Raw genomic sequence first — 43,530 nt, forward strand, 5'->3', positions numbered from 1 at the left:
CACGCGGGGCGGCGGCCACCGCGATCCAGTCCTTCATCCGTGCCGACGACCAGCGCTAGACCCGCTGGACCGACCCCGGGAGGTACGACCCATGCGGTCATCCTCGTACTCCGTCATGCCCGCACGAGCCCTGAGAGCCGCGGTGGTCCTGGCCCTCACCGCCGGCGCCATCACGGCCGTCCCCGCCGCGCGGGCGGAGACTGCCGCGCCCGCCGCTTCCGCCGAGACCGGTGGACCCGCCGAGGCCACCGCCTCCGCCCTCGCGGCCAAGCCGTACATGGGCTGGTCCAGCTGGAGCATGCAGTCGTCGAAGTACCCCGGCCTCAACCCTGACGGCGACTACAGCTACCTGACCGAGGCGAACGTCATCAAGCAGGCCGACGCCATGGCCGCCAAGCTGAAGAAGTACGGCTACGAGTACGTCAACATCGACGCCGGCTGGTGGCGCGACAACGCGTGGAAGCCCCGCTTCGACCAGTACGGCCGCCAGCAGGCCGACCCCGTCCGCTTCCCCAGCGGCTTGAAGGCCGTTGCCGACCGCATCCACGCCAAGGGCCTCAAGGCGGGCATCTATCTGCCGGTCGGCCTGGAGAAGGAGGCGTACGGCGACGGCAAGGTGCCCATCTGGAACGCGGACGGCTGCACCACCGCCGACATCGTCCACGACGACCTGCGCACCACCAACGGCTGGGACAGCTCCTACAAGCTCGACTTCTCCGGCCCCTGCGCGCAGAAGTACGTCGATTCCCAGGCGCGGATGTTCGCCGACTGGGGCTACGACTTCCTCAAGCTCGACGGTGTCGGCCCCGGTTCCGGGAAGAGCGGTGATCAGTACGACAACGTTGCCGACGTGGCCGCCTGGCAGAAGGCCATCGCCGCCACCGGCCGCCCCATCCACCTGGAGCTGTCCTGGTCGCTCGACATCGGACGGGTCGCCGACTGGAAGAAGCACTCCCAGGGCTGGCGCATCGACACCGACGTCGAGTGCTACTGCAACACCCTGGTCAGCTGGGAGAACTCCGTCGACGACCGCTGGGACGACGCCCCCGGCTGGACCCGGCACGCCGGCCCCGGTGGCTGGAACGACCTCGACTCCCTCGACGTCGGCAACGGCGCCATGGACGGCCTCACCAAGGCCGAACGGCAGAGCTACGCCACCCTGTGGGCCATCGCCAAGTCCCCGCTCTACACCGGCGACGACCTCACCCGCCTCGACTCCTACGGCCTGTCCCTGCTGACCAACCGCGAGGTCATCGCCGTCAACCAGGGCGCCACGCCACCCGCACGCCCGGTCACCCCGTCCGACCCGCAGCAGGTGTGGGCCGCGAAGAACCCCGACGGCACCTACACCGTCGCCCTGTTCAACCTCGCCGACGCCCCCGCCGCCGTCACCGCCCACTGGGCCTCCCTCGGCTTCACCGGCAAGGCAGCCGTCCGCGACCTGTGGAACCACGAGAACCTCGGCACCTACCAGAACAAGATCACCCAGGCCCTTCCCGCCCACGGCTCCCGCCTGTTCACCGTCACCCCGCGCGGCACCGCCCTCACCACGACCGCCTACGAGGCCGAGTCCCCGGCGAACACCCTCGGCGGCAACGCCTCCGTCGCCGACTGCTCCGCCTGCTCCGGCGACCGCAAGGTCGGCAACCTCTACCTCGGCGGCACGCTCCGCTTCAACGACGTCGTCGTCGACAAGGCCGGCACGTATCTGATCAAGGTGGCCTACGTCAGCGGCGACCCCCGTTCGGTCGACGTCTCCGCGAACGGTGGCGGCGCCATCCGGCACAAGTTCCCCTCCACCGGCGACTGGGGGACCGCCGAGACGGTCGGCGTGCCCGTGACCCTCAAGGCGGGCGCCAACACGGTCACCTTCGACAGCGGCACAGGCTACGCACCGGACATCGACCGGGTCGGCGTGCCGAAGTCGTCCTGAACCACCCCAGTAGCCCGACGAACGACTGCCGGGAGCCCGAAGACCGACTGCCAGGAGCCGCCATGGACATGGATGCCTCTCCGTCCGACCGCCTGCCCAGACGCAGCCTGCTCGCCCTCGCCGCGGCGACCGGAGCCCTCACCACCCTGCCCGCCTTCACCGCGTCGGCCGCACCACAACGTCCCACGGACGCGCTCCTGAGTACGGGCAGTTCACGCCACCAGCTGTGGTGGCAGGCCCCTGCCGACGAGCACTCCATGATCGAGCAGGGCCTCCCCGTCGGAAACGGCCGCCTCGGCGCCCTCGCCGGAAACGACCCCGGCCGTGAACTCCTCCTGATCACCGACGCCACGATGTGGACCGGCGGCCTCAACGACACCCTCGACGCCGACGGCCAATTCCCCTACGACCGCGACAACTTCGGCTCCTTCACCCTGCTCGCCCGCCTCACCGTCGACCTCCCCGACCACGACCTGTCCGCCGTCAACAGCTACCGCCGCACCCTCGACCTGGCACAGGGGCTCGTGACCACGTCGTACACCCGCTCCGGGGTGACGTACCGCAGACGGATCTTCGCCAGCCGCCCCGACGACGTGATCGTCCTGCACTTCGACCAGAGCGGAGGCGGCCGCTACACGGGCACCGTCGTGCTGGAGGGGACGCACGGCGAGGAGGCTGCGGTGTCGTTCGGCGCCGCGTTCCCGAACGGCCTGCGTTACGGGGCCGCCGTCACCGCGTACGGCAGTGGTGACCGGGTCACCGTCAGCGGCTCGCGCATCGACTTCGCCGGGTGCCGGGAGCTGACCGTCGTGGTGAGCGGCGGCACCGACTACGCGCCGGACGCGGCCAAGGGATACCGCGACCCGTCCCTCGATCCGCGGGGGCTCGCCCGCACCAAGGTCCGCGACGCCGCCGAACGCGCGGCCGACACACTGCTGCGCACCCATGTCGCGGACTACCAGGCCCTGTTCGGGCGGATGGACCTCTCGCTCGGCACGTCGTCCGCCGGGCAGCGCTCCCTGGACACCTGGGAACGGCTCCGGGCGCGCGCCCGGGACGGCGAACCCGACCCCGAACTGGAGGCGGCTTATCTGCAGTTCGGCCGCTACCTGATGATCTCCGGCTCGCGAGGCAGCCTGCCCCTCGCTCTCCAAGGGCTGTGGCTCGACGGCAACGACCCGGACTGGATGGGCGACTACCACACCGACATCAACATCCAGATGAACTACTGGATGGCCGACCGGACCGGCCTGTTCCCCTGCTTCGACGCCCTCACCGACTACTGCCTCGCCCAACTCCCGTCGTGGACCGACCTCACCCGCCGCCTGTTCAACGACCCGCGCAACCGTTACCGCAACTCCAGCGGCAGGAACGCCGGCTGGACCGTCGCCATCTCCACCAACCCCCATGGCGGAGGCGGCTGGTGGTGGCACCCGGCGGGCAATGCCTGGCTGTGCACCACCCTGTGGGAGCACTACGAGTACACCGGGTCGCGGGAACACCTGCGGAAGATCTACCCGCTCCTCAAGGGCGCGTGCGAGTTCTGGGAGTCCCGGCTGCTCACCACCACCCTCCCCGGCACCTCGCGGGAGGTCCTCGTGGCCGACAGCGACTGGTCGCCGGAGCACGGCCCGCTCGACGCCAAGGGCATCACCTACGCTCAGGAACTGGTGTGGGCGCTCTTCGGGAGCTACTGCACCGCGGCGGCCGAGTTGCGCACGGATGCCACCTACGCCGATACGATCGCCGCACTGCGCAGAAAGCTGTACCTGCCACAAGTCAGCCCGACCACCGGCTGGCTGGAGGAGTGGATGTCCCCCGACAACCTCGGCGAGACCACGCACCGGCACCTGTCCCCGCTGGTCGGCCTGTTCCCCGGCGACCGCGTCCGCCCCGACGGCTCCACCCCCGCCGACCTCGTCGCCGGCACCACCGCCCTGCTCACCGCACGCGGCATGGAGAGCTTCGGCTGGGCCAACGCCTGGCGCAGCCTGTGCTGGGCCCGCCTGAAGAACGCGGCCAACGCCTACCAGCTCATCGTGAACAACCTCCGCCCGTCGACCGGAGGCAGCAACGGCACCGCACCGAACCTCTTCGACATCTACGAAGTCGAACACGGCCGGGGCATCTTCCAGATCGACGCCAACTTCGGTACCCCGGCCGCGATGGTGGAGATGCTGCTGTACTCCCGGCGCGGACACATCGAACTCCTCCCCGCGCTCCCCGACGCCTGGGCCGACTCGGGCTTCGTCAGGGGCGTCGCCGTGCGCGGCGGCTTCGAGGTCGACCTGCGCTGGCGCGACGGGACACCGACCGAGGCCCGGATCCACAGCGTCGGCGGCCGCACCACGACGGTCGGCTACGGCGGTGTGTCCCGCACGGTCACCCTGCGGCCCGGCGCGTCCGTCACGCTGAAGGACTTCGCCCGGTGAGGGCCCGACTCGCGCTCTGCGCCCTCCTGTTGACGGTCGTCGCCTGCCAGTCCGCGCCCGCGCCCGCCGGGGCGACCGGCGACCCGAGCGGCGTCGTCACCTGGGCGGCGAGCGCCGACCGCATGGCCGACGGCGTCGCCGGGCGCAGCTACCGGCTGGTCGTGCACACCAGCGTGGGCGGAACCGGCATGCGGATCCGGCTCTCCAACGCCTTCGGGGACCGGCCGCTGACCTTCGACAACGTCTATGCGGGCATCCAGAAGCAGGGCGCCGAACTGCGGCCGGGCAGCAACCGGCGGCTGACCTTCGGCGGTGAGCGCACGGTCACCGTGCCGGCGGGCAGCACCGTATGGAGCGACCCGCTGCCCGGCAGGCTGGCCGCCGCGACCGACCTCGTCGTCAGCCTGCACAGCCCGGACGCGGGCGGACCGGCGAGCGGCCACTGGATGGCCCTGCAGACGTCGTACGCGACCCAGGGCGACCACACCGCCGAGGAGAGCGGCGCCGCCTGGACCGTCCCGACCGGCTCCTGGTTCTACCTCGACGCCGTCTCCGTCCACGCCCCCGCGGGCACCGGAGCCGTGGCGGCCCTCGGCGACTCCATCACCGACGGCTGGCAGTCCAGCACGGACCTCAACCGGCGCTGGCCCGACTACCTCGCCCGGCGCCTGCGACGGGCGGACACGGAGGTCAAGGGCGTGGCCAACGAAGGGATCTCCGGGAACAAGGTCCTCGCGGACGGCCCCGGCCAGAGCGCGCTGAACCGGCTGGAGCGGGACGTACTGTCCCAGCCGGGCGTGCGGACCGTGTTCCTCTTCCAGGGAGTGAACGACATCAAGGCCCACACGGGCGTCACCGCCGAGGACCTGATCGAGGGCTACCGCGAGATCGTCGACCGGGCGCACGCGGCCGGCAAGTGTGTCGTCGGCGCGACCGTCGGCCCCTTCAAGGGCTGGCACGAATGGGACCCGGCCGCTGAGGCCATGCGGCAGGAGGTCAACGCGTTCATCCGCAGCGGCGGCGAGTTCGACGCCGTGACCGACTTCGACCGTATCCTCCGCAACCCGTATGACCCCGCGCGGATGCTGCCCGCCCTCGACGGCGGCGACCACATCCACCCCAACGACAAGGGCATGCAGGCGATGGCCGACGCCGTCGACCTGACCGCCCTCGACTGCGACACCAGCGGGTGACGAGACGTGGTGACGGGGCGTGCTGACGAGGCGTCGTGACGGGGGTGTCAGCCCACCGTCTCCTCGCGCGTGATCAACCCTTCCCGATAGGCGATCGCCACCGCCTCCGTGCGGCTCGCGGCGCCCAGCTTGGCGAGGATGTTGGACACGTGCACGCTCGCCGTCTTGCCGGTGATGTACAGCTCCTCGCCGATCTGCCGGTTGCTGCGGCCGAGGGCGAGGAGGCGCAGGACGTCCTGCTCGCGGGCGGTGAGCGGGGAGGAGCGGTCGGCGGCGGTGTCGGCGAGGCGGCCGCGGCGGATCAGGGCGTCCAGCCGCTCCAGCAGGAGCGTCGCGCCGAGCCGGGCCGCCGTCTCCCGTGCGGCCCGGGCCTCGCCGGCCGCCCCCTCACGGTCGCCCTCCGCCAGCAGAGCCTCGGCGTGGCGCAGACGGCACCGCGCCCGCTCGTACTCGTCGCCGTAGTCGAACGCGGCCACCGCCTTCGCCCACGCCCGCGCATCCGGCCCGGATACCGCCCGTACCCACTCCGCCTCCGCGCGGGCCAGCCACGCCATGCCCTCCGGGCCCTGCGGCGGGCGGCCCTCGCCCCGAACCGCCGTCGTCCGCGCCGACTCGACCAGCTCGGTCGCGGTGTCCGCCCAGCGGCGCGCCCCCGCCTCGTCACCTGTCAGACGCAGTTCGGCGGCCCGGTCGGCGACCGCGGACAGCGCGAGGGCGGCGAGCCGGACCGTGGCATCGGGCGGCGTCCCCGTGTCGTCGGTGAGGGCCGCGACCGTGGACCGCATCCGCTCCACGGCCGCGTCCGGATCACCGCGCAGCGCGGCGGCGTCGGTGAGCGCGAGGCCCGCGATGAGCGTGCCCATCCAGTCGAAGGGGCCCGCCAGCAGAGGGCGGGCCCGCTCGGCGGCCGTGAAGTCGCCGCGCGCGAGAGCGACGTACAGCGCCGGACCGGCCGTGTAACCGCCGGCCGCCGGAAGCACCTCGGCATCGCTCGCCGCCACGCTCAGGCACTCGTCCCAGCGGCCCAGGGTGTACAGCACCAGCAGCTGCAGATACCGCATCTCCAGCGGATACAGAGAGGACAGCAACCCGGCACGCCGGGCCCGGTCCAGCCCCTCCGTCAACCAGGGCAGGCACGCCTGGAGGTCACCGGACTCGTAGCAGCCGACGGCGAGGTTGAACAGGGCGCGCATCTCCACCGGCGCGTTGCCGGAACGCCGCGCCAACTCCCGCGCCTCGCGGAGCCGTTCACGGCCTTCCGGCGTGCGGCGACCGCCGCCCTCGAGAATGGCCAGCGAGATGAGCAGATCCGCCCGGGCATCCGTGATCCGGAGGTTCTCGGCGATGCTCAGGGCCTCGCGGGCGACCCGCAGCGCGGTCTCGTCCTCCCCGATGTGGCGTGCCGCGAGGACATGCGTGGCCGCCGCCCACACCCATGTCCGCGACGGAGGCTCGGCGGGGATGAGGGCGAGCGCCTCGCTGCTGTAGGCGAACGCTGCCGTCAGACTGTCGACGCTCATCAGATTGTCGGCGAGTGTGTAGCGGACCCGGGCGGCGAGCTCCGTGTCCGTCTCCTGGCCGACGTCCGCGAGCGCGGAGCGGGTGAGGGAGACGGCGCGGTGCGACTCCCCGGCGTGAGCGGCCGCCGCCGACGCGCGCAGCGTGAGCGTCACCCGGTCGTTCCCCTCTCCGGAGGGCCGCGCCGACGGCTCCACCGAGGACCACAGGTCCAGGGCCGCCTCAAGATGCCGTAGCTCCTCGGCGGGCGCCCCGACCCCGTGCGCATGGTCGGCGGCCTCCAGCGAGGCCGCCAGTGCCTCGGCCAGGTCGTGGCTCTCCCGGTAGTGGTGGGCGCGCTCGGCCGCCGTCTCGGCCGGACGGCCACGCCCGGCGAGCAGCCGGGCGAACGTGCCGTGCAGCCGGGCCCGTTCACCGGGGAGCAGGTCGGCGTACACCGCCTCGCGGGCGAGCGCGTGTCGGAAGGCATACGTGTCGCCGTCACCGGGCACGAGCAGCTGCCGCCCGACGGCCTCACGCAGCGCCGACTCCAGCTCGTCCTCCGGGATGCCCACGGCACCCCGCAGCAACTCGTGCTCGACGCGCCGCCCCGCGACGGCGGCCGTGCGCAGCACCTGCTGCGCGGTGTCGGAGAGCTGCTCGAACCGGATCAGAAGAACATCGGCCAGCCCGCTGGGCACACCGCCGGCCTCCGTGTCCGTGGCCGCCACCAGCTCCTCGGCATAGAAGGCGTTGCCCTCGGCCCGCTCGACGATCCGCCGGACCGTGCTCTCCGCCAACGGCCGCTCCTGCACGGCCCGCACCAGCCGGGCCACCTCGGCATCGGCCATCGGCCGCAGCTCCAGCCGCTCGACGGCGGGCAGCCGCACCAACTCGGCGAGCAACGGCCGCAGCGGATGACGCCGATGCAGATCATCCGCCCGGTACGACGCGAACACCGCCAGCCGGTGCCGGGGCGCCCCACCCGCGGGCCGCTGCAGGATCCCCCGGCTCAACAGGAACCGCAGCAGATCCCGGGACGAGTGGTCGGCCCAGTGGAGGTCTTCGAGGACGAGCAGCACCGGCGCCACGTCCGCCAGATCGGCCAGCAGCCCCGCGATGCCCTCGAACAACCGCAGCCGGTCGCTCACGGCGTCGGTCCGGCCCCCCAGCAGCCGGTCGACCACCGGATACGCGGCGAGCACACCCGCGAACCGCTCATCACCGGCAAGCTCCCCCAGCACCTCGGTGAACGGCAGATACGGCAGCCCGACGTCACCGAGATCGACACAGTGCCCGGCGAGCACGGTCATCCCGTCCGCAGCGGCACGCCCCGCGACCTCGTCCAGGACCCGGGTCTTGCCAACCCCGGCGTCTCCGGCGATGAGAACGGCACGGGCCTCACCACTGCGGGCACGCTCCAGCACCCCGGAAAGCCGGGCGAACTCGTCGTCCCGCCCGATCAGCGGCGTGGTGAAAGAGGTCTGCGACACGCTTCCATCCTGTCATTCACCACTGACAGTGCCTGTGCCGACCTTTCAGGGGCGCGGGGAACTGCGCGACAAGCCACAATCAACCCGCAGCCGCCACCCGACACAAGCCCCCGAGCTCCTAGGCACGCAACGTCTTGGCCCAGTCAGCCGGCACCCGCCCCGCAGGACCCGGCGACGGCTGATCCACCGGATGACTCACCGGAGGCGCCAACTCAGGCCCCGACTCGTACAACTCATCCGTGGCGTAGTTCCAGAACCACTCCTCACCCGGCTCAAAACTCTGCACGAACGGATGCCCGGTCTCCCGGAAATGCCCCGTCGCATGCTTCGCGGGCGAACTGTCACAACACCCCACATGCCCACACTGAGCACACCGCCGCAGATGGAACCACCACCCACCCACCGCATCGCACTCGACACACCCGCTCCCACTCGGCGGAACACCCGGATCGATCCCGTTGTCGCTGGTCATGCAGACTCCTCCTCGACCGATGCGATCGGCAGCAGCACCTGGAACCGCGTGTCACCGGGCTCCGACTCCACCTGAATGTTCCCGTGGTGCTTGTTCACCACGATCCGCCAGGAGATGTCGAGCCCGAGCCCGGTTCCCTCACCCACGGGCTTGGTCGTGAAGAACGGATCGAAGATCCGCCCCCGGTTCTCCGCCGGGATACCGACCCCCGTGTCCCGGAACTCCACCAGCAGCCGGTCGTGGTCCGGAGCCGTGCGCACGGTCAACGTCCCTTCGCCGCCCGCGCTGTTGATCGCGGAGACGGCGTTGTCGATCAGGTTGGTCCACACCTGGTTGAGCTCGGCCGGGTATGCCGGGATCTTCGGCAGCGTACGGTCGTACTCCTTGACGACCTTGATCTGCGGGCCGATCTTGCCCGACAGCATCAGCAGGGTGCTGTCGAGGAGTTCGTGCACGTCGGCGTTCTGGAAGGGCGCGCGGTCGAGCTGGGAGTACTGCTTGGCCGCGTCGACGAGATGCGAGATACGCGTGGTCGAGTCGCTGATCTCGTCCATCAACAGCTCGGTCTCGACGGTGTAGTTGAGCCACCCGATCGCGCTCGGCAGGATCTCCTCGTCGACCGCCGCGGCGACCTGGTCCAGCCAGTCCTCGTCGATTCCGGCCTGGACGAAGGTGGGCGCGATGCGCCAGCCCTCCTGGATGCCGTGGTCGTCGAGCCAGTCGGTGATCGCGTCCTCCCGGTCGGAGGCTTCCAGCGGACTCAGCGTGGGCGCTTTGGCGACCCGCTCGGCGGTGCGTTCCTGGAGGTCGATGAGGTTCGCCATGACCTCGGGGGAGTAGGACCCCTGCGCGATGACGGCGAGCTTGTGCCGCATCTTGCCCACCCGCTCCCGCAGAGTCGCGGTCGCCCGTACGGCTGCCGCCGCGGGGTTGTTGAGCTCGTGCGTGAGCCCGGCGGACAACGAGCCCAGCGCCAGCAGCCGTTCGCGCTGTCCGATGGCCCGCTGGGCGCTCTTCGAACCGAAGAAGAGCCCCTCCAGCAGATGCACCGCCATCGGGAACCACTCCTGCATGATCTCCGCGAACGTGTCGGCGGGCAGCACGAAGAACCGCGTCGGCTCGGTGACGCGCATGGAGTTGTTGTAGACCTGCCGCACCCGGTCGCCGAGGTACGCCTGCATGGACCCCGCGTACACCCCGCGCTGGGAGGTCCGCGTCACCTCCACGTCGTCGCCCCCGACCCGGCGGTAGAGGACGACCGTGCCCTCGACCATCACGTAGAAGCAGGTGGCCGGTTCACCCTCGGTGTAGACGGGCCCGGGCTCGAACCGCTCCACCCGGCCCGCGCTGCACAGCCTGCCGAGCTGCTCGGGGGTGAGCTTCTCGAACAGGAACAGCGACCCGATCTCCTGCGGGTTGCACGGCATCAACTGCCCGCTCATGACTGCTCCAGATACCGGTGGACGAGCATGACGGCCATGGCTCCCTCTCCGACGGCGGACGCGACCCGCTTCGCGGACTCGGCGCGCGCGTCTCCCGCGACGAACACGCCGGGCACGTTGGTCTCCAGGTGGTACGGCGGCCGGTCCAACTCCCAGCCCGCCGGCGGCCGCCCGCCGACGGTCAGGTCGGGCCCGGCCAGGATGAACCCGCGCTCGTCGCGCAGCACCGTGTCGTCCAGCCAGTCGGTCAGCGGGGCCGCGCCGATGAACACGAACATCCACTGGGCGTCGACCAGTTCGGTCTTCCCGCTCTCCACGTCCCGCAGGGTCAGCTGCTCCAGGTGGTCGGAGCCGTGCGCGGCGTCGACGACCGTGCCCGTGCGCACCGAGATGTTCGGCGCCTCGTCGATCTGCTGGATCAGGTAGTGCGACATGGACGCCGACAGCGACGAGCCCCGCACCAGCAAGGTCACCGACTTGGCGCCCCGCGACAGGTACATCGCCGCCTGTCCGGCCGAGTTGGCGCCGCCCACGATGTACACGTCCTGGCCCTGGCAGGCGGGCGCCTCCGTCAGCGCCGACCCGTAGAACACCCCGCAGCCGGTGAGGTCCTCGCAGCCGGGCGCCGCCAGCTGCCGGTACGACACGCCGGTCGCCAGGATCACGCTGTGCGCGGCGACCGCCGAGCCGTCCGAGAACCGTACGATCCGGGCGGCGCCGCTGACCTCGAGTCCCGTCACCTCGCGCGCGGTGAGGATCTCGGCGCCGAACTTCGCGGCCTGACGCCGGGCCCGGTCGGTGAGCTGCGCCCCCGACACACCGTCCGGGAAGCCGAGGTAGTTCTCGATCCGGGAGCTCTGCCCGGCCTGCCCGCCGGTCGCCGACCGCTCCACCAGCACCGTCCGCAGCCCCTCCGACGCCCCGTACACGGCCGCGCCGAGCCCTGCGGGTCCGCCGCCGATGACGACGAGGTCGTAGAAGTCGGCCGTCGGCGTCGTGGCCAGGCCCACCTGCGCGGCCAGCTCGGGTGCCTCGGGCGCCACGAGCGGTGTCCCCTCCGGCGTGATCACCAGCGGCAGCCGCTGCCCGTCCTGCCCGGCGGCGGCGAGCAGGCGCTGCCCCTCCGGCTCGTCGGCCGAGTACCAGCGGTACGGCACCTGGTTGCGGGCCAGGAACTCCCGCACCTCGGAGGAGCGCGCCGACCAGCGGTGGCCGACCACCTTGGTGCTGGGCACCGGCCGGTAGTCGCTGCGCCGCCAGGCCTCCAGCAGGTCGTCCAGGACCGGGTAGAGCTTCTCCTCCGGTGGATCCCACGGCTTGAGGAGGTAGTGGTCCAGGTCGACGACGTTGATCGCGTCGATCGCCGCGCTGGTGTCCGCGTACGCGGTTAGCAGCACGCGGCGGGCGCCGGGATACACGTCCAGGGCCTGTTCGAGGAACTCGATGCCGTTCATCTGCGGCATGCGGTAATCGGCCAGGATCACGGCGACGAGATCGCCGCGCAGCTTCAGTTCGCGCAGCGCCTCCAGCGCGGACTCGCCGGACTCCGCGCGCACGATCCGGTGCGACTGGCCGTAGCGCCGCCGCAGATCGCGGGCGACCGCCCGGGAGACTCCCGGGTCGTCGTCCACGGTCAGGATGACGGTCCGCGCTGCGTCGGCGGCCTGTGCCATACGTCTCCCACCCCGAGGTCCGGTGTCAGGGCACGGCGCCTGCGTCGTCACCGGCCCGGTCCCGCCCATCGTATGTTCGATCGCCCTGCTTCGCGCGGGTATGCCAGACCCTGCCGGTGTCAGTCTCGGCACGCCCCGAGCACGCAGAACTCGTCCGCCCGCATCACCCACGACCCCTCGCCGGTCCGCCCGACGTCCGCGTGGCGTGCACTTGCTCCCACTCCACCGCCCTGCCCGCACGGTGGTGAAGACTGGGTTCGACGGCATGACCATTACATGAGGAGGCAGCCGGAATGACGCGCCCGATCACGGCAGGGGTGGACGGCTCGGAGGAGAGCCTCGCCGCGCTGGCCTGGGCCGCCCGGGAGGCGGTTCGCCGGGGGCTCGCCCTGCGGGTGGTGCACGCCTGGCGGTTCCAGCCGCACGAGGGGATCGACGCGGGGTACGCCAAGGACGCCGACACCCAGGCCCAGTGGGTGCGGGAGGGGCTGGCGGAGGCGACCCGTTCGGTGACCGAGCGGCATCCGGGCCTCGAGTTCACCATCGACGTCCTCGACGGCGGGCCGGTCGAGACGCTGGTCGCAGCCGCGGCGGACGCCGAGATGCTGGTGCTGGGCTCGCGGGGCCACGGTGCGGTCGTCGGGTTCCTGCTGGGTTCCGTCGGGCAGCAGGTGATCGCAGGGGCCACGCGGCCCGTCGTCCTCGTACGCGCCGGGGACCAGGCGTCCGCCGAGGCCGCCGGACGCGAGATCGTCGTCGGCCAGCAGGGCGACCCCGAGGACAGCGCCGCCGCGCTGCGGTTCGCGTTCGAGACGGCCGCGGCGCGCGGGGCGACCGTGCGTGCGGTACGGGCGTGGACCCTGCCGCCGCTGTTCGCCTACAGCCCTGCCTCGATGAAGCTCCTCGACGACGCCGGGGGCCTGGAGCCGTACGAGAAGAAGGCCCTCGGCGAGGCGTTGAAGCCGTGGCGGGACCGCTACCCGGACGTCCACGTCGTCGAGCACGTGGAGATGGGCAGCGCCGGGCAGGTGCTGCTGTCGGTGGCCGGGCGGACCCAGCTGATGGTGGTCGGGCGCCGCGCTCACCGTACGGCGGTGGGCGCCCGCATCGGCTCGGTGGCGCACGGCGTCCTGCACCACGCGGACTGCCCGGTGGCCGTCGTGCCGCACGACTGAATCACCGCACACGACCGAATCACCGCGGACGATCGGGTCAGTCGGAGGTCGTCGGCTGCAGCGTCTCCCGCGCCTTGGGGAGGATGTTCTCGATGTAGTCCTCGACCACCGTGTCCAGGCCGATGTCGTGCTGCGCCCGCTCGGACAGGTACCAGCGGTGTTCGAGCAGCTCGTGGTAGATCTCGGCCGGGTCCATCGACCCGCGCAGCTCCAGCGGTACGGCCCGCACGGTGGGGCGGAAGACGTCGCGCACCCAGCGGTGGGCGAGCACCTCGGGGCGGGCGCCGAGAGGGTCGCCCGGGGCGTAGTCGTCCTGGGTGGCCATCCAGCTCTCCAGATCGTTCAGGAGCCGGCGGGCCTGGTTCTCCTCGGTGTCCAGGCCCGTCAGGCGCAGCAGCTGACGCTGGTGGTGGCCGGCGTCGACGACCTTGGGCACGAAGGTGACCGTGTCGCCGTTGGTCGCGTGCTCGATCTGCATCTCGGCCACGTCGAAACCGAGCTCGTTCAGGCGGCGGATCCGGCGCTCTATGTAGTGGTACTTGCCCGCCGGGTACACCGACGTGCGGGTCAGTTCCTCCCACAGGCTGCCGTAGCGCGCGCAGATCTCCATGCCGAACTCGATCGGATCCACCGACGGGTGCAGCGCTCCGGACGCCTCCAGGTCCAGCAGCTCGCCGCTGATGTTGACCCGGGCGAGCTCCAGGTCGTAGTCGCGCTGGCCGGTGCTGAGCTGGGGGTGCAGATCGCCGGTCTCGGCGTCCACCAGATACGCGGCGTAGGCGCCCGCGTCACGCCGGAACAGCGTGTTGGACAGCGAGCAGTCGCCCCACGCGAACCCGGCGAGGTGGAGGCGGACCAGCAGCACGGCCAGCGCGTCCATGAGGCGGTGCATGGTCGCCGGGCGCATCGTCGTCTCGAACATCGAGCGGTACGGCTGCGAGCCGCGCAGGTGCCGGGTGACCAGCACCGACTCCAGCGCGTCGCCGGCGGGGTCGGTGCGGCCGGTGACCACGGCCAGCGGGTCGACCGCGGGGATGCCGAGCCGGTCGAGGTCCCGCAGCAGCTCGTACTCGCGCAGCGCGGGGCGCTCGGCGAGCTCCTTGACGGCGATCACCTCGTCGCCGGCCCGGGCGTAGCGCACGATGTGCCGTGAGATACCGCGCGGCAGCGGGACGAGGACATCCTCCGGCCACTCCTCCAGGGGCAGATGCCAGGGCAGTTCCAGCAGGAGCGCGGGGTGCTCCGGGTTCGTCGCGCTGATCTGCAGTGCCATGGGCCGCTCGTCCTTGCCTCGCCGGTGATCGTCACCTCACCCTAGAGCGCGCGCTCCCGGGCCTGAAGAGCAGCTTCTCGCACCGAGCCGCGGTGCAGCGGCCCGTGCCCGGGCAGCAGGACATCGCCCTTGAGGCCTTCGAGTACGTCCAGGGAGGCCACGGCCTGGGTGCGCTCGCGGTGGAACATGTCCGGCAGCAGCTGCGGCCCCTTGATCCGCGAGGTGGGGTGCCCGCTGACCAGGGCGTCGCCCGCGATCAGCACGCCGATGTCCGGCAGGTGGTAGGCGCAGTGGCCGTCGGTGTGGCCGGGCGTGTGCACCGGGACGGGGCGGCCCGGCAGGTCGAGTCGCCCTGCCGACGGGAACGGCTCGGGGGTGGTGACGGGCACGTGCGCGGTGCCGCCGGAGCGGATCGCGTGGACCGCCCAGGGCAGGACGCCCGGCCGCCAGCCGTTCCTGAGGACCGTCCCCACGTTCACCTGGTGCAGGAACTCCCGCCGGGCGTGCGGCACTTCGGCCTGGTGGAGGTATATGGGCGTGCCGTACGTGGTGCGCAGGTACTCGGCGTTGCCCAGGTGGTCCGTGTGCGCGTGGGTGATCAGTACGGCGCTGACCGCCTCCGGTGCACTGCCCACCTCCGCGAGCGAGGCGAGGAGTTTTGCCCGGTCGCCGGGATAGCCGGTGTCGATCAGCGTGACCTCGTCCCCCTCGGTCAGGATCACCCAGTTCGTGTTGCTGCCGTGCACCAGGTAGGTGCCGTCCGCGACTTGCTGCACATCTGCCCGCATGATCGTCCCGCGTGGTGAGGTCCGTGCCCGACGGACACAGCAAAGCAGATCAGGGGGACGGTGTGACCGCCGGGTCGGGACGCATTCCGAACAGGAACCGCGTCACCCGCGTTCTGCGCACCAGGACCTCGTACACCAGGAAGATCACCGCCAGCGAACCCGTCACGATCACCGCGTACTTGATCAGGATCGGCGCGGACCAGCCCACCACGGCGTACGCGAGGGCGACGACGACCGGCTGGTGCAGCACGTACAACGGCAGGGCGGCGAGCCCGAGATACATCATCGCGCGCGACGGCGGACGGGGCTCCCGCGGCCGGTCCAGCAGCCCGAGGATCGCGACGACCCAGCACCAGCCCGCCGCCCCGAAGGCCGCCCGGGTCACCAGCGCGAACGGGCTCCCCTCGGTGAACGGGTCGTCCAGGGAGAGAAACCCGGGCGCGGTCCCCGCGAACAGGAGCAGCCCGAACACGCCCGTCGGCAGGGCGAGTCGGCGCAGCGCGGCTCGGACGTGCCCGTCGTCGGCGAGGGCGTAACCGAAGAGGAAGAACACCAGGTAGGCCCAGCGGTTCCAGCCCGCGAAGCCCTCCTCCATGCCCAGGAACGCGTTGATCGCGGCGAGCGGCAGCGCGGGCAGCAGGAGCAGGGCCGGGCGCCGGACCACCGCCTGGGCCGCACGCTCCGACCGGGCCGCGAGCGGCGCCGCGACCGGGGCGAGCAGCAGACTGAAGACGAGGAGGAGGACGACGAACCACAGATGGCCGGTCTCGAAGTGTTCCCCTTCGAGGACGAAGGGGAAGTCGGCCGCATCGAGGTGGACGGTGAGGAAACGGGTCCAGAAACGTCCGTACGACTCGTCGTAGCCGGGGTCGGCGGCCCGCAGCCGCAACCACTGGGGGAGCGGGCACAGCACGAGCGTCGCGAAGACCAGCGGAACACCCAGGCGCAACAAGCGCTCACGCATGAAGCGGGCAGCTCCGCGACGCCGGATCGAGTAGCGCGAGCCGAGCCCGGCGACGAGGAACAGCATGGGCATCGCCCACACGACCCCGAACCCGGCCAGCACGGTCACGGCATCGGTCGTCTCCGCGTTCTTGACGTAGAAGTCGTCGTCCGGCGAGAAGACGAGGCCGGAGTGGAAGAAGACCAGCCCGAGCACGACGAAGACCCGCAGCGTGTCCAACTCGCCGCGCCGGGGAGCGGTGGCCGGTGCCCGGGTTTGCGCGCTCATCCGCCCCAGTGTGGGGGCACGACACGGGTTCGCCCAGAGGAAGGGCTGCCTCCGGCACCGTCCGCCGGAGGCAGCCCCCGCGCGCACCCGAAGCGGCCGCCTCTCCGCTTCAGTGCACGCCGTGCGGGCGGAACTGGATGCTGATGCGCGGTCCCGTGGCGCGCGTGGTCTTCGGTATGGAGTGCTCCCAGGTCCGCTGGCAGGAGCCGCCCATCACGATGAGGTCGCCGTGCCCCAGCGGACGGCGTACCGTCTCGCCGCCGCCCCGCGCGGGGCGCAGCAGCAGATCCCGGGGCGCGCCCACAGAGAGGATCGCCACCATCGTGTCCTCGCGCGCGCCCCGCCCGATCCGGTCCCCGTGCCAGGCGACGCTGTCCCGGCCGTCGCGGTAGTAGCAGAGCCCCGCCGTGGTGAACGGCTCGCCCAGCTCCTCGGCGTAGTGCGCGGACAGCGCGTCACGGGCCTCCGCGAGCACGGGATGCGGGAGCGCGTCCTCCGCGCCGTAGAAGGCGAGCAGCCGAGGTACGTCGACCACGTTGTCGTACATCTTGCGGCGCTCCGCACGCCACGGCACCTCGGCGGCCAGCTGCTCGAACAGGGCGTCGGCCCCGGTGAGCCAGCCGGGAAGGACGTCGATCCAGGCGCCATGGGCGAGCCGGGTGCGGCGGACCGCGGCGAGGGACCCGAGCCGCAGTTCGTCGGTCTGGTCGAACAGGGAGCCCTGGAGGTGCGTGGCCATGCTTCCAGCGTACCCCTGAATCGAAAATACGTTCCCATCGCGTTCGCAGCCTTCGAAGGCCCGACTGCTCTTCTCGATCCGCCTCTTTGGATACAGTCCTGTATCGGATACATTCATGTATCGAATGGAGGTCCGGACATGGCGGTGCAGGAAACGGCCGGGCGCGTCACCAAGCGCCGGGTCCGCACGCGGGCCAATCTCCTCGATGCCGCGTTCGCCGTGTTCGCCGCCAAGGGGTTCGGCCGCGTCTCCATCGAGGAGGTCTGCGAGGCCGCCGGCTACAGCAGGGGCGCCTTCTACTCCAACTTCGACAGCCTGGACGAGCTGTTCTTCGCCCTCTACCAGCAGCGCGCGGACCTGATCGCGGAGCAGGTGTCCGGCGCGCTCGCCCTCGACGGGCCGGACCTGGACGTGCCCGCCGCCGTGGACCGGGTGACCGAGGTGCTGCTCCTGGACCGCGACTGGCTGCTGGTGAAGACGGACTTCCTGGTGCACGCCGCCCGTGACCCGGCCGTCGCCCAGAACCTGCTGGAACACCGAGCGCGGCTGCGCGGGGCGATCGCCGACCGGCTCGCCCGCGCCCGGGGACACACCGCACTGCCCGCCGTGCTCGGCGACATCGACGGCGCCGCCCACGCCGTGGTCGCCGCATACGACGGGGTCACCACCCAACTGCTGCTGGACAGGGACGTCGAGCACGCCCGCGCCTGGCTGAAACAACTGCTCACCGCGCTGCTCACCGACGGCAGCGACAGCACCGCACAGCGCACCAACGAATAGCGACACCACCGTATGAGGAAGGGACGGTCGCCATGGATGCCGACGTCATCGTCGTCGGAGCGGGACTCGCGGGCCTGGTCGCCGCGCACGAACTGACCAGCCGGGGTCGCAGGGTCGCGCTGGTCGACCAGGAGAACGCCGCCAACCTCGGCGGGCAGGCCTTCTGGTCGTTCGGCGGGCTGTTCCTCGTCGACTCCCCGGAGCAGCGCCGCCTGGGCATCAAGGACTCCTTCGACCTGGCCTGGAACGACTGGCAGGGCAGCGCCCAGTTCGACCGGACGGACGACGAGGACTCCTGGGCGGTGCGCTGGGCGCGCGCGTACGTCGAGTTCGCGGCCGGCGAGAAGCGGGCCTGGCTGGACGGACACGGCATCAAGTTCCTGCCCACGGTGGGCTGGGCGGAGCGCGGCGACCTGCGCGCCCACGGCCACGGCAACTCGGTGCCCCGGTTCCACATCGCCTGGGGCACCGGTACGGGCGTCGTGGAGCCGTTCGTCCGGTACGCCAAGCAGGCCGCGAGCGATGGGCTGCTCACCTTCTACCACCGGCACCAGGTCGACGAGCTGGTCGTCGCGGAGGGCGCGGCGCGCGGCGTGCGGGGGACGGTGCTCGCCGAGGACAACTCGCCCCGCGGCGTCGCCTCCAACCGCGACCGCGCCGGCGAGTTCGAACTGACCGCCCAGGCCGTCGTAGTCACCACCGGCGGCATCGGCGCCAACCACGAGATCGTCCGCCGCTACTGGCCCGAGCGGCTCGGCACACCGCCCACCGAGATGGTCACCGGCGTGCCCGCCTACGTCGACGGCCGGATGCTCGACATCAGCGCTCAGGCGGGCGTACGGCTCGTCAACCGCGACCGCATGTGGCACTACACCGAGGGCCTGCAGAACTGGGACCCGATCTGGCCCGGCCACGGCATCCGCATCCTGCCCGGACCGTCCTCGATGTGGCTGGACGCCCTGGGCCGCCGCCTGCCCGACCCGTGCCTGCCGGGCTACGACACCCTCAGCACCCTGAAGTACCTGCGCACGACCGAGGACATCGCCGGGTACGACCACTCCTGGTTCATCCTCACCCAGAAGATCATCGAGAAGGAGTTCGCGCTGTCGGGCTCCGAGCAGAACCCCGACATCACCGCCAAGGACCGGGCGGGCTTCCTGAAGGAGCGGGTGCTCGGCAAGGGCGCCCCTGGACCGGTGGCGGCGTTCCTGCGCAACGGCGCGGACTTCGTGACCGCACCTGCCCTTGAGCAACTCGTCGAGAAGATGAACCAGTTGACGGACAAGCCACTCCTCGACGCCGAGACCGTCCGGCGCCAGATCGAGGCCCGCGACCTGCAGATCGCCAACCCCTACAGCAAGGACGCCCAGGTGCAGGGCATCCGCAACGCCCGCCGCTACATCGGCGACCGCCTCGGCCGCGTCGCCACCCCGCACCGCATCCTCGATGCGGCGGCCGGCCCCCTGATCGGCGTCAGGCTGCACGTCCTGACCCGCAAGACCCTCGGCGGCATCCAGACCGACCTCGACTCCCGCGCACTGGGAGCGGACGGCACGCCCGTCGACGGTCTGTACGCGGCCGGTGAGGTCGCCGGATTCGGCGGCGGCGGCGTCCACGGCTACAACGCCCTGGAGGGCACGTTCCTCGGCGGCTGTCTCTTCTCGGGCCGGGCGGCGGGCCGGGCCGCGGCGCGGCAGACGGCCTGACCGTGCCGGAGGGCCCGTCTCCTCACTCCTGAAGGAGACGGGCCAGCACGGCGGCGTGGCTCTGCTCTGGCGACTTGGACGCGGTCAGCAGCGTCACCGCACCCTTGCCGGCCAGCTCCCGCACATGATCGAGGAGCTCGGTCGCCTCGGGTGCGTCCAGCTCCGCCTCGTAACGGCTGGCGAACTCCTCGTACGACCTCTCACTCGCGTGATACCAGCGGCGCAGCTCGGTCGACGGCGTGATCGCCTTCGGCCACTCGTCCACACGGGCCGCGTCCTTCGACAGGCCGCGCGGCCACAGCCGGTCCACCAGGACCCGGACGCCGTCCTCGGACTCGGGGGGTTCGTAGACGCGACGGATGCGAACGCTCATGGCCGGGCCTTTCCTCGGAGCTGACGAGTTCCTCACAAGTGTCCGTCAAGGTCGAGGCATGATCACGCACAGACCTCGTGTCGCGTTCCTGGCCGCCTCATTGCTGATGACCGGATGCGGCGGTGGTGCCGTGGCCACGACCGGCCCCGCACCCGAGTCGGCCACGGCCACGGCGACGACGAGCACCCCCACACCCGACACCCCCCTCGAAGTGGCCCCACAGCAACTGCCCGGTCTGGGACCCAGGACCTGGGCCCAGGTGCCGTCCGACGCCCGGCAGGCCGTCGTCGTGACCGGAAGCGGCAAGAACTCCTCGCGGTCCACGGTCGTCCTGTACGAGCGCAGCGACGTCGGCTGGGAGGCCGGCGAGAGTTGGCCCGCCCACAACGCTCTGCGCGGCTGGAGCGACCACCACCGTGCCGGCGACCTGCGCTCACCCGTCGGGGTCTTCACACTCACCGACGCCGGAGGCCTGCTCCGTGACCCCGGCACCAGGCTGCCGTACGACCACGGCCCCGGTTTCACCGGCACCGGCACCGGCTTCGAGGGCGAGCCCCTCGCGGGCTCCTTCGACTACGTGATCGCCATCAACTACAACCGCAAGCCCGGCACCACACCCCTCGACTGGACCCGCCCCCTCGGCGCCGGACGCGGCGGCGGCATATGGCTCCACGTCGACCACGACGGTCCGACCCAGGGCTGCGTCAGCATCGCGAAGGAGCACATGAAGGAACTGCTGCTGGCGCTGGACCCGGACCTCCACCCCGTCGTCGTCATGGGCGACGCCACGTCGCTGGCCCGCTGAAATCCCCCAACAGCTTAGGATCCGCCGCGTGTGCGCACATGTGCTGGTCGCCGAGGACGACGAGATGCAGGCCGAACTCATACGCCGCTCCCTGCTGTCGGAGGGGCACACCGCCACCGTCGTCCACGACGGGTCGGCCGCCCTGGACGCGGTCCGGCGGCAACGGCCCGACCTCGTCGTGCTGGACCTGATGCTCCCGGTGATCGACGGCTTCGGGGTGTGCCGGGTGCTGCGCCGCAACCACGACGACACGGACATCCCCGTGGTGATGCTGACGGCCCGGTCGACGGAGGACGACGTCCTGCTCGGCCTCGAACTCGGCGCCGACGACTACATGACCAAGCCGTACAGCCCACGGGAGCTGATGGCCCGCATCCGAACGGTGCTGCGGCGCAGCGGGCGCGCCGCCGACCGGCGGGAGGATCCCGTCGTCCGCGCCGCCGGGCTCACCGTCGATCCCGTGCGGCACGAGGTGCGGTGCGACGGGGCGTCCGTGGAGTGCACGCCGGCCGAGTTCGAGATCCTGCTGGCCATGACCGCCGAACCCGAACGGGTCTTCTCCCGGCGGCAGTTGCTGGAATGCACCCGGGGCACCGACCGGTCCTCCACCGAACGGGCCGTCGACGTCCACATCATGAACCTGCGCAGGAAGATCGAGGCCGACCCGCGCCGGCCCGTACGGCTGCTGACCGTGTTCGGCGTCGGCTACAAGCTCAGCGGCGGCCGCGGATGAGCCGGCGCATCCCGCTGCGCAAACGCCTCCTGGTCCGGCTGCTGATCGCGACGGTGCTGATCGCCGTGTGCTCGGTGGCGGCAACGGCCTGGCTGGCCGTGGAGACCACCACCCGGGCGCTGCGGGAGGAACAGGGGCAGGTGCTCGCGGAGGACATGGACGTCCTCGCCCGGCTCAGCGGCTACGCCGCGACGCACGCCGACTGGACGGGAGTCGAGAAGACCGTACGCGCGCTGTCCGAGCGGACCGGGCGCCGTATCGCCCTGACGACCCCGGACCGCAGGACCATCGCCGACTCCGCACCGTCCGGCACCGCCCTGCCGCCCCGCGCCGCCGCCACGGTGGACCCCCTGCGCACCGACACCTACACCGAACGCGGGGCGCAGCGCAGCGGCATCGATCCGCGCGTGGTGGGCCCGTACCGGGTGACGGACGAGGAGCGGGCCCGGCTGGACAAGCTCGCCCTGATCCGGCAGAAGTGCTTCGCCCGCAACGGCTACGACGCCGAAGTCGTCCAGACTCCGAGCGGCCGCCCCGTCGTCACGGACCACGACGGCCCCGTCTCGGCGGGGCAGGTGCCCGACGCGTGCGCCGACGGGCTCCTCAACACCCCGACGCCCACCGAGGAGAAGGCCCTGGCCGAACTGGCCGAGCGCTCCCGGGCCTGTCTGGACCGGCACGGCCTGAGCACCGGCGTGACGCCCTTCGTCGCGGTCGACGTGACCGAGCAGCGCATCGGCACCCGGTACCCCCTGGGGAAATTCAGACCGGGCGACAGCGGGTCCGTGCGGGAGGCGCAGAGCTGTGTCGACGCCGCGCGCCGCGCCCAACTCGACCCTTACGTCGCCCCCGTCGCCGAACTGTTCCTCGGCGTCGGAGACACCACCGCCGTCCGGTTCGACATGTCCCCGGCCAACAAGGCCAAGGTCGTCGGGGCCGCGGGGCTGGTGCTGGCCGTCACAGTGGCCGTGACCGCCGTCGTCGCCACCCGGCTCGTCCGGCCGCTGCGGGCGCTGACCGAGGCGGCACAGCAGCCGCCGGAGCTGCATGTGCGCGTCCCCGTCACCACCCGCGACGAGACCGGCATCCTCGCCGCCGCGTTCAACGAACTCACCGAGCGGCGCGAGCGGTTGGAGGCCCAGCGCAAGGCCATGGTCAGCGACATCGCGCACGAACTGCGCAGCCCCCTCACCAACATCCGCGGCTGGCTGGAAGTCACCCGCGACGGCGTCGTCGACCCCGCCCCCGCCCTGCTCGCCTCCCTGCACGAGGAGGCGCTCGTCCTCCAGCGCGTCATCGACGACCTCCAGGACCTGGCCGCCGCCGACGCCGGGGCGCTGCGTCTGCACCGCGAGCCCGTCCGGGCCGACGAACTCCTCGACCAGGTCGCCGCCGCCCACCGCGTCGCCGCCGACACGGCGGGCGTTACCCTGCGTACGGCCGCGGACGGCACGCCCTGGCTGGACGCCGACCCCGTCCGCATGCGCCAGGCACTCGGCAACCTCGTCTCCAATGCCCTGCGCCACACACCGGCCGGCGGCACCGTCACGCTCGCCGCCCGGCGCGACGGTGACGACATCGTCCTCGACGTCACCGACACGGGGACCGGGATCGACTCCGAGGACCTGCCGCACGTCTTCGACCGGTTCTGGCGTGCGGAGAAGTCCCGCAGCCGGCGTACCGGAGGCAGCGGGCTGGGCCTGCCGATCGTCCGGCACCTGGTCGCCGCGCACGAGGGTACGGTCGACGTGGCGAGCGAGCCCGGTACCGGTTCCGTGTTCACCCTGCGGTTGCCGGCGGCCGCCGCGCCGGACTGAGCCGAGCGGATCCGATGGCGGTGCCCCGATCCGCCGGTTATCCGGCCCGCTGCCGCAAAGCGCGTCGCTCCCGCTGCCGCAGCGCGCGTCGCTCGGCCTCGCTCGTGCCGCCCCAGATCCCGATGAACTGGTCCATGTCGAGTGCCCAGCGCAGGCACTGTTCCCGGACCGAGCAGCGTCGGCAGACGGCCTTCGCCTGCTCCGTCTGCAATACGGTCGGTCCGGACGTGCCGATCGGGTAGAAGAGGTCGGGGTCCTCATGGCGGCAGGCGGCGTGGTCTCGCCAGTCGTCCATCAATGTCACCTGCGATCGTCGTACGTGCCCTCGGTGGATGCATTACTCGTTTTCGAGTCGCCTGTCGATGCGCAAGTGAAACCCCGTGGGGTCCCAGCGAATTCGGTCACTGTTCGCGCATGCCCCACGGAGAGCCGTACGCGGTCAGCAGATCCAGGAACGGGCGGGCCGGGAACGCCTCCGGGCCGAGCACGCCCGCGCCCGACCAGGCACCGGTGGCGAGGAGTTCGAGCGCGACGACCGGGTTGACCGCCGTCTGCCACACCACCGCCTGGCAGCCGTACTCCGCCATGGACCACTGGTTGTCGACCACGTGGTACAGGTACACCTCGCGCGGCGCCCCGTCCTTGACGCCCCGCACCCACGTGCCCGCGCAGGTCTTGCCGTGCATCCGCTCGCCCAGCGTCGCCGGGTCCGGCAGACACGCGGCGACCACGTCCCGGGGAGACACCTGGACCGGTCCCGCCGGGCTCGGCACGGTGACCGGTTCGGTGCGGTCCAGGCCCAGCAGGTGCAGCGTCTTCAGCGTGCGCACGAACTCCTCGCCCAGGCCGTACTTGAAGGTGACCCGGCGCGCGTCGACCCAGCGCGGGACCAGGAGCACCTCCTCGTGCTCCACGTTCACGCACTCGACCGGGCCGATGCCCTCGGGGAAGTCGAACACCTCGGGCTCGCTGAAGGGCTCGGTGGTGAACCAGCCGCGCCCGGCCTCGTAGACCACCGGCGGGTTGAGGCACTCCTCGATCGTGGTCCAGATGCTGAACGACGGCGCGAAGTCGTAGCCGTCCACGGTCAGGTTCGCGCCGTCGCGGACGCCGATCTCCTCGATCCCGTCGAAGAGTTCGTCGGCCGCGTACCGGGCGCACACGTCCGACAGACCCGGCTCCACGCCCATGCCGACCAGGGCCAGTGCGCCCGCCTTCTCCCATTCGGCCGCCTGAGCGAACTGGGCGTCGCCCAGCTTGACCCCGCACTCCTCGTACGGCCGCTCCGCATGCGGCCGCGACAGCGACATCGCCATGTCGACATACGTGGCCCCGGCCGTGCGTGCGGCCCGGAACAGCGGCATCACGAACCGCGGGTCGGTGGCGTTGAGGAGCACGTCGCAGGCGTGCCGCTCCAGCAGCGCGGCCACCGCCGACTCGTCGCCGGCGTCGACGCGCTCGGCCCGGAAGCGGGCGTCACCGCCGAGGGCCGCCACGGCTGCCTCGGCGCGGGCGAGGTCGTGGTCGGCGACCACCATCGCCGTGAAGAACGGACGCCGGGCCGCGATCCGAGTGACGGCGGTACCCACCCCGCCGGCTCCCACAAGCAGGACACGCATGACAAGACTCCCTCGACTGAAGGTCTACGACGTGGTGGGGCCCCGCCGGAGATACAACGCCGCGCCTTCACGTAAGGTCAATGGCGTTGGCATAAGTGGCGGAGGTCATGGTGCCCAAACCGGTCGTCCCGGAGGAGAAGCGGCGTCGACGCCGTCCCACGAAGAGCGGCACCGTCCTGTCGGAGCGGCTGATCGTCGAGACGGCGCTGCGCATGCTGCGCGAACACGGCAGCGCCGGTCTCACCGCCCGCCGCCTCGGCCTCGCCCTCGACGCCGACCCGAGCACGCTGTACCGCTACTTCCGCGGCATGGACGACCTGACCCTCGCCATCGGCGACGCCCTCATCGGCGAGGCCCTGCGGGGCTGGGAGCCGACGGGGGAGTGGCGGTCCGACCTGCGCGCCGTCGGGCTGCGCATCCACGGCGTGTACGTCGCCCATCCGCAGGCCGCCGTGCTGACGACGAGCCGCGTCACCGGCCGGGTCAACGAACTCGCCGCCGACGAGGCCGTGCTGGACATCCTGCGCACGGCCGGGTTCCCGCTGCCGGACACCGTGCGCATCTACCACGCCTTCATCGACCAGACGCTGGCCTTCGCGGCCCTCGACGCGGCGGCTTTGGCGCTGCCGAGTGCGGCGCTGCGGGCCGACGAGGACATGTGGCGGTCGACCTATGCGCGGCTGCCCCGCAGTACGCATCCGCGGATTGCCGAGGCGGCGCCGCTGCTGGCGACGCGGATGGTGACCAGTGCTTATCCGACGGCGCTGGAGATGCTGTTGGACAGCGTGGCAGCCCAGTTGTAGTTCTGCGCAGGTAGTGCCGCGCTGTGTCGCTGGTCGGCTGCGGGCATCTTGTGGCTGGTCGCGCAGTTCCCCGCGCCTCTTGAGGGCGCTGCCGAGCCGTCCTCGACCTGCTCAGGCCCGCAGTGCCTCGGAGGCCGTGGCGGTCACCGCCTCCGTCACCGCGGCCAGCGCCGGCGAGTCCAGCTTCCACTGCTGCCAGTACAGTGGCACGTCGAGCGGCCGCTCCGGCGCCAGCTCCACGAGGCGGCCGTCCTCCAACAGCGGCGCCGCCTGCACCTCCGGGACCATGCCCCACCCCAGTCCGGCGGCCACGGCCGACAGGAAGCCCTCCGAGGTGGGGACATGATGACGTACGGCACTCGCACCGGTCCGGCTGCGCCGCACCTTGCGGACGAACGCGTCCTGGAGGTCGTCGCTCCGGTCGAAGGTCATCACCGGCGTCCGCACCAGCGCGTCGCCCAGTGAGCCGCCGAGATGCCGCTCGGCGAACTCCGGGCTCGCCGCGGCGAGATAGCGCATCCGGCCCAGGGGGCGTACCGAACAACCCGCCACCGGGTCGGGCGACGAGGTCACCGCGGCCATCACCCGGCCCTCCCGCAGCAGCGTCGCCGTACGGCTCTCGTCCTCCCGCCGCAGCTCGAAGCAGAGCGGTGGCTCCTCCGGCACGCGCGTGAGTGCCGTCAGGAACCAGGTCGCCAGCGAGTCGGCGTTGACCGCGATCGACACCCGGGTGGCGTCCCCGGCCCCGCTCATGCCCAGCTCCGCCCGCGCGTCGCGCTCCAGCCGCGCCAGCTGGCGGGCGAACCGGACGACGACCTCGCCCGACTCGGTCGGCCGCACCGGTTTCGTACGCACCAGCAGCACCCGCCCCGTGCGCTGCTCCAGGGCCTTCACCCGCTGACTCACCGCCGACGGCGTCACATGCAGCGCGGCGGCGGCCGCGTCGAAGGTGCCCTCGTCCACCACCGCGAGCAGGGTGCGCACCTGGTCGAGGGGAAGCTCGGTCAGCTCTGTCTTCACGGTAGCTAAAGATACCTAAGAATCTTTAGCTGTACGCGAGGAGATCACTTTCATAGCGTGAAAGGCATGACAAACGCCCTGACCACCGCGGCCGCCGGATTCGGCACCGGTCTCTCCCTCATCGTCGCCATCGGCGCCCAGAACGCCTTCGTCCTGCGCCAGGGGATCCGCCGGGACGCGGTCCTCGCCGTCGTCGGCATCTGCGCCCTGTCCGACGCGCTCCTCATCGCCCTGGGCGTGGCCGGCGTCGGCGCGGTGGTCGTGGCCTGGCCGGGGGTGCTGACGGCGGTCGCCTGGGTCGGCGGGGCGTTCCTGCTCTGCTACGGCGCTCTCGCCGCCCGCCGCGTCTTCAGGCCGGCCGGTGCCCTGCTGACGGAGGGCGAGGCGGCGGGGTCACGGCGGCGGGCCGTGCTGACCTGCCTCGCGATGACCTGGCTCAACCCGCACGTCTACCTCGACACCGTCTTCCTGCTCGGCACGGTCGCCGCCGACCGCGGCCCGCTGCGCTGGACGTTCGGTCTCGGGGCCGCACTCGCCAGCCTGTGCTGGTTCGCCGCACTGGGCTTCGGGGCGCGGTTGTTGAGCCGCCATCTCGCCAAGCCCGGGGCCTGGCGCGTCCTGGACGGACTGGTCGCCGCGACGATGATCGTGCTCGGAGTCATGCTCATCGCGGGCGCCTGACCGTGTCCGAAATCCCTGCGCGCGTCCGGTAGCTGAGACATCGAATCCCGCATGCTCGACACCTGGTGCCATAGTGAACCCTGGTCCGGATAGGTGTAACGAGCAACCAGGAAGCGCGTGGACACGAGTGAGAGCAGCACCGAGGAGCAGCCGGCGTCGACCGGCGAGGCGCCGATACCCGACCGGCGCGGCCGGCGCCGGTGGGCCATGGACACCCGGCCGCTGCGCCGCCCGGCCTACCGCCGCCTGTGGTCCTCGACCGTCGTCACGGCCGTCGGCAGCCAGCTCACCGCGGTCGCCGTGCCCAAGCAGATCTACGACATCACCGGCTCCTCGGCGTGGGTGGGCGCCGCGAGCCTCGCCGGACTGCTGCCGCTGGCGGTGTTCGCGCTGTGGGGCGGGGCGATCGCCGACAGCATGGACCGGCGCAAGCTGCTGCTGATCACCAACAGCGGCATCGCGGTCACCTCGGTGCTGTTCTGGCTCCAGGCCGTCACCGGCGTCGACTCGGTGGCCGTGCTGATGGTGCTGCTCGCGGTGCAGCAGGCGTTCTGGGGTCTCAACGCCCCGGCCCGCAACGCCTCCATCGCCCGCCTGGTCCCGGCCGGTGAACTGCCTGCAGCCAATGCCCTCGGCTCCACAGTCATGCAGACCGGCCAGGTCGTCGGCCCGCTGCTGGCCGGCGTACTCATCCCGGTCATCGGCCTGGCCGAGCTGTACCTCACCGACGCACTCGCCCTGTGCGTCACCGTCTGGGCGGTCGTACGGCTGCCCGCGCTGCCGCCCCTGACCGGCGCGGAGACCACGACGAAGCGACGCGCGGGCGTGCGCGAGATCGCGGAGGGGTTCCGCTACATCGCCCTGCACAAGGTGCTGCTGCTGTCCTTCCTGGCCGACATCATCGCGATGGTCTTCGGCATGCCCCGCGCCCTGTTCCCGCAACTCGCGAGCGAGACCTACGCGTCGTACGGCGAAGGGCTCGCTCTGGGACTGCTGTTCGCGGCGATCCCGATCGGTGCGGTGGCGGGCGGGCTGTTCTCCGGCACGTTCTCCCGGGCCCGCCGGCACGGCTGGATGGTGATCGGCGCGGTCGTCGTCTGGGGCGCCGCCATCACCGGCTTCGGGCTGAGCGGCAGCCTGTGGCTCGCGGTGGTGTTCCTGGCGCTCGCCGGGGTCGCCGACATGGTCTCGATGGTGTTCCGCGGGGCGATCCTGCTGTCCGCGGCCAGCGACGAGATGCGCGGCCGGATGCAGGGTGTCTTCACGGTCGTCGTCGCGGGCGGCCCGCGCCTGGCCGACGTCCTGCACGGCACGGCGGGCTCGGCCTTCGGCGCGCGGACGGCGACCGTGGGCGGCGGGCTGCTGGTCGTCGTCCTCATGCTGGGCCTCGCGGCCGCGTTGCCGGCCCTGCGCCGCTACCGCGTCTGACGCGCCGGAGCGGACCACGTCCGACGCGGCAGGTCCACCACGTCCGACGCGGCAGATCCACCACGTCCGACGCGGCAGAGCGCACCCCGTACGACGCGGCAGAGCGCACCCCGTACGACGTTCAGAGCACGCTGCGCCGGTGCTGCCCGTACTGCTCCATCAGCTTGCCCCGGGTCTTCTCCAGCCGGTGCGCGAGGATTTCGGCGACGTGCCGTACCAGTGACAGCCCGAGCGCCGGATCCTCCTCGCACAGCCGCCGCACCGCCGCCGCGTCGAACTCGTAGGCGCGCACCGGGCTGAAGGCCTCCGCGCCGAAGTCCCACTGGTACGGCGGGAACAGCCAGGACCAGCCGAGCAGGTCGCCCGCCCCGAGGCTGGCGACGGTGACCCGCTGGATCGACGTCACGCGCTGGTCGAGGGAGACGGCGCCCGAGCGGATGACCCAGAAGCGGTCGGCCGTGCCGCCCGCCTCGAAGATCCGGGCGTCCTCCGGGAAGGCGACCTCCCGGGCGAGCGACATCAGGCGCTCTCGCTGAGGTGGGGGAAGGGCGGTGAGCAGTTTGATCGCTTTGGTCATGACACGGGGCTCCTCGCCGAGGACTGAGCTTCCGGTGCTTGCCTGCGTCCATTTCAGCCGCTGCGGGCGTGGTGAGCACCTCGGCGGAGCGTGGTTTCGGCCGGGACTGTCGGTCGGCGGGTCGCCGAGGGCATGAAAAAGCCCTGGCTGGACGGGGGAGGCCAGCCAGGGCCGTAGGTGGTGGTGCGCGGGGGACGGCTGAGGTCTACCCCGTGACCACTTATGGATGAACCGTAAACCATGTACGGGGGTTCTGCGTAACCGAGACCGGGGTGAGTGACCGGTTTCACGCTCGTAGAGGTTTGAGTGGCTGTTCGGCGTCAGTGGCCGTTCCCTGCCACGACCCTGATCCGCTCCAGCCGGGAGTCGCTCGCGTCGGGCAGATTCATGCCCGCGGCCAGGCCGGTGACGAGATAGCGCAGGACCGGTTCGGTCAGCCGCTCGCCGGGAAGGACGACCGGGATCCCGGGGGGATAGGGGGTGATCATCTCGGCGGCGACGCGGCCGGCGGCCTCGTCCACCGGGACGTCCTCGGTGGTGGCGAAGAACGCGTCCCGCGGCGTGTCGGCCTGTGCCATCCGCAGGTCGGCCGGCGACGGCACCTCGATCCGTGGCGCCGGGCGCAGCTCGGGCGCCGCCTGGGCGAGGGCCTTGAGCGCGGCGAGCAGTTCGCCGGTCGTCCCGTGGTCGTCGCCGTGGGTGACCTGGGTGCCGATGCGGCGGTGGTCGGTCAGGTGGGCGTCGACGTTGCGGTGTTCCCGCAGCCAGTCCGCGGCCTGGTATCCGCAGATGCCGAGGCCGTCGAGGTCGATGACCACGGGCAGCGGGTCGAAGTCGGCGGCGAGGCCGGCACCGCAGAAGTCGTCCCGGTCGTTGACGTGCATCCCGTCGATCTGCTCTATGGCGGCGCGCACCTCTGCCGCGAGATCGAGCGCGTCCCCCATGATCTCCTTGCCGCGCAGGGCCATCTGCCGGCGCCAGCCGTCCATACCGGCGAAGATCAGCACCGAGGGGCTGGTGGTGCCCAGCAGGTCGGCCCGCATCTGCAACAGCTGAGCCGGGACGAGGTCGCCCTGCTGATGGAAGACCGAACCCTGCTCCAGGCCGCTGCCCATCTTGTGGATGCTGGTCACGCAGATGTCGGCACCCGCGTCCATCGCCCAGGACGGAAGATCGGGATGGAACGGCAGATGCGCGCCCCACGCCTCGTCGACGATCAGCGGACGCGAGCGGCCGTGGCAGACCTCGGCGATCGCCGCCAGGTCCGCGCAACTGCCGTACGGCGTCGGACTGGTGACCAGCGCGCCCTTGGCGTCGGGATGCTCCTCGAAGGCCCTGGCGAACGCCTCCGCGGACGGCGGGTGGGCCAGATACCGTTCGGCGTCCCACTGCGGCTCGACCCAGACCGGTTCGATACCGGACAGGACGAGACCCGAGACGACCGACTTGTGCGCGTCCCGGCCCACCAGCAGCTTCTCGTGCGGGCCCGCGACGGCCAGCATCGCCGCCTTGACGGACAGGGAACTGCCGCACGTGGTGAAGTACGTGTGCTGCGCGTGCACCGCGTCGGCCATCAGTGCCTCGGCGTGCTCCAGGACGCCGCCGTGGTGGAGCCGGTCGTCCAGGCCGCCCGACGCCAGCACGTCACCGAGGAACACCGCGTCGCCCAGCACCTCCCGCACCGCGGGATCGGCGCCGCGCGCCTGCTTGTGACCGGGCGGCGTGAACGACATCCGCCCACGGCGGTGGTAGTCGGCCAGCGCCTCCAGGACCGGTGCTCGGGTGTGATCGGCTGTCATGCACACCCGGGTTCCCGCCAGGGGCGACGCCAATCCGCCCGGTCAGTCCTCCTGGTCGTGCTTGCCGGGGGTCAGGAACTCGTCCAGCACCCTGATCACGGTCTCGTAGGCCAGCGTCCGCACCGCGGCGTCACGGGCCCCCGCGGGGTCGGCCTGCCCCAGCTCGTCGCTGCGGGCCCGCCATGTCCGCTCCTCCCGTCGTGCGTAGGCCCTGGCACGCTGCATGCGCCGCAACAGTTCGTCTGAGTCCACGACATCGGTCATGACATCCGCGTACCCCGTATCGGCGTCGGTGAGCAGGTCCGCGGCCGGTCGCCACCCCCGGGTTCAGCTCTTCGGCGCCGTCACGGGGACGCCCAGCGGCCTCGCCAGACCCGTCACGCCCTCGTCCAGCCGCTGCAGATGCCGCAGGACGCGGTCGGTGACCCGGCCGTAGCGCGGTGCGCCGGCGCCGGCCGGTCCCAGGAGGGAGGCGATGCTCGGGCCGGTCTCGATCCTGTCCGTGGCGTGTTCGTCGGTGACATGAGCGGAGATCGCCTCGAGGTTGTGCGCGATGCGCCCGGCGGCCCGGCGCAGCCGAGGGTCCGCCGCGATCGAGGGGTGGGTGGGCAGCAGCTCGGCGGTCGCGGCGAGCGACCGCGCGTGGTACGCGCACGTCTCGAGCAGGGCGACGACATGGCGGGCGGTCTCCCGCCGGGCCCGCAGTGGCGTCACCGGGTGCGTGAGAGGCTGCGTGGCCGCCCGCAGATCGGCCAGCGCCTGGTCCAGATCGCGCGCCTGGTCGAGCAGCTCGTCGGCCGGGCCGCCGCTGAGCTGGTCCACGGCGCCGCGGGTGACGTCGCCGAGCCGTGCCAGCACGGTGGCGAGGAGTTCGTTCGTACGGCGGTCCGTCTGCACCGGAAGCACGAACGCGGCCGCGATCACCCCGCAGGCCGCGCCCAGCGCCGTCTCCTCGATGCGCAGCACGAGCACCGAGAGGCTGTAGGTGTGCAGCAGGGTGTAGAGCAGCCCCAGTGCCGCCGTGACGAAGAAGGACACCAGCGTGTAGGACAGCGGTGCCGAGTAGAACATCGCGAAGACGAACAGCAGCACCAGCGCGAACGCCGTCCAGGTGTGCCGCCCGACCGCGCCCGCCAGCACGATGCCGGCCAGGACCCCGAGGACGGTGCCCAGCAGGCGGCGGTAGCCCTTGACGAGGATTTCGCCCGTGGAGGCGGTGTTGAGGAACACGATCCAGCAGGTCAGGACCGCCCAGTACCAGCGGTCCCGGGACAGCAGCTCGCCGCCGACCATGGCCAGCGACGACCCCACGGCGACCTGCACGGCGGCACGTGTCGTGGGCCGTCGCAGCCCGGTGGGCTCCTCCGGGGGCTCCTGGTCGGCGGCGTCGAGTACGGCGTCCTCGGCGTCGAGCTCCTCGCGCGAGCGGGCCGTGGCCGGAGTGTCGTCCGATTCGTCCTGGGCCCCGCCGAGCGCGATCCGCAGTCCGAGGACCGCGCGGGCGGCCTCGCCGACGGCCCGGAAGACGTCCTGCACGGCGGGCGGCGCGTCGGGCAGGTTCTCGTCGTCGCGGTAGCCGAGGAGCCGGTTGCGGACGTGCGAGACCGCGGTTCCCGGAGCCTGGTCGACGGGGCGCAGCACGAGCAGGCGCAGCGCCCGGAGGTCTCGGCGCAGCACGGTGGTCGACTCGTCCCGTACGGGCTGCCGCCCGCCCGAAGGGACGGGGGCGCCCGGCAGATGCAGGGCCAGCGTGTCCACCCGCTCGGCTCCGCGAGCCCGGAGCACCGCCAGGCCAAGGCGCTCGGCGGCGATCTCGGCATCCGCGACGCGCCGCTGGACGAGCCGGGCCACGGCCTCGTCGGCGGTCCCCTCGGCCAGCCGGCTCTGGATGAGCAGAGCCGTCTCGTGCAGGCGCGCGGTGCCCTCGCGCACCTGCTCCAGGGCCCCGTCCGCCTCCTCGGGCCCGGCGTCGAGCAGGTCGAGCTGCGCCGACAGCAGCTGGGCCAGCCTGGCCCGGAAGGCCTCGCGCAGCCGCTGAAGCACTCGTGCCGGCGTCTCCGGGACGAGCGCGAAACGCACCAGCGCGCTGCACGCGAAGGCCACGGCGACCGCGCCGTACAACTCCGGCAGGTCGGAGACGGTGGCACCGACGAAGAGGGACACGAAGTAGATCTGGAAGCCGATCAGACCGAGCGCGGTGCCGCGGTCGCCGAATCTGCGGCCGTAGACGGCACAGAAGATGAGCGCGACGAAGACCAGGTCGCCGACCAGGACATGGCGGTGCAGCAGCGCCGCCAGTGTCATGGAGGCCAGCGCCACCGGCAGGCCCAGGGCGAGCGTGCCGGCCTGCTGCCCGCGCTGCTTCTCCCGGATGGCGAAGGTGGCGACCATCGCCGCCAGGGCGCCCGCCACCAGGTGGGTCACATCGGTGTCCAGCAGGGCGAGCACGGCGATCGCGAGGGCGATCGCGCCCGCCGTGCGCAGCCCGGCGGTCAGCCGCAGCAGGCCGGGGTCCGACGCCGCGACACGGTCACGCAGTCGCGCCCGGACCGGCCGTCCCGCTGCCTTCACGCCGCCTTGCTCTCTCCCACGCGCTCCCCGTGCATGCCCTGTGCCGCGGAACGGCCGCGGCCGTCACGTCACTCGGACGTCCCTTCGGCTCCGTCCTTCCCTGCCACCTGCGCCCGCAGCTGCTCCGGCGTCAGATACGCGTGCACGAACTCGAAGTCCTTCAGCTTGGCCGGGGTGCGGGACTGGAACCCGGTGCGCACGAAGTCGTCCCCGGCGACTGCGTTGAGCAGCCAGTTCGTCATGACGCGGGTCTTGGCGACGTTGGTGCGCAGCGCCGACCAGTGGTAACCGCGGGCGACGGCCATCGCGGGCAGGCCCTTCAGCTCGATGCCGAGGGGCTTGGAGACGGCATCGGTGCCGCCGAGGTCGACGACCAGACCGAGGTCCTTGTGCCGGTACGGCCGCAGCGGCCGGCCCCGCAGGGCGGCGATGACGTTGTCGGCCACGACCTTGCCCTGGCGCATGGCGTGCTGGGCGGTGGGCGGGCAGACGGCGCCCTCCTCGTCCTTCGCCACGTCGGGCACCGCGGCGGCGTCGCCGAGCGCGAACACACCGTCGTGCCCGGGCAGGTTCATCTCGGCCGTGACCGCGAGCCGCCCCCGGACGGTCTCCGCGCCCAGCGTGCCGATCAGCGGGCTGGCGACGACACCGGCGGTCCAGATCAGCGTGCGGGTGGGGATCACCCGGCCGTCGGTGAAGGTGACCTCCTCGGGGCCCGCCTTCGCGATGGACACGCCCAGGGAGATCTCGATGCCGCGCTTGCGCAGGATCTCCTGGGCGTCGTTGCCGAGCTTCTCGCCGAGCTCGGGCATCAGCCTCGGCGCGATGTCGATGAGATGCCACTTGATGAGGCCCGGGTCGAGCCGCGGATAGCGCTTGACCGCGTTGTGCGTCAGCTGCTGCAGACAGGCCGCCGTCTCGGTGCCGGCGTACCCGCCGCCGACCACCACGAACTGCAGCCGTGCGGCGCGCTCGTCCGGATCCTGGCTGGCGTCGGCGAGGTCCAGCTGGGAGATGACGTGGTCGCGCAGGTAGGCGGCCTCGGCGAGCGTCTTCATGCCGTACGCGTTGTCGACGAGCCCGGGGATGTCGAAGGTGCGGGTGATGCTGCCCGGGGCCAGCACGATGTAGTCGTACGGCTCGTTGACGATCCGGTCGGTGATGGTGCGGACGACGCAGACCTTGGCCGCGAGGTCCACCCCGATGGCACCGCCCGGGATGATCCGGGTGCGGTACTTGCGGCTGCGGCGCAGCGACAGGGCGATCGACTGGGGGGTCAGGACGCCGGAGGCGACCTGGGGCAGCAGCGGCAGGTAGAGCTGGTAGGAGGACGGCGTCACCAAGGTGATCTCGGCCTCGTCCGGGGAGAGTTTGCGTTCCAGCCGGCGAACGCATCCCACTCCGGCGAAGCCTGCCCCAACCACCAGGATCCTGGGTCGTGTCACGGTGATCATCCCTTCTGCGGCTCCAGGCGGTCTGCCTCGACGTCGTTCGCCTGCCCCTGGATCGCGGCTTCGCACGCCTCGATCCCACCGCGCCACCGGTCGTTCCGCCAGCCGGGAGCAGCAGGCAGATGAACCCGTCGACAGCCACCTTGCCCCAACCCACGCGGGGGCACACCGGTTCGGAGGTGAAAGACGTGTACGCACGATGTCTTGACGGTTGATTGGTCTGGACCTAGCGTCCCTGTCGCTCGTCCAAATCAGAGGCCGCAGTTCACGTATATAGCCGGGAATCCCGGGTGCGTGACATACGGCCCCCACCCCCCACATGGACAGGAGGCAGGATGCCCGTTCGCCTGCGCACCCTCATCGTCGTCGCGGCGCTGTGCGCCACGTCCCTGCTCGCCGCCCCGCATGCCGTCGCCGAAGTCGAGCCCGGCGGCTGGCAGTCGGTGTCCCCCGGCTACAGCGTGCAGCAGCGGGGCTGCGGCCAGGTCGACGGACTGACGTTCCGGCTCACCTGCTCCACCGCGAGCGGCGACCAACGGGCTGAACGGCGTTACGCCACCTACACCGGGGGAACGCGCCAGTTCGAGGGCTACTTCCGCATCACCAGCCTCAGCGGCACCCGGATCAGCCTCAAGCAGACGTTCCACGAGTCGGGCTCCGGCCCGTACTTCATGCTCGCCGTCGAGCGCGGCGGCAGGCTGTACGCGGTGCACGGCGGCGCCACCCTCTCGAACGCCGGGACCGTCGGGGCGACCGTGCGCGTCAACACGGTCCACCAGGTCGGCGCCGAGCACCGCACCTACATCAACGGCTCGCTCAAGCACACCTACGCGAGCCCCGGCGGCAGCTTCTACGACAAGTTTGGCGCCTACCGCACCAACAGCGGCAGCGGGCCGGCCACCGTGGAGTGGAGCGACATCCGCTTCTGGCGCAAGTAGCGGCCGCCGTATGCGAGGAAAAGCGCGCATCGCGGCGTCGGCAGCGCTGATCCTGGCGCTGCCGGCCTGCTCGGCCGAGACCGCCGGCACGCAGCAGCCACTGCGAGGTGTCCTCATTACACCCACCGACATCGACCTCGCCTGGACGGACGGCAGACCGGGAGTCGCGGGCCACGTGCTGGAGTTCGCGACCGAGGAAGCGGGCCCCTACACCGTCCTGGACCATCTGCCCCGGCAGGTGACGAGATACCACCACGCCGACCTCATGCCGCACACCACGTTCTTCTACCGCCTGCGGACCTACCGCGGTCCCGTGTCCCGGCCGGACCGCACCGAACTACCGGACGGCATCCGATTCATCTGGACCGACCACTCCTCCCACGAGGACGGATTCCTCCTGGAGATGCGCAAGGAGAACAGCACCGCGTACGAACCCGTCGCCGTGGTCGATCCGGACGTCACCGCCACCACACTGGTCACCCTGCCCGGGGAGAAGCGCGCCACGTTCCGGGTGCGCGCCTTCGTCCTCGGCGAGCAGTCCGACGTCGTCCGGCTCACCACCGGCGAGTAGACGCGCTCAGCCGAAGACGTTGTCCGTGTCGTCCCAGTACGCCAGCTCCTCCGACACATGCTCCCGGGGCGCCCGCGAGCGGGCCTGGTACATCGCGTCGATCTGGAGCGCGTAGTGCTGGACGATCGCGTCCCGGCGCAGCTTCATCGACGGCGTCATCAGCCCGCTGGCCACGTCGAACGGCTCCGGCAGCACACGGAACACCCGGATGGCCTCCGAGCGGGACACCGCACTGTTGGCGGCGGCCACGGCCCGCGCGATCTCCTCCCGCAGCGCGTTCTCCTCCCGCGCCTCCCGCATCCGCGCGTCGCTGCGCACAGCAAGGCCCTCGCGCCAGTACGCCAGGAAGTCGGGGTCCAGGGTGATCAGCGCCCCGATGCACGGCCGGTTGTCGCCCACGACCACCGCCTGATGGACCAGCGGATGCATGCGCAGCCGCTGCTCCAGCACCGCCGGGGAGACGCTCTTGCCGCTGCTCGTGATGATGACTTCCTTCTTGCGCCCCGTGATCGTCAGATAGCCGTCGGAGTCCAGCCGCCCGAGGTCCCCGGTCGCCAGCCAGCCACCGCGCAGCGCGGCCCGCGTGGCCGCCTCGTCGTTGACGTAACCCTGGAACACCGACGGCCCGCGCACCAGGATCTCCCCGTCGTCGGCCACCCGGATGTCCGTGCCCGGCAGCGCCCGCCCGACCGTCCCCGACATCTCCCGGCCGACCGGCTGCGCCGTGACCCCGCCGCAGGTCTCGGTGAGGCCGTAGCCGTCGTTCACATAGATGCCGATGCCCTCGTAGAACAGGGAGAGTTCACGGTTCAGGGACGAGCCGCCGGACGTCGCGTACATCACCCTGCCGCCCAGCGCGGCCCGCAGCTTGCGGTACACCGTCCGTTCGTACAGGGCGTGTTGCAGCCGCAGATCGAAGCCGGGCCCGGGCCCGCCGCCCAGCCGCTGCCGTTCCAGGGCCGCCGCGAAGTCCCGCGCCGTGTCGGCGGCCCGCTCGAACAGTGCGCCCCGGCCCCCCTGTTGGGCGGCGCGCAGGAAGTTCTTGTAGATCTTCTCGAAGAGCGAGGGTACGGCGCAGAAGTAGGTGGGGCGGAAGGTGCGCAGAGCCGACGACAGCGCCGTCTCGTTCAGCTCGGGCTCATGCCCCATCAGAATGCCGCCGCGGATGCACAGGGCCTGGATCAGAAGGCCGTACACATGGGAGAAGGGCAGGAAGGCGAGCACCGACCCCTGCTGCTCGCCGGGCGGGATCACCAAGTGGCCCCAGCCCGCGAGGAGGGTGTCGCAGGGGCTCGCCAGACCGCGGTGGCTCAGCGCGCAGCCCAGGGGACGGCCCGTTGTGCCGGAGGTGTACATGACGGCGGCGGTGGAGTCCGGCAGCACGATGCGGCGCAGCGACTCGACCGTGGCGAGCGGGATGAACTCACCGCGCTCCACGAGTTGCCCGAGCCCTCCCGCGTCCAGCTGCCAGACGTGGCGAAGCCGCGGCAGCGAGCCGCACACCGAGCCCACCGTCATGACCGCCTGCTCGTCCTCGACCAGCACGGCCACGCACTCGGCGTCCCGCAGGATCCACTCGACCTGGTCGCGCGAGGCCGTCGGATAGATCGGGACCACCTCGGCGCCCACCGCCCACAGCGCGTAGCTGAACACCGTCCACTCGTACCGGGTGCGCGCCATGATGGCCACGCGGTGGCCGGGGGTGATCCCGGAGGCGATCAGTCCCTTGGCCAGGTCGGTCACCTCGTCGCGCAGTTCCACGGCGGTCACCTCCTCCCAGGCGGGGGAGGAGGGGTCGGGGCGGCGCGCGAGCATCGGCAGCATGGGGTTGCGGGCCGCCGTCTCGAAGACGCTGTCGGCCAGCCCGCCGGTCAGGGGCGTGACGGTCCTGGGAGCGAGGCCGAGGTTGCGCATGCGCTGCTCCAGATGTGTACCGGGTGTGACATCGCCGATGAGTTCCGTTATCGGCGGTGCCCGAATCTAGCCCAGCTGGGAGCGCCTGGTGCCGGGAACTGACAATTGACCTCGTTTGGTGATCTCGGTGCCATGGGGGAACCCGGGTGGCATGACGTACCCGAACCCTGATCCGAATTCCGGCCCGGACCGGCGCCCGAACCCCGATCCGGAGCCCGAGAGCACCACCGGCCTCGAACCCGGCGGCGGCGTACCCCCGGGCGAGACCCCGCCCGCGGAGAGCAGCATGCCCGGCGCGGGCCCCCGCGAGACGCACAACCCGCCCACGGGCTGGGCCAAGGCGCCCCTGACCCTGATCCTTCTCCTCGTGGCGGTGATCGCCGCGTTCTTCCTGATCTACGCCCTCGTCCTGATCCTGTGAGCCCGGCCCTGCCCCGGCTCATCAGGGGCAGGGCAGCAGCCACACCGTGGCGAGAGGGGGCAGCGTCAGCCGGATGTGCCCGTCCTCCGGCTTCACCGGATCGGGATTGGTGACGTCGCTGCCGCCGTAGCGCAGCGCGTCGGTGTTGAGGGTCTCCTGCCAGGCGACGACGTGGTCCGGCACCCACAGGTGGTAGTCGTGGCGGACCACGGGGGAGAAGTTGCTGACGGCGAGCAGCGCGCTGCCGTCGGCGCCGTACCGCAGGAAGGCGAAGACATTGTCGTCGGCGGCGTCCCCGAGGGACCACTGGAAGCCGCCCGGGTCGGTGTCCCGCTCCCACAGGGCCGGAGTCGTCCGGTACAGCGCATTGAGGTCCCGGACCAGGTCCTGCACACCCCGATGGTCGCCCGCGGACGCGTACCCCGGATCGAGCAGCCACCACTCGGGCCCGTGCGCCTCCGACCACTCGGCACCTTGTGCGAACTCCTGCCCCATGAAGAGCAGCTGCTTGCCGGGGTGGGCCCACATGAAGCCCAGGTACGCGCGGTGGTTGGCGCGTCGCTGCCACCAGTCGCCGGGCATCTTGGAGACCAGCGCCTGCTTGCCGTGGACGACCTCGTCGTGGGAGATCGGCAGCACGTAGTTCTCGCTGTAGGCGTACACCATCGAGAACGTCATCTCGTTGTGGTGGTACTTGCGGTGCACCGGCTCCTTCGCGATGTACTGCAGCGAGTCGTGCATCCAGCCCATGTTCCACTTCAGCCCGAACCCCAGCCCGCCGCTGTCGGTCGGCCGGGTCACCCCGCCCCAGGCGGTCGACTCCTCCGCGATCGTGACGACCCCGGGGTTGCGCCGGTACACGGTCGCGTTCATCTCCTGCAGGAACGCCATGGCGGCCAGGTCCTCCCGCCCGCCGAAGGCGTTCGGCGCCCACTGCCCGGACTCCCGCGAGTAGTCGAGGTAGAGCATGGAGGCGACGGCGTCCACCCGCAGGCCGTCGATGTGGAACTCCTCGCACCAGTACGTGGCGTTGGCGACGAGGAAGTTGCGCACCTCGGTGCGGCCGTAGTCGAACTCGAACGTCCCCCAGTCCGGATGCTCGGCGCGCCGCGAGTCCCCGGGTTCGTACAGCGGGTCCCCGTCGAACCGGCTGAGCGCCCAGTCGTCCTTGGGGAAGTGCGCCGGCACCCAGTCCATGATCACCCCGATGCCCGCCCGGTGAAGGGAGTCGACCAGGTACTTGAAGTCGTCGGGCGTGCCGAGGCGTGCGGTGGGCGCATAGAAGCCGGTGACCTGATAACCCCAGGAACCCGCGAAGGGATGCTGAGCGACCGGCATGAACTCGACATGGGTGAATCCGAGGCCGCTGACGTACGCGGGCAGTTCCTCGGCGAGTTCGCGGTAGCCGAGGCCCGGACGCCAGGACGGCAGATGAACCTCGTACACGGAGAACGGGGCCTGGTGCACCGGCACGTCGCCCCGGTGCGCCATCCACTGCTCGTCTCCCCACGCGTAGTGCGAGGCGTGCACGATCGACGCCGTGTCCGGCGGGACCTCCGCGCGGCGTGCCATCGGGTCGGCCTTGAGGAACCGGCCGCCGTAGCGGGAGGTGATCTCGAACTTGTACCGGGTGCCCTCGCCGATGCCCGGCAGGAACAGCTCCCACACGCCGGACGCGCCCAGGGACCGCATCGGGAACGCCGTGCCGTCCCAGCAGCAGAAGTCCCCGGCGACCCGCACCCCCTGGGCGTTCGGCGCCCACACGGTGAACCGGGTGCCGCTCACACCCTGGTGGGTCATCGGCTCGGCGCCGAGCGCCTTCCACAGCTCCTCGTGCCGGCCCTCGCGAATGAGGTGCAGGTCGAGCTCGCCGAGAGCGGGCAGGAAGCGGTACGGGTCGTGGACCTCGCGCTCGTCGGACTCGTCCTCGGCGTACGCCACCAGCAGCGTGTAGGCGGGGATGGCGTCCAGCGGCAGTACGCCGGAGAAGAGGCCGCCCCCCTCGGAGACCAGCCTGGTGCGCTCGCCGTCGACGACCACGCTCACCGCACGCGCGAACGGGCGCAGCGCCCGGAAGGCGATCCCGCCGGGGGCGGGATGGGCGCCGAGCAGCGCGTGCGGATCGTGGTGGGCGCCCGACAGCAGGCGATCACGGTCGGCCGGATCGAGGTCGGGCGCGGCGGCGCACCGCCCGGGTCCGGCCGACTCGGGGGGCGAGGTCTCGTGCAGGGCCATGCGGTCAGGCTCCTCTCACGGCGAGGCGTTCGATCGCCGCCATCGGTACGGGCAACCAGTCGGGTCGGTGCCGGGCCTCGTACAGGACCTCGTACACGGCGCGGTCGGTCTCATAAGCACGCAGCAACCCGTGCTTCTTGCGCGGGTCCCAGCCCGCGAGGGCGGCATAGCCCGCGCAGTAGGCCTCCCGGCAGCGCCGCGCCCACTCCGGACGCCACGGACGGCGCTGCCGGGCGGCGTAGTCGAAGGAGCGCAGCATGCCGGCGATGTCCCGCACCGGCGAGTGGACGCCGCGCCGCTCGGAGAGCGGGCGGGACGGTTCGCCCTCGAAGTCGATGACGAACCACTCACGGCCGGCCCGCAGTACCTGACCCAGGTGCAGGTCGCCGTGGATGCGCTGGGCGGGCGGGCCGGGATCGCAGCCGGCGAGCGCGCCGAAGGCGGTGCGCAGGCCCGGGACATACGGCTGGAGCGCCGGCACGAAGTGGGCGGCGAGCTCCAGGCGTTCGGTCATCGCCGCCGCCATGCGGCCGTTCTCGGCGTGGGCCCGGGACGGGAACGCCGACGCCAGTGCCAGGTGCACCTCCGCCGTCGCCCGGCCCAGCTGATGGGCCTCCGCCGTGAAGTCGTCGCCCGAGGCCAGCGCGCCCAGCGCCAGCGTCCAGCCGTCGGAGGCGTCCCGCAGGAACGGCTGCAGCACACCGAGGGTCGCCTCCCAGGGGTGCGTCGTGCGGAACCAGGCCACCGGGGCCGGTACGCGACGGCAGCCCTGCCCGGCGAGTGCGCCGGACAGCTCCAGGTCGGGATTGACGCCGGGCTGGATGCGCCGGAACAGCTTCAGGATGAACGTGTCGCCGTAGACCAGCGAGGAGTTGGACTGCTCGGCGTCCAGCAGCCGCGGCACGAGCCCGGCCGGCACCGTCACGGCGGGGTCCGCCTCGAAGCGCAGCGGGCCCGCCGCGCCGGGATGCCGCAGCCGCTCCAGCAGCAGCTGGGCCGACCGGGGGTCCTGCAGGGCGTCGAAGACCGTCAGTCCGGCCAGCGGCCCTTCCTCCGCACGCCCGATGAGCGCGCGGCCGAGCCGTGGCGACAGGTGCTGCCGTACGCCGAGCAGCAACTGGTAGCAGTCGCCGGCCGGGGGAGCGCCGCCGGGCGAGGGCACGGCCGAGTGACCGGCGTGCACCAACAGATGCAGACAGCCCGGGAACAGCTCCGTCATCGACAGCAACGCGAGGTCCGTGACGGGCCGGTCCTTGCCCGCGAACCAGCGCTGCCGTGGCAGCCACTCGCGCAGCAGCCCGGTGAGCGAGGCCATCGGGCCGGCGTCGACCGTACGGCTCGGTCGGGGAGTTGCGGTCTTCTGCATGGTGACGCGTCCTTTCCTCGGCACACGCTCAAAGCTCACGCCGAAAGGCGTCGGCCGATGCGGGATGCGACTCGGGTGAGCCGGAACCAGTAGAAGCCGTGGCCCCCGAGGGTCAGCAGATACGGCAGTTCGCCGATGGCCGGGAAACGGACTCCGCCGAACAGCTCGACCGGGTGGCGTCCGCTGAACTCGCGGAGGTCGAGCTCGGTGGGCTGCGCGAAGCGCGCGAAGTTGTTCACGCACAGCACCAGGTCGTCCTCGTACTCGCGCAGGAAGGCGAGTACCGCCGGGTTGGAGGAGTGCAGCTCCGTGTAGGAGCCGAGTCCGAAGGCCGGGTTCTGCTTGCGGATCTCGATCATGCGGCGGGTCCAGTGCAGGAGGGAGGACGGGGAGGCCATGGAGGCCTCGACGTTGGTGACCTGGTAGCCGTAGACCGGGTCCATGATGGTCGGCAGACAGAGCCGGCCGGGGTCGCAGGTGGAGAAGCCGGCGTTGCGGTCCGGGGTCCACTGCATCGGCGTGCGGACGGCGTCGCGGTCGCCGAGCCAGATGTTGTCGCCCATGCCGATCTCGTCGCCGTA

General features: G+C 71.6%; 37 protein-coding genes (1 of these 37 cut by a window edge). 16 read left to right on the forward strand and 21 right to left on the reverse strand.

Annotated elements, in window-relative coordinates; genetic code table 11:
- The 4 genes from ACZ7L6_RS09860 to ACZ7L6_RS09875 all read left to right on the forward strand — a co-directional run.
- A protein-coding gene (locus ACZ7L6_RS09860; RefSeq protein ID WP_471921694.1) for an ROK family protein crosses the window boundary here: on the forward strand, nt 1-59 show its final stretch. The gene continues 1,123 nt to the left of window position 1, outside the view; only the last 59 of its 1,182 coding nucleotides appear in the window; its start codon lies beyond the left edge, outside the window; it ends in the stop codon at nt 57-59.
- A 32-nt stretch (nt 60-91) separates the two neighbouring features.
- Nucleotides 92-1,933: an alpha-galactosidase D gene (locus ACZ7L6_RS09865; RefSeq protein ID WP_471921696.1), complete on the forward strand. Its 1,842-nt coding sequence runs from the start codon at nt 92-94 to the stop codon at nt 1,931-1,933.
- A 68-nt stretch (nt 1,934-2,001) separates the two neighbouring features.
- Complete coding sequence (locus tag ACZ7L6_RS09870; protein WP_471921835.1) at nt 2,002-4,365, forward strand: glycosyl hydrolase family 95 catalytic domain-containing protein; 2,364 nt, start codon at nt 2,002-2,004, stop codon at nt 4,363-4,365.
- Nucleotides 4,362-5,558: an SGNH/GDSL hydrolase family protein gene (locus ACZ7L6_RS09875; protein ID WP_471921699.1), complete on the forward strand. Its 1,197-nt coding sequence runs from the start codon at nt 4,362-4,364 to the stop codon at nt 5,556-5,558. The genes ACZ7L6_RS09870 and ACZ7L6_RS09875 overlap by 4 nt, the downstream gene beginning before the upstream one ends.
- A gap of 47 nt (nt 5,559-5,605) precedes the next feature.
- Here ACZ7L6_RS09875 and ACZ7L6_RS09880 read toward each other — a convergent pair whose 3' ends face one another.
- From ACZ7L6_RS09880 to ACZ7L6_RS09895, 4 genes are all read right to left on the reverse strand, one after another.
- Entirely contained in the window at nt 5,606-8,548 is a 2,943-nt protein-coding gene (locus tag ACZ7L6_RS09880; protein WP_471921701.1) for a helix-turn-helix transcriptional regulator, read from the reverse strand.
- 118 nt (nt 8,549-8,666) lie between these two features.
- Entirely contained in the window at nt 8,667-9,020 is a 354-nt protein-coding gene (locus ACZ7L6_RS09885; protein WP_471921703.1) for a UBP-type zinc finger domain-containing protein, read from the reverse strand.
- On the reverse strand, nt 9,017-10,462 hold the full coding sequence (locus ACZ7L6_RS09890) for an ATP-binding protein (protein ID WP_471921705.1): 1,446 nt from the start codon (nt 10,460-10,462) through the stop codon (nt 9,017-9,019). Before ACZ7L6_RS09890 ends, ACZ7L6_RS09885 begins: the two co-directional genes overlap by 4 nt.
- Nucleotides 10,459-12,135 (reverse strand): NAD(P)/FAD-dependent oxidoreductase, encoded by a 1,677-nt coding sequence (locus tag ACZ7L6_RS09895; RefSeq protein ID WP_471921707.1) that lies wholly within the window; start codon nt 12,133-12,135, stop codon nt 10,459-10,461. The genes ACZ7L6_RS09890 and ACZ7L6_RS09895 overlap by 4 nt, the downstream gene beginning before the upstream one ends.
- 293 nt (nt 12,136-12,428) lie before the next feature.
- On the opposite strand from ACZ7L6_RS09895, the gene ACZ7L6_RS09900 reads away from it, so the two are divergent.
- Nucleotides 12,429-13,310 carry a universal stress protein gene (locus ACZ7L6_RS09900; protein WP_471921709.1) on the forward strand — a complete coding sequence of 294 codons (882 nt, stop codon included), beginning with the start codon at nt 12,429-12,431 and terminating at the stop codon, nt 13,308-13,310.
- Between the two features lie 37 nt (nt 13,311-13,347).
- Here the strand turns inward: ACZ7L6_RS09900 and ACZ7L6_RS09905 are convergent, their stop codons facing one another.
- The 4 genes from ACZ7L6_RS09905 to ACZ7L6_RS09920 form a co-directional block, all read right to left on the reverse strand.
- Nucleotides 13,348-14,583, reverse strand: a complete 1,236-nt coding sequence (locus ACZ7L6_RS09905) for a DUF4032 domain-containing protein (protein ID WP_471921711.1) — start codon at nt 14,581-14,583, stop codon at nt 13,348-13,350.
- A gap of 41 nt (nt 14,584-14,624) precedes the next feature.
- Nucleotides 14,625-15,371 carry an MBL fold metallo-hydrolase gene (locus ACZ7L6_RS09910; protein WP_471921713.1) on the reverse strand — a complete coding sequence of 249 codons (747 nt, stop codon included), beginning with the start codon at nt 15,369-15,371 and terminating at the stop codon, nt 14,625-14,627.
- A 49-nt stretch (nt 15,372-15,420) separates the two neighbouring features.
- Nucleotides 15,421-16,602: an acyltransferase family protein gene (locus tag ACZ7L6_RS09915; RefSeq protein WP_471921715.1), complete on the reverse strand. Its 1,182-nt coding sequence runs from the start codon at nt 16,600-16,602 to the stop codon at nt 15,421-15,423.
- A gap of 109 nt (nt 16,603-16,711) precedes the next feature.
- Nucleotides 16,712-17,341: an alpha-ketoglutarate-dependent dioxygenase AlkB family protein gene (locus ACZ7L6_RS09920; protein ID WP_471921717.1), complete on the reverse strand. Its 630-nt coding sequence runs from the start codon at nt 17,339-17,341 to the stop codon at nt 16,712-16,714.
- Between the two features lie 138 nt (nt 17,342-17,479).
- Between ACZ7L6_RS09920 and ACZ7L6_RS09925 the strand changes: the two genes are divergently transcribed.
- On the forward strand, nt 17,480-18,121 hold the full coding sequence (locus ACZ7L6_RS09925; protein ID WP_471921719.1) for a TetR/AcrR family transcriptional regulator: 642 nt from the start codon (nt 17,480-17,482) through the stop codon (nt 18,119-18,121).
- Nucleotides 18,122-18,153: 32 nt separating this feature from the next.
- Nucleotides 18,154-19,827 (forward strand): FAD-binding dehydrogenase, encoded by a 1,674-nt coding sequence (locus ACZ7L6_RS09930; protein WP_471921721.1) that lies wholly within the window; start codon nt 18,154-18,156, stop codon nt 19,825-19,827.
- Nucleotides 19,828-19,849: 22 nt separating this feature from the next.
- On the opposite strand, the gene ACZ7L6_RS09935 is transcribed toward ACZ7L6_RS09930, so the two are convergent.
- A complete protein-coding gene (locus ACZ7L6_RS09935) occupies nt 19,850-20,200 on the reverse strand; it encodes a DUF488 domain-containing protein (RefSeq protein ID WP_471921723.1) in 351 nt (116 codons plus the stop codon).
- Nucleotides 20,201-20,258: 58 nt separating this feature from the next.
- Here ACZ7L6_RS09935 and ACZ7L6_RS09940 point away from each other — a divergent pair, with 58 nt between their 5' ends.
- The 3 genes from ACZ7L6_RS09940 to ACZ7L6_RS09950 are packed head-to-tail and all read left to right on the forward strand — an operon-like array spanning nt 20,259 to nt 23,555.
- On the forward strand, nt 20,259-21,005 hold the full coding sequence (locus tag ACZ7L6_RS09940) for a hypothetical protein (RefSeq protein WP_471921725.1): 747 nt from the start codon (nt 20,259-20,261) through the stop codon (nt 21,003-21,005).
- A gap of 28 nt (nt 21,006-21,033) precedes the next feature.
- A complete protein-coding gene (locus ACZ7L6_RS09945) occupies nt 21,034-21,738 on the forward strand; it encodes a response regulator (RefSeq protein WP_471921727.1) in 705 nt (234 codons plus the stop codon).
- Nucleotides 21,735-23,555 (forward strand): sensor histidine kinase, encoded by a 1,821-nt coding sequence (locus ACZ7L6_RS09950; RefSeq protein WP_471921729.1) that lies wholly within the window; start codon nt 21,735-21,737, stop codon nt 23,553-23,555. The genes ACZ7L6_RS09945 and ACZ7L6_RS09950 overlap by 4 nt, the downstream gene beginning before the upstream one ends.
- A gap of 37 nt (nt 23,556-23,592) precedes the next feature.
- On the opposite strand, the gene ACZ7L6_RS09955 is transcribed toward ACZ7L6_RS09950, so the two are convergent.
- Nucleotides 23,593-23,850, reverse strand: a complete 258-nt coding sequence (locus tag ACZ7L6_RS09955; protein WP_471921731.1) for a WhiB family transcriptional regulator — start codon at nt 23,848-23,850, stop codon at nt 23,593-23,595.
- Nucleotides 23,851-23,956: 106 nt separating this feature from the next.
- Nucleotides 23,957-25,174 carry a saccharopine dehydrogenase family protein gene (locus tag ACZ7L6_RS09960; RefSeq protein ID WP_471921733.1) on the reverse strand — a complete coding sequence of 406 codons (1,218 nt, stop codon included), beginning with the start codon at nt 25,172-25,174 and terminating at the stop codon, nt 23,957-23,959.
- Between the two features lie 110 nt (nt 25,175-25,284).
- Here ACZ7L6_RS09960 and ACZ7L6_RS09965 point away from each other — a divergent pair, with 110 nt between their 5' ends.
- Nucleotides 25,285-25,977, forward strand: coding sequence for a TetR/AcrR family transcriptional regulator (locus tag ACZ7L6_RS09965; RefSeq protein ID WP_471921837.1), 693 nt, complete (start codon nt 25,285-25,287; stop codon nt 25,975-25,977).
- A gap of 111 nt (nt 25,978-26,088) precedes the next feature.
- Here ACZ7L6_RS09965 and ACZ7L6_RS09970 read toward each other — a convergent pair whose 3' ends face one another.
- Nucleotides 26,089-26,997 (reverse strand): LysR family transcriptional regulator ArgP, encoded by a 909-nt coding sequence (locus ACZ7L6_RS09970; protein WP_471921734.1) that lies wholly within the window; start codon nt 26,995-26,997, stop codon nt 26,089-26,091.
- 66 nt (nt 26,998-27,063) lie between these two features.
- Between ACZ7L6_RS09970 and ACZ7L6_RS09975 the strand changes: the two genes are divergently transcribed.
- Nucleotides 27,064-27,678 (forward strand): LysE/ArgO family amino acid transporter, encoded by a 615-nt coding sequence (locus tag ACZ7L6_RS09975; RefSeq protein ID WP_471921736.1) that lies wholly within the window; start codon nt 27,064-27,066, stop codon nt 27,676-27,678.
- 117 nt (nt 27,679-27,795) lie between these two features.
- Entirely contained in the window at nt 27,796-29,106 is a 1,311-nt protein-coding gene (locus ACZ7L6_RS09980; RefSeq protein ID WP_471921738.1) for an MFS transporter, read from the forward strand.
- A 121-nt stretch (nt 29,107-29,227) separates the two neighbouring features.
- Here the strand turns inward: ACZ7L6_RS09980 and ACZ7L6_RS09985 are convergent, their stop codons facing one another.
- The 5 genes from ACZ7L6_RS09985 to ACZ7L6_RS10005 all read right to left on the reverse strand — a co-directional run bounded on the left by ACZ7L6_RS09985 (nt 29,228) and on the right by ACZ7L6_RS10005 (nt 35,507).
- Nucleotides 29,228-29,683, reverse strand: coding sequence for a cyclic nucleotide-binding domain-containing protein (locus ACZ7L6_RS09985; RefSeq protein WP_471921740.1), 456 nt, complete (start codon nt 29,681-29,683; stop codon nt 29,228-29,230).
- 320 nt (nt 29,684-30,003) lie between these two features.
- On the reverse strand, nt 30,004-31,482 hold the full coding sequence (locus ACZ7L6_RS09990) for an aminotransferase class I/II-fold pyridoxal phosphate-dependent enzyme (RefSeq protein WP_471921741.1): 1,479 nt from the start codon (nt 31,480-31,482) through the stop codon (nt 30,004-30,006).
- A 42-nt stretch (nt 31,483-31,524) separates the two neighbouring features.
- The gene (locus ACZ7L6_RS09995) at nt 31,525-31,746 is read right to left on the reverse strand and encodes a hypothetical protein (protein WP_471921743.1); all 222 of its coding nucleotides are present in this window, start codon (nt 31,744-31,746) and stop codon (nt 31,525-31,527) included.
- A 63-nt stretch (nt 31,747-31,809) separates the two neighbouring features.
- Entirely contained in the window at nt 31,810-34,053 is a 2,244-nt protein-coding gene (locus tag ACZ7L6_RS10000; RefSeq protein WP_471921744.1) for an FUSC family protein, read from the reverse strand.
- A 68-nt stretch (nt 34,054-34,121) separates the two neighbouring features.
- Entirely contained in the window at nt 34,122-35,507 is a 1,386-nt protein-coding gene (locus ACZ7L6_RS10005) for an NAD(P)/FAD-dependent oxidoreductase (protein WP_471921746.1), read from the reverse strand.
- A 332-nt stretch (nt 35,508-35,839) separates the two neighbouring features.
- Between ACZ7L6_RS10005 and ACZ7L6_RS10010 the strand changes: the two genes are divergently transcribed.
- Together ACZ7L6_RS10010 and ACZ7L6_RS10015 are read left to right on the forward strand one after the other, a co-directional pair.
- Nucleotides 35,840-36,442 carry a hypothetical protein gene (locus tag ACZ7L6_RS10010; protein WP_471921748.1) on the forward strand — a complete coding sequence of 201 codons (603 nt, stop codon included), beginning with the start codon at nt 35,840-35,842 and terminating at the stop codon, nt 36,440-36,442.
- 10 nt (nt 36,443-36,452) lie between these two features.
- Nucleotides 36,453-37,013 carry a hypothetical protein gene (locus ACZ7L6_RS10015; protein WP_471921750.1) on the forward strand — a complete coding sequence of 187 codons (561 nt, stop codon included), beginning with the start codon at nt 36,453-36,455 and terminating at the stop codon, nt 37,011-37,013.
- A gap of 6 nt (nt 37,014-37,019) precedes the next feature.
- On the opposite strand, the gene ACZ7L6_RS10020 is transcribed toward ACZ7L6_RS10015, so the two are convergent.
- Nucleotides 37,020-38,927 carry an AMP-dependent synthetase/ligase gene (locus tag ACZ7L6_RS10020; RefSeq protein WP_471921752.1) on the reverse strand — a complete coding sequence of 636 codons (1,908 nt, stop codon included), beginning with the start codon at nt 38,925-38,927 and terminating at the stop codon, nt 37,020-37,022.
- Between the two features lie 151 nt (nt 38,928-39,078).
- Between ACZ7L6_RS10020 and ACZ7L6_RS10025 the strand changes: the two genes are divergently transcribed.
- Entirely contained in the window at nt 39,079-39,348 is a 270-nt protein-coding gene (locus tag ACZ7L6_RS10025) for a DUF6480 family protein (protein WP_471921754.1), read from the forward strand.
- 21 nt (nt 39,349-39,369) lie between these two features.
- On the opposite strand, the gene glgB is transcribed toward ACZ7L6_RS10025, so the two are convergent.
- The 3 genes from glgB to ACZ7L6_RS10040 all read right to left on the reverse strand — a co-directional run.
- Nucleotides 39,370-41,583, reverse strand: coding sequence for a 1,4-alpha-glucan branching enzyme (gene glgB, locus ACZ7L6_RS10030; RefSeq protein ID WP_471921756.1), 2,214 nt, complete (start codon nt 41,581-41,583; stop codon nt 39,370-39,372).
- A gap of 4 nt (nt 41,584-41,587) precedes the next feature.
- Nucleotides 41,588-42,949 (reverse strand): maltokinase N-terminal cap-like domain-containing protein, encoded by a 1,362-nt coding sequence (locus ACZ7L6_RS10035; protein ID WP_471921758.1) that lies wholly within the window; start codon nt 42,947-42,949, stop codon nt 41,588-41,590.
- A gap of 35 nt (nt 42,950-42,984) precedes the next feature.
- Nucleotides 42,985-43,530 (reverse strand): alpha-glucosidase C-terminal domain-containing protein (locus tag ACZ7L6_RS10040; RefSeq protein WP_471921760.1); only part of this gene is annotated, 546 nt, incomplete at its 5' end.

The sequence above is a fragment of the Streptomyces sp. NPDC107522 genome (genome assembly GCF_055657525.1).

Excerpts from the sequence above, each read along its gene's own strand:
- ACZ7L6_RS09915 (WP_471921715.1), bottom strand. The coding sequence starts at position 16,602 with ATGAGCGCGCAAACCCGGGCACCGGCCACCGCTCCCCGGCGCGGCGAG.
- ACZ7L6_RS09975 (WP_471921736.1), top strand. The coding sequence starts at position 27,064 with ATGACAAACGCCCTGACCACCGCGGCCGCCGGATTCGGCACCGGTCTC.
- ACZ7L6_RS09990 (WP_471921741.1), bottom strand. The coding sequence starts at position 31,482 with ATGACAGCCGATCACACCCGAGCACCGGTCCTGGAGGCGCTGGCCGAC.
- ACZ7L6_RS09950 (WP_471921729.1), top strand. The coding sequence starts at position 21,735 with ATGAGCCGGCGCATCCCGCTGCGCAAACGCCTCCTGGTCCGGCTGCTG.
- ACZ7L6_RS09890 (WP_471921705.1), bottom strand. The coding sequence starts at position 10,462 with ATGAGCGGGCAGTTGATGCCGTGCAACCCGCAGGAGATCGGGTCGCTG.
- ACZ7L6_RS09905 (WP_471921711.1), bottom strand. The coding sequence starts at position 14,583 with ATGGCACTGCAGATCAGCGCGACGAACCCGGAGCACCCCGCGCTCCTG.
- ACZ7L6_RS09920 (WP_471921717.1), bottom strand. The coding sequence starts at position 17,341 with ATGGCCACGCACCTCCAGGGCTCCCTGTTCGACCAGACCGACGAACTG.
- ACZ7L6_RS10005 (WP_471921746.1), bottom strand. The coding sequence starts at position 35,507 with ATGATCACCGTGACACGACCCAGGATCCTGGTGGTTGGGGCAGGCTTC.
- ACZ7L6_RS09955 (WP_471921731.1), bottom strand. The coding sequence starts at position 23,850 with ATGGACGACTGGCGAGACCACGCCGCCTGCCGCCATGAGGACCCCGAC.
- ACZ7L6_RS09900 (WP_471921709.1), top strand. The coding sequence starts at position 12,429 with ATGACGCGCCCGATCACGGCAGGGGTGGACGGCTCGGAGGAGAGCCTC.
- ACZ7L6_RS09930 (WP_471921721.1), top strand. The coding sequence starts at position 18,154 with ATGGATGCCGACGTCATCGTCGTCGGAGCGGGACTCGCGGGCCTGGTC.
- ACZ7L6_RS09960 (WP_471921733.1), bottom strand. The coding sequence starts at position 25,174 with ATGCGTGTCCTGCTTGTGGGAGCCGGCGGGGTGGGTACCGCCGTCACT.
- ACZ7L6_RS09935 (WP_471921723.1), bottom strand. The coding sequence starts at position 20,200 with ATGAGCGTTCGCATCCGTCGCGTCTACGAACCCCCCGAGTCCGAGGAC.
- ACZ7L6_RS10035 (WP_471921758.1), bottom strand. The coding sequence starts at position 42,949 with ATGCAGAAGACCGCAACTCCCCGACCGAGCCGTACGGTCGACGCCGGC.
- ACZ7L6_RS09985 (WP_471921740.1), bottom strand. The coding sequence starts at position 29,683 with ATGACCAAAGCGATCAAACTGCTCACCGCCCTTCCCCCACCTCAGCGA.
- glgB (WP_471921756.1), bottom strand. The coding sequence starts at position 41,583 with ATGGCCCTGCACGAGACCTCGCCCCCCGAGTCGGCCGGACCCGGGCGG.
- ACZ7L6_RS10020 (WP_471921752.1), bottom strand. The coding sequence starts at position 38,927 with ATGCGCAACCTCGGCCTCGCTCCCAGGACCGTCACGCCCCTGACCGGC.
- ACZ7L6_RS09870 (WP_471921835.1), top strand. The coding sequence starts at position 2,002 with ATGGATGCCTCTCCGTCCGACCGCCTGCCCAGACGCAGCCTGCTCGCC.
- ACZ7L6_RS09865 (WP_471921696.1), top strand. The coding sequence starts at position 92 with ATGCGGTCATCCTCGTACTCCGTCATGCCCGCACGAGCCCTGAGAGCC.
- ACZ7L6_RS10010 (WP_471921748.1), top strand. The coding sequence starts at position 35,840 with ATGCCCGTTCGCCTGCGCACCCTCATCGTCGTCGCGGCGCTGTGCGCC.
- ACZ7L6_RS09910 (WP_471921713.1), bottom strand. The coding sequence starts at position 15,371 with ATGCGGGCAGATGTGCAGCAAGTCGCGGACGGCACCTACCTGGTGCAC.
- ACZ7L6_RS09995 (WP_471921743.1), bottom strand. The coding sequence starts at position 31,746 with ATGACCGATGTCGTGGACTCAGACGAACTGTTGCGGCGCATGCAGCGT.
- ACZ7L6_RS09940 (WP_471921725.1), top strand. The coding sequence starts at position 20,259 with ATGATCACGCACAGACCTCGTGTCGCGTTCCTGGCCGCCTCATTGCTG.
- ACZ7L6_RS10025 (WP_471921754.1), top strand. The coding sequence starts at position 39,079 with ATGACGTACCCGAACCCTGATCCGAATTCCGGCCCGGACCGGCGCCCG.
- ACZ7L6_RS10015 (WP_471921750.1), top strand. The coding sequence starts at position 36,453 with ATGCGAGGAAAAGCGCGCATCGCGGCGTCGGCAGCGCTGATCCTGGCG.
- ACZ7L6_RS09895 (WP_471921707.1), bottom strand. The coding sequence starts at position 12,135 with ATGGCACAGGCCGCCGACGCAGCGCGGACCGTCATCCTGACCGTGGAC.
- ACZ7L6_RS09925 (WP_471921719.1), top strand. The coding sequence starts at position 17,480 with ATGGCGGTGCAGGAAACGGCCGGGCGCGTCACCAAGCGCCGGGTCCGC.
- ACZ7L6_RS09885 (WP_471921703.1), bottom strand. The coding sequence starts at position 9,020 with ATGACCAGCGACAACGGGATCGATCCGGGTGTTCCGCCGAGTGGGAGC.